Below are 57,671 nucleotides of genomic sequence, written 5' to 3'. Positions count from 1 at the left end.
TACGTGGACAGGTCTGGGCTGGGATGCAGAAAAAGAATCGGTGGTGAAAAATATTGTTTCACTCGCTCATACCTATTTCAACAATCCTGAAATGATTCCGGATGCCATAAAAAGCAAGAACAGCAATGAAGTCTATATGGCGCTTTGGGTACAGTCTGTATGGGATGTGGAAAAAGCGGTTCCATATCTGCATCAATTGTATGACCATGGCAGTGTGGAAAAGAAATGCCTCGCTATAAAATTTGCCGGAGAAACCCAGGATCCGTATATTCAAATGCCGTTATATTACAAAGCAGTATTGGAAGGTGATCTGCAGGTTTTGGCTTTTGCGGGCGAACCTTTATCAACGTTATTAAATGCTAATGCAGCTTCAAAATTCTATATCAACAATACAGATTATCCTGATTTCTTTGAAAAACTGCACGAGCTTACTCAAAAAATTGATATAAAGGATAAGAAATTTGAAGGGAAGATATTCTCCTGGCTGAATGCAACGTTCAGTAAAAGCAATTTATACGCGTCGATGTTTTATTTGGTGGGTGAAGATAAAGAAAAGCTGGATTTGGTTCTTTCTTATTTTGATCAGTTTGACCTTTCATTGCGTGAACAGCTGTCAAGAGGCATTTTGGGAGATTTCTACTGTTATTCCTACTCTTACAATTTTGGAAAGAAAAAACAGGCAGTAACGCCGTTCCAGAAAGAATTTGCATTTAAAATCATAAAAGACAGAGGAGAATCTTTGGTCGCCTCAGGGATCAATGTGCTTCAGCAAAATCCTTTAAACAAAGAGGAACTGATGATTTTCTTTGATATGTTTAAAAGAAAAGGCGGCACACTTCGCAAGAAACTGATAGAATTGGTCGTAGAGCAGGAAGATGGAGTAGTGAGTCCATTAGTTGAAGAATTAATGGTAAAAGGAGATATCGAGCAGCGAACCGCTTCTCTGGATATTATGCTTCAGCTTCAAAAAGACAAGAGAGTCTCTGCTCAGATCGGAAACTGGACCCAACAGTTTTCAGAAAAGCCGAAAGTATCAGAAAGGGAACAAAGTCTTTTGGATCAGCTTAATCCTTCTGATGACCAAAAAGTAATTTCCCCGGAAAATGGATTTGGATTCTACGATCCTTCTGTAGTATCAAAATTTGAACTTCCTAAGGTGGAAGCCAATTCCGTATACGCAAAGGCTACGAAAAAAGATAAGTATGGTTTCACACAATCTCTAAATCATATTAAAGAAGAATTAAGAAAGCTCAACGACTTATTCCTGAAAAATAAAGACTATGAATACGAAGCAGACGACTGGAATGGGGCCAAAATAACCCTCTTGATGGGAAATTCCTTCCGGCACATCAGAAATAATACGGAAAATTTCACCTCTGAACAGATCGCTGAAAACTATCCTCTGCATGAAATATGGGCACAGTGGTATAAAGATTCGGGACTTCAGCCGCGCGATTTATTCCTGCTGACTTTCGCTGAAACCTGCGACCGTAAGAAGTTCAGAGATTTCCTTGACAATTATGTATTCTATCACAAGGGTATTATCCCTAATCCTCTGAAAAGCGACTATTACTGGGACAATCCCGTTAAAAGAATTCTGGAAATTTTACAATACAAGTTTGTATTTGAGGAGAAAACGGATTTTCTGATCGATGCCTGCAGTACGCTGTTTGCTCACCTTCCGGATGATGTGATCAATTATAAGACCAAGGAAAGAGAGTATTATTATGGAGGAGGGACCGGCTGGCAGCAGACGGGCTTTTTCAATGTATTTTTACAGGCAGTTCCATTTAAAGATCTTACCGATGAACAATATGTCAAACAGTGGAATCTTTACCGCTGGATGCAATATAATGGACTGGAAGAAAATAAAAAATATTCCGTTCCGAATTTCTACTTATTCTGCAAAGCGTACGAGCTGAATATTATTACAAAAGATGAGTTCTATGAGGGAATTTTTACAGCAGATTCGGTGATAAGGGATCTTACAAGAGCAAAGACCCATACGATTTACCATCATCAGGAAAGATATACAGATACATTTCCATTCCTGAAACCGATCATAGAAGAGATTCAGAATAAATTTCTGGATGTGGAACTTATTCGTGGTGATGCGAATACTGCCGTTTCGCAATTTGTTCAGGAGTTTCAGACCATCTACGGAACCAATCGTCTTGTGCAGCTGCTAAAAGGGCTTGGGAAATCGACCTTGTATGCCAACTATATTTACAGCTATGGCAACGAAAGCATGACCAAGCAGAAACTGTTTTCTTATCTGATCAAAAATTCTCATCCTTTGGAAAGTGATACCCAGGAATCATTCAATGAACTCATGAAGAAAGAGAAAATTTCAGAACTCCGTCTGATACAGGCAGCTGTTTATGCACCGCAGTGGCAGAAACTCATCAGTACGTATTTAGGCTGGAAAGGGTTGGATTCAGCAATCTGGTGGATGCATGCCCATACCAAAACAAGTACCTATCAGGCGCAGAATTCAGAACTGGAAAGTGAAGTCGCCAAATATTCATCCGTAGACGTACAGGAATTTCAGGATGGGGCAGTCGATAAGGAGTGGTTCATAAAAGCGTATAAAGAACTGGGCAAAGCCCGTTGGGAAATGCTGTATGAATCTGCTAAATATATTTCCGACGGAAACGGACATCGCCGGGCACGACTTTACTCCGATACGCTTACAGGTGATTTGAAAATAAAAGAGGTCACCGCAAAAGTAAAAGACAAGCGCGATCAGGATTATCTTCGCGTGTATGGACTTGTGCCGCTGAGTAAAGCAAATCCGGAGAAAGATGTGTTGAGCCGATACGAGTATATTCAACAATTTAAAAAGGAAAGTAAGGAATTTGGTTCCATGAAACAGGCGAGTGAAGCTCTGGCGATTCGGGTCGCCTTGGAAAATCTTGCCCGGAATGCAGGATATCCGGATCCGATAAGACTGACATGGGCTATGGAAACGAAGCAGATTCAGACTATTCTGTCAAAAGAAACACAGGTGACTATTGATGGCGTCACCGTAGGCTTAATTATAGAAACGGATGGAAAAGCTGAAATCGTAGTATTCAGAGACGATAAGCAGCTCAAATCTATTCCACCAAAAATAAAAAAGGACAAAGCCATTGCAGAATTAGGAAACTATCGTAAAATAATGCGTGAACAGTGGACGCGTTCCCGAAAAGGACTGGAAGAAGCGATGATCAGAGGGGATGAGTTTCTTTTTACAGAAATTAAAAACCTTTTCGAGCACCCTGTCATAGTAAAACACCTCGAAAAGCTGGTGTTTATTTCCAGCGATAACAAAATAGGATTCTATCATGAAGGAAATCTGGTTGATGCTCATGGGGAAATTCATGAAGTAACCCCAACCGGTACTTTACGTATTGCCCATTGTGTAGATTTGCATCAACATTCCGTTTGGAGTGATTATCAGCACTACAGTTTTACGGAAAAACTTATTCAGCCATTCAAACAGATATTCCGGGAATTGTATGTGCCGACCCCTGATGAGCTGAAGGAGAAATCTGTGTCACGCCGTTATGCGGGGCATCAGGTTCAGCCGAAGCAGACCCTGGCTTTGCTTAAAACAAGAGGCTGGAAAGTAGATTACGAGGAAGGTTTACAAAAAGTGTATCATAAAGAAGGATTTCAGGTAAAAATGTATGCTGCAGCCAACTGGTTTTCTCCTGCTGAGGTAGAACATCCAACGTTGGAAACCATAGAATTTCATTCATTAAAAGACTATAAGAACATTCCTTTTGAAGACATCAATCCAAGGCTGTTTTCAGAAGTAATGCGGGATATAGATCTGGTAGTATCGGTAGCTCACGTAGGGGGAGTAGATCCGGAAGCCAGTCATTCTTCGATAGAAATGAGAGTGGTACTGATGAAAGAAACTGCCCGTTTATTTAAACTGGATAATGTAATTATTGAAGGTTCACACGTATTGGTGAAAGGTAAAATGGCAGAATACAGTGTACATTTAGGCAGTGCGGTAGTCCATCAGGTTCCGGGGAAATATCTTTCGATTGTTCCGGTTCATTCCCAGCACAGAGGACGATTGTTTCTGCCTTTTGCAGATGATGACCCGAAATCGGCTGAAGTCCTGTCTAAAGTCCTATTATTGGCCAAAGACCATGAAATACAGGATCCCACCATTCTTTCGCAGATCAAAAGAGAGTTTGTATAACCTGTAATAAAAATCATACAGAAAAGAGTATACTGATCAGAAAGTATACTCTTTTTTTAGATCATCAATATCTGTTATCATCACATTATTAATATGTTCTCCTTTGTGAGAAGCAGGCATAAAAAAAAGCATCTTTTTCAGATGCTTGTGTTTTTAGATATTCTTTTTTTATACTTCGTCGTCAGAATCAATAGTGAATGATTTGCTTTTGAAGTCCTTGTCGTGTTTTTCTGATATTACATCCTCCCCCTTCTCATTAATGATGAAATCTGTGGATTCATTGAACATCTCCTGAAAACTTTTAAAATCCTCTTTGTAAAGATAAATTTTGTGCTTCTCGAATGTAGCTTCCCCATTCTCCCCGAAATTCTTTTTACTTTCGGTAATCGTAAGATAATAATCTCCTGCTTTCGTCTCGCGCACATCAAAGAAATAAGTTCTTCTCCCCGCTTTTAACACCTTTGTGAAAATTTCATTTTCATGGCGTTCCTTGTATTCACTCATTGTTAGATATTTTTTAATCTTGTTAAGAACAAATATAAAAGAATTCTTTTAATCACAAAATTTTTTTTATGATTTATTTAACAATTGAGAACGAAACCGCTAAGCAGTTACAGAATTGGCAATTTCGGTGAGGTTGATGATTTTATCAGCTCTCTGAGCGCTAGACTCTCTGTGTGTGATAATTATGGATGTGGCATTGTGGATTTTCCGGTCTATATTTTCAAGAATATTCTGCTCGGTTTCCGTATCCAAAGCAGACAGAGAATCGTCAAAAATAATGATATGGGGGTCCTTTATTAAAGCCCTTGCAATACATATTCTTTGCTTCTGACCTCCCGAAAGCATCACTCCGCGTTCACCGACAAGTGTTTTATACTGTTCTTTAAATTCAACAATATTTTTATCCACATCTGCCATCTTTGCGTATTCCACTACTTTTTCGTGAGAAGGATGATCGATGGCAAAACCGATATTGTTTTCAATAGAGTCGGAGAACAGGTAACTTTCCTGAGGAATGTAGCCAATAAAATTCCGGTAATTCGTCAGATTATGTTCTTTTAGATTCTTGCCATCAATGAAAATCTCTCCCTCAGTAGGATCAATAAGTCTGCACAGCAAAAGAGCGATCGTGGATTTTCCACTTCCTGTTTTACCCATAATGGCAAGGGATTCTCCGGCTTTGATTTTAAAGCTTAGGTTTTCCAGTGCTTTAATGCCTGTATTCGGATAAACATAAGAGACATTCCTGAATTCAATATCCCCTTTAATAGGATAGTTCTCAAAATTGGTATTGATGACTTCCGACTTTTTATCCATAAATTCATTAATCCTCTGCATCGAAGCTTCAGCTCTTTGGTTGACAGAAGTTACCCAACCTACCATAGAGAAGGGCCAGATCAGGATGTTGATATACATAAAGAAATCAGCAATTTTACCGACACTCAATTCTCCTGCAATATATTTCTGTCCGCCCACCAGAATCACGGCAACATTAAGCAGTCCGATGACGAATAGAATAATGGTAAAGAAGTAGGCTTCGGTTTTCGCTAAGTCTAAAGCTTTGTTCTGATAATCAGTAACCTTGATGCCATAGTTCTTCTTGATGTAATTTTCTTTAGCAAAAAATTTAACCACTCTGATCCCTGAAAAGCTGTCCTGCACAAAAGTGGAGATCGCAGACTGGCTTTTCTGCATGATCTTCGATTTCTGATTGATAATGGAACTTACCTTAAATATGATATAGGATAAAATAGGAAGCGGCAACAAGGTCCATAAAGTCATAGACGCATCCGTTTTTATCATATAGATACTTGTAATCACAAGAAGGATGACCAGGTTCACCACATACATGACACCGGGTCCCAGATACATTCTTACGGCCACAACATCTTCACTCAACCTGTTCATCAGGTCACCAATAGTCGTCTGCTTGTAATCTGTAAGGGATAATTCCTGATAATGTCTGTAAATTTTATTCTTCAGTTCATATTCAATTCTTCTTGATGCCACAATGATGGTCTGACGCATCATAAAGGTGAAAAATCCGGTTAAAAGTGAGCAGCCAACAATAATAGCAACGTACACCAGAACTTGTTGGTTGAAACCCAGATGCCCGCCTTTTGTAAGTTCATCTACAGACTTTCCTACAAACTGGACCTTATATATATTAAAGAAATTACTGGCAATGATGAATAGTAACCCCCAAAACAATAATATTTTGTGCTTCCAAAAGTAAGGGTTTAAGGTTTTTAGCGCTTTCATAAAGTTTTACAAATTTACGAAAATGTAAGGACACTACGAATTTCATCAATTTTAATTTTTGTATCTTTGCACCCATAAAAAGCTCTTTGAATGTTAGGAAGACGACAAATCCGTGAAAAAGTAGTACAAACAGTGTATTCATACTACCAGAATCCTTTAAAATTTGATATTTTAGAGAAAAATATGTTCTCTGGAATAGAGAAAATCTATGATCTCTACATCTATCAGATCAATTTTTTGGTCGCTCTGAAAGAATTAGCAGAAACCCAGATCGAGATTGGTAAGAACAAATACCTTAAAACTGATGCTGAAATTAACCCTAACCAAAAATTCATCAATAACCAGGTCCTGATCAAGCTGGAAGAAAATCCTGAGAGATTATTTTTCACAGGTCAGCACAAGCAGTTGAAATGGGATATGCATGATGATGTATTGGTGAAAACTTTCCAAAGAATTACCGCAGGGAAGCGTTATCAGGATTTCATGAAAGAAGAAGGATATTCTTTTGAAGCAGATCAGAAATTTATCGGGAAGCTTTTCTTAAGATATATTGCTGAGAATGAAGATTTCCAGGAGTATCTTAGTGATAAAGAACTTTCATGGTATGATGATATTCACATCGCCAACTCAATGGTACAGAAAACAATAGGTTTCCTGAAAGAAGATGAAGAAAGCAGAACTTTAATTAAGATGATTAAAGATGAAGAAGATAAAGTTTTTGCAGGAAAACTTCTGAGAGATACCCTGAATAACTGGGAAGCTAATGAGAAAAAGCTTAGTGAAAGACTGGAAAACTGGGATCTGGAAAGAGTTTCTTTAATGGATAAAGTAATTTTGTCTACTGCTATTTCAGAACTGGATAATTTTGCTCTGACGCCTTCAAGAGTTATTATCAATGAATATATTGAAATTGCAAAAGTATTTGCAACAGACCGTTCCAATATCTTCATTAACGGAATTTTGGATAAATATTGTAAAGATCAAAATAGAATTTAACATGAAAAAGACATTATCAATTATCGCTTTGTCTATCATAGGCTTTGGTTTGGTTTCTTGCAAAAAAGAAAACAAAGAAGGGCAAGGTACTGAAACTGCAACCGCAGATTCTACAGCAATACAACAAACAGCTCCAACCGATTCAGCAGCAGCTCCGGCAGTGGCTAATGCAGCAGTGGCTCCGGTTTCTAACCAGCCCCTAACATCAGTTGCGCTTTCTGAAAATAACTTCGATTTTGGAAAAATCAAAAAAGGAGATAAAGTACAGCACATTTACGAGATTACCAATACAGGAAAAAATCCTCTCGTGATCTCTGAAGTAAAACCTGGATGCGGATGTACGGCTCCTGATTTTACAAAAGAACCTATCCTTCCGGGTAAAAAAGGAAATATCACTTTGCATTTTGACTCTTCAAGCTTCGACGGAAACGTTCAGAAGTATGCAGATGTATTTGCTAACGTAGATAAGGCTCCTATCAAATTAACGTTCACAGCGAACATCCAACCATAATATAAATATATGTTGACAATCTTTTTACAGGCACAGCAGGGATCTTCATCAATGATGCTGATCATGATGGGGGTAATGTTTGTGGGGTTTTATTTTCTGATGATAAGACCACAGATGAGAAAACAAAAGCAAGAGAAAAACTTTCAGGAAACTTTAAAAGTAGGAACCAGAGTAGTCCTTACTTCAGGTCTTCACGGAAGAATTGCTCAGGTTCAGGATGATGGTTTCGTGATCGAAACTTTATCAGGAAAACTGAAATTTGAAAAAGCAGCCGTTTCAAGAGAATTTACTGAAACGCGTTTTGGAGAAAAAGCAAAAGCAGCTGCTGAAAAAACAGCAGAGAAAAAAGAAATCGATACTGAAAAAAAATAATTTTTTAGTTTGAAAATATCGGCTCGGCGCGGTGAACTTTGTTCACCGCGCCGAGTTTTTTTATAGTTTAAGTAATACATCAGACATCAGACACAAGACTTTTCTTAGGGTAAGACTGAGATCGAGATGAAGCAAGGTCAATAGTGAATTTTGCTACGCAAGGAATAGTGAAACACTCCACCTCAAATAACTCATCATTTAAAACTCATAACTTTTAACAAATTAGTGTTATTCGTGAACCTATTCGTAAAATTTGTGTTTAAAAAAGATCCCCATCATAAAATCAAATCAAATATCTTTGCACCATGAATCAAAATACAGGCAAAACCGTTCTCATTCTGGGAGCCAATTCAGACGTAGCTAAGCAGTGTATTATACAATACATTCAAAAAGGATTTTCTGTAATTGCTGCTTCAAGAGATACTGCTTCACTTGAAAAATTGGTTGCTGACCACAAACTGGATTCTTCAAAAGTAACAATCCTGTATTTTGATGCGGTAGATTTTGATTCCCATCAGACATTTTATGATCAGCTTGCTGTAAAACCTCATATTGCAGTCTATGCAGCAGGGTTTCTCGTTGATAATGAAAAAGCATTGAGAGATTTTAAAGAGGCACAACAGATGATGAAGGTCAATTATATGGGAGCCGTTTCCATCCTGAATATTATCGCAATGGATCAGAGCAATACCCATCTGGAACGAATGATCGGGCTGTCTTCACTTTCGGGAGTGAGAGGAAGGAAAAGTAATTTTGTGTATGGAAGCACCAAAGCAGCGTTTACTCAATATCTGGCTGGTTTACGACAGGAATTGGCTTCAAGGAAAATAAAAGTCAATGTTCTGGTGATTGGATATATCAGAACAAAAATTAATGAAGGACTACAGCTTAATGAATCTTTGATCATGGAACCGGATTATGTAGCAAAATATATTGTCAATGCAAGAAATTCTTTCACTATCGTCCCGAATTTTAAATGGAAAATTATTTATACGATTTTGAAAATATTGCCTGAAAGTTTGGTAGCGAAATTACCTTAATTGTTTTTTATGAAACATAAATTTTTAGAAATCAAAGATTATATAGATGGTATTAGTTTAGATCATGCTCAGGAACATTTTGAAGATAATCACTTTCCGTTCATTCAAAATAGAGTAAGTGGTCTTACAACACAAGAGGAAGAGGATTTTATAGAATTCGTCTTTAATTGGTCTGATTTTCAAATGTATATTATTTCTTATCTTTTAGATCATACAAATTTTAAATTAAAAGGAAAATATCATTCTGGATATGTTTTCTGTGAATGTTTTTCTAAGATTAACAATGTTGATTATCTAAAGCTTCTTGCTCAGAGTTTAGAACTCGAACTAACGTTCTGTAAAAATAAAATTGGATTGTCAATTAATGAAATAACCAACAATCTTTATTGGGTCATCAATACAATTAAAGATAAAAGTTGGATTGATAGTTACCTAAAAATAATTGAAAATTTGAATACTAATTCTTAGCTGGGTGAAATGCCGTTGCAAACATAAAGTAGCAATTAAATCCAAAAATTCTTGTAAAATTTGTGTTTAAAACTAGCCATTTCCCTGTAACAATTCCAACGCCTTCATCATATCAATTCCCTTACCCAAAACCGGTTTAAACAAATCTCCTTTTTCCTTGATTCTTTCTAAAGAATTGTGAATCGTAAAATCAGTAGGTTTCAAACCAGGTTTTACTTCATCCCATTCCAGGGGCATAGAAACGGAAGCTCCCTCTTTTGGACGTATACTGTAAACACTCGCCAAGGTCTGACCAGTCCTGTTTTGCAGATAATCCATATAAATTTTCTTATCATCCCTTTTCTGTAAGCTTCGTTCCAGAGTCGTTAGTTTTGGAAGCTTTTCATTGACCTGTTTCATGAGAATATGGGCGAAATCTTTGACCTGGTCAAAATCGTATTTCCCTCCCATCGGAATATAAATATGAATTCCTGTACTGCCGGAAGTTTTGCAGTAGCCTTTAACTTTAACTGAATGTAAAACTTCATTCACCTGAAGTGCTGTTTCAATCACATCATTGAATATATTTTTCTTGGATGGATCAAGATCCAGTACCAGATAATCCGGATGTTCCAGATCAGGAAGTGAACTGTTCCAGGGATTCAGATCAATGCAGCCTAAATTATTCAGATACGCTAAAGTTGCTTTGTCATTACAATAAACATAGTCAATATATTTATCATTGGATTCCGAATAAACCTTTGTCGTTTTGATCCAGTCCGGCATGTGGTCCCCAGCATCCTTCTGATAAAAACCCTGTTCTTCAATGCCACCCGGAAAGCGGTTGAGAGAGAGTGGACGGTTTTTCAGATAAGGAAGAATATAAGACGCAACCGACTGATAATATTCTATCACATCTCCTTTTGTAATGCCGTCTTTGGGAAAATAGATCTTATCCTGATTGGTGAGGGTGACTTTATGTTTGTCCAGTGTAATTATCTTTTCTTTTTCAGAATTCACTGACTTTTTTAATGGGGCTTTAGCTTTCATTTCTCTAGACTTTTCGTTCTTTGGATTCAATTGAATTTCTTCAGGTTCTTTATCTTCACGCATAGCCACAAAGACAGGGTGGCGGTAAATACCGTCTTTAGTAATTTCAGAATATTTAATCTCGCATACCAACTCAGGTTTCGTCCATGTTACGGGCATATTCGTTGTAGGAACCGTTTCAAATGGAGATGTTTTTATAACAATCTTTTGAAGCCTGTCATAAATTTGTTTTAAAGATTCATTGGTAAACCCCGTTCCCGTATGACCACAGTAAATAAGCTTTCCATCTATATATTTCCCTAAAATCAGAGCTCCGAAACTTTCACGTGAACCACGGGGTTCTGTCAATCCGCAGATAATGGCTTCATCCGTATTTGTGAATTTTATTTTTAGCCAATCACTGCTCCTTTGATTTTCAATATACAAACTGTCAGCTTTTTTGGCAATCATTCCCTCCAGTTTCATGGTATTCATCTGATTAAAAAAAGCGATTCCCTTTTCCGGAATATGATCACAGTATTTGATAACATCCGTTTCCGTTAAAGCCTCTTTTAAAAGTTCCTTCCGTTGCAGAAGAGGAAGTTCTTCTGTTGAATGTCCATTCAGCCAGAGAAGATCAAAAACCTGATAAGTTAATGCCATGTCCGGATGGTCCCCGATCTGTTGTAAAAGCTGAAAATTAGGTTTTCCATGCGCATCATAAGCCACAATTTCTCCATCCAGGATCATTTTATGCTTCTGGTGGCTAAAATCTTTAGAGACTTTTTCAAATTTTGATAAAAATGAAATTCCGTTTCTTGAGTAGAATAGGGGATTGGTATGGCTTAGGTCTGCAACAGCCCTGTAGCCGTCCCATTTAATTTCGAAGAGCCAGTTTTCATCATCGAATGCTTTCTCAAAAGATTTGGCCAGCATCGGTTTGATGAACGAGGTCAGCTTTTTTTCGGTGGATAAAGAATTGAAATTTTTAAAGCTTTTCTCTGAGGTTATGACTTCCTTTTTTCCTTTATTTTTAGGCTTTTTTTTTCCTCTAAAAATTGAGTTACCAGAGATTTTGGCGAGGTGTTTTCCTCTGCATCATATTTTTCTTCTGCGAAATCATCTTTATGTTTAATTAAAAGCCATGCATTATTTTCAGCATTTTTCATTTTAACCAGCGCAAATTCACCTTTCAGTTTTTTACCATGTAAAATGAATTTTATGGAACCTGCTTTTAATTCTTTTAATAATTCTTTCTCGTCAGAAAGCCGGCTTGTATCATCTAAAGGTTCATACGTTCCGATGTCCCACACTTCTACCTGTCCGGCTCCATAGTTTCCTTCCGGGATATTCCCTTCAAAATCTTTATAGTCATAGGGATGGTCTTCCACCATCATGGCAAGGCGTTTGTCTTTTGAATCCAGTGAAGGGCCTTTGGGAATCGCCCAGCTTTTCAGTACCCCTTCCATTTCCAGACGGAAATCATAGTGAAGCCGGGAAGCTGCATGCCTCTGAACCACAAAAACGAGTTGGTCTTTGCTTTTTTTGGTCTTGCCTTTAGGTTCGGTGGTCTCGTCGAACTTTCGTTTATTCTGGTAATCTTTTAGGGCCATTACGATGCAGATTTGGATTTAGAAGTTTGCAGGCTGGCTTTCAGCTGAGCCATAAGATCAATTACTTTTCCCTCTTTAACAGGTTCGGCTTTTTTGGCTTTTATATTTTTGCCTTTCGCTTTCTTTTTGATGATTTTCATCAATTCATCAGAATAATTATCTTTATACATCACAGGATCAAATTCCTGAGAAAGTTGTTTGATAAGACTTACTGCCATTTTAAGCTCTGCGGGTTTAGGTGTTTTTTGAGCAGGAATTTTAAGATCCTTATAATCTCTTATTTCCTGATTAAACCTAAGCCGGTTCAGAACCAGTATTTCTTCATTGTAAGGCCGGATCATACCAATAGCCTCGCTGTCCCGGAGGACAAAAGTTCCGATACCAGCCATTTCTGTTTCCTGCAAAGCTTTTAACAGAAGCCGATAGGCATTTTCGCCATTTTTCTGGGGCTCCAGAAAGTAGGGGTTTTCGAAATAGACACTGTCTACTTCTGATTCCTTCACAAACTGATCAATGGAAAGTATTTTTGTTTTTTCAGGGCTTGCCGCTTCATAATCTTCCTCATCAAGAACGATGTATTGATCATCCATGAGATACCCTTTTACAATATTCTCCCATTTTACTTCTTTTCCGGTACTCTCATTCACTCTTTTGAATTTGATATTGGAAAAATCAGATTTGTCGAGCATATCGAGGTCCAGTTTCGTGGTTTCTGTGGCTGAATAGATTTTAACCGGGATATTGACTAAACCGAAGCCAATGGCGCCGTTCCAGATTGCTTTCATTGTCTTACGTTTTTAAAAATCAATCAATTAACATGCCGTGAAAAGATTCTGGGGTACATTTTATTGTCTTGTTGTCAAATGACAATGGGATGTCCATACTATTTTTATACATTTATATTTTCCCGATATGAGGGCGTCAATACATATGGAAGAACTTTTTAAGTACATAAGAAAATTCGGAATACTGAATAAAGAAGAGGAGTTGCTGATCGCTCAGGGTTTGCAGGAAATCACTATTCTTAAAGGAGAAGCTTTTATAGAAGCCGGAAAGGTGAGCCGAAAAATTGCTTTTGTAAAAGAAGGTGTTTTCAGATCCTTGTACTATAATAAACAGGGAGATGATTTTACACGTTACTTTATATATGAGGGAAGGTTTATAGGTGATTTCTATGGATTTGCCGACCAGATCCCTGCGCTTGAATATATTGAAGCAGTAACCGATGGTGTTCTGCTGGCCATTGATCTCGATTATTTCAAAAAGTTGGAAAAGGAAATTGCTGTTTGGCCGGTATTATTCGCCAGGCTTCATGCTTTTGTAGCAGAGAATAAACTTAAGGTGGCCAGTACCATGCTGAATCTGGATGCTAAATCAAGGTATATTCATTTTTTAGATCATTATCCCGGGCTTGCCAACAGAGTGCCGCAATCCATGCTCGCTTCTTATCTTGGTATTACGCCTTCTTCATTGAGCCGCATCAGAAGAAATATTGTGTAAATACTTTTTTGTCAAATGACAATGGCTTCGCGTTCTGTCTGTTATAGCTTTGCACTATAAAAAATGTAGAGTATGAATATGGATATTGTATTAGGATTGCAGTGGGGGGATGAAGGTAAGGGTAAGTTTATTGATCTCATCAGTGAAGACTATGACATTACCGCCCGGTTTAATGGTGGCGCGAATGCCGGACACAGTATAGAACGTCACGGAAAAAGAATCACACTGAAATCTCTTCCTTCCGGGATTTTCATGAAAGGAGTTCAGAATATTATCGGAACGGGAGCCGTTCTGGACCCTGTAAGTCTGAGAAGAGAAATTTTAAATCTTAAGGAATTTGACGGAACTATTGAGCCGGAAAATAATCTGATTATATCTAAAAAAGCACACCTTGTCCTTCCGACCCATAAGCTTCTGGATATCTTCATGGAGGATAATCCTGATTATACCACCATCGGCACGACAAGAAACGGAATTGCCCAGGCGTATTCCAATAAGATCCTGAGACAGAATCTAAGGGTTGGTGATATAGATGCCCCGGATTTTAAGAGCAGGGTAGACCATATTTTAAAGAGAGATTACAGCGTGCTGGCAGGCGGTGATACGGTACTTCCCCCATTGGAAGAAATCAGCAGGGAGTTTTTTGAAGCTATAGAATTTTTGAAGAAGTTCACTCGTGCAGAAACGGAACTGTTTTTAAATACTGCTTTATTAAGAGGGAAGAAGATTCTTGCTGAAGGATCTCAGGCTGCAATGCTGGATATAGATCATGGCACTTATCCCTATGTAACATCTTCTTCCACCACCGCTTCAGGAGCTTGCAGCGGATTGGGTATTTCGCCTAAAAAAGTCGGTGAAATATTCGGGATTGCAAAAGCATACTGTACAAGGGTAGGCAATGGAATGTTTCCGACGGAGATTTTTGATGAGCTTGGTGAAGAGATCAGAAATAAGGGCAATGAGTTTGGCTCGAATACGGGACGTCCCAGAAGAATAGGCTGGCTGGATCTTCCGGCTTTACGATATGCGATCATGATCAACGGGGTGACTCAGGTGATCCTGACCAAAGCTGATGTTTTAAGCGGAATGAAATCTGTAGCCGTGTGTACCCATTATGAACTTGAAGACGGAAGCAAGGCCACCATTTCTGGAACGTTGCCTCAAGATGCACGCCCGGTTCTGAAATCGATGACAGGTTGGGAAGGAAATATTACATCGGTGGAAAAAGCTTCTGATTTGCCTTCTGAATTAAAGGAATTTCTTTCTTTTCTGAACGATGAGCTTGGAGTTCCGATTACCTATCTTTCTACGGGTCCGGGAAGAAATGAGATATTGAAAATTGAATAAAGTTCTTTTGAAAAAAAGCGGGATTTAGTTCCCGCTTCCATTTTGTTTTTCCCAGCCTTCTAAGAATTCCAAATCAATATAATAATTGCTTGGGATATATTTGTCAAAATATACGGTCGCTGAAGTTAGCTGTTTCTGAAAAATTTCATTCAAAGTTATTGTGTCAATATTTGTCAATGCTGTTATTGTTGTCGGGAAATCTCCATCAGTACATTCCACTGTAATTTTGGTTTTTACAAATTCAATATCCCCTTTATTATAGAAAATATTAACATAGTCATTCTGTATTTTTCCAATCCCAAAAACGAAACTTTCTATCACTGCTTTCTTTAAGTCTACCTGACCGGAAATTCTGTATTTTTTTATATCATCAATCACGAGCTTTCTGTTGAAGTTCTTTAGAGGAAACCCTTCTTCATTATTAGCTTTGGAAAAAATGTAAAAGTAGATGGGTATTAATATACAAAGACCTCCTACGAAGTAGTCAGCCTCAAAAGGGAGTATCCTTTTTGTACCCTTTACTTTTCCACCTATTCCATAAAATAACATAAATAGCCCTATTAAGCCTATCACACTAATTAGAATTTCCCAAATTTTGGGCTTTTGTTTTTCTTTCATTAATCTAAATTAATCCTGTATAATCTCTTTCACCAAGATATTCTTGAAATCTTAAAAGATAGCCGTCAGGATCCTGAATTAGTAATTCTTTAACACCCTCTTCTTTATTATTGATTCTGTACCACTGTTCTTTGGGCTCTCTAAAGTAGGTAATGCAGTATTCCTTAATTTTTGCGATGATACTACTTAAACTGTTTACTTCAATTTGGAAATTAATTCCTCTTCCTCTTGGAAAAACAGGTGCTTCTGTAATCCATGCTTCCGGGTGATCCTCTTCAAGCATCAATTGCGAACCTTCATAAGAAATCAATATGAACCGATCTTCTTCTCTTTCAAATTCTACTGTAAACCCAAGTTGTTTTACATAAAAAAGTTTAGATTGAGCTATGTTGCTTACCTGTAATTCTGGAGTTAATCTGTTGAATTCCATTTTTTATGGTTCTTTGTGAATTTCGAGTATTTTAACTGATGTATTTCTTTTCTACCAGATTATTTTCAGTATCTAAAATCAGGATGCCTTCATCCTCACTGTTGAGCTGCCCGAGTAAACTTCCGTCATTATTCCAGACAGAAGACTTTCCGGCACATTCATAACCTCCGGACTCTCCGATGAAATTGGACATTACAACATGCATGTGGTATTTTTCTGCGATAGTAGATAGCTTACTAATATCTTCATCAATGCCATTGAAAGAATTGAGAACACTTGCCGTATAGATGTTTGAACCTGCCTGATAAGCTTCTTGAGAATGCAGCGGATCCGATAAATCATAACAGATGGCTAATGAAATTTTATTCTGCAATATTTCCAACTGACAGAAGGTATTTCCTTTTGAAAAAACCGCGGTTTCCGTTGGGAAGAGATGACGCTTTGAATAAACTTCTCTTCTTTTTTTCGGTTGAAATATAATACTGCTGATCAATAATTGATCCTCAGATTTTGTAGGCATTCCAACAGTGATGCTGATGTTATTTTCATCTGCCAATTTCTGGAATACCTCTAAAGTCTCATTTTCATAATCAATTGATAGCGGTTCCGCTAATTTAGGTTCGTAGTCGGTAATTGAAAGCTCAGGGAAGATAATGAAATCAACATTTTTATAAACTGCGGCTTCGATTAATCTTGTATGATTCTCAATGTTTTTCAGAATATCTCCTTTTACAGGTTTAATTTGTGCTGCTGCGATTTTCATTTTTAGGTCATTAAAAAAGCGGGGAAAATAACCCCGCTTTCAATTTATGCTTTTAAATTCAATTGTATTTCAAGTTCGTCCAGCTGTGCATCAGCAATAGATGCAGGAGCGTCGATCATCACATCCCGTCCTGAGTTATTCTTAGGGAATGCGATATAATCCCGGATCACTTCGTTTCCGTCAAGAATAGCTACCAAACGGTCAAATCCGAAAGCCAAACCACCGTGAGGAGGTGCTCCGTATTTGAAGGCATTCATCAGGAATCCGAACTGCGCTTCTGCTTCTTCTTTAGTAAATCCTAAAAGGTCAAACATTTTAGACTGAAGATCTTTGTCAAATATTCTGATAGAGCCTCCACCGATCTCGTTTCCGTTAAGAACCATATCATAAGCGTTGGCTCTTGCTTTGCCCGGATCTGTTTCCAGTAAATGAATGTCTTCCGGCTTAGGAGAGGTAAAAGGGTGGTGCATGGCATGGTAGCGTCCACTTTCTTCGTCGAATTCCAATAATGGGAAGTCTACCACCCAAAGCGGCGCAAATACATTTCCTTTTCTCAGTCCCAAACGGTTTCCAAGTTCCATTCTTAATGCAGACAGCTGAGCTCTTACCTTATTTTCATTTCCGGATAAGATCAGCATTAAGTCACCTTCTTTAGCTCCGAATTTTTCAATGATCTTCGCCAGATCTTCTTCGTTGTAAAATTTGTTGACAGATGAGGTTTTCACACCATCATTCTGGAATTTAGCCCAAACCATTCCGGATGCCCCAATCTGTGGACGTTTTACCCATTCTACCAATTCATCGATCTGCTTTCTTGTATAATCAGCACATCCTTCTACATTGATTCCTACTACTAATTCAGCGTCATCAAATATTTTAAAATCTTTTCCTTTGACCAAATCATTCAGTTCCACGAATTCCATTCCGAAACGGATGTCAGGTTTATCGTTTCCGTATTTTTGCATGGCTTCTGCAAAGGTCATTCTAGGGAAAGTTCCAAATTCCTGACCTGTAATATCTTTGATGAGTGTTTTCGTCATTCCTTCAAAGACATTCATTACATCTTCCTGCTCTACGAAAGCCATTTCACAGTCGATTTGTGTAAATTCCGGCTGTCTGTCTGCTCTCAGGTCTTCATCACGGAAGCATTTTACAATCTGGAAATATTTATCCATTCCCCCTACCATCAACAATTGTTTGAAAGTTTGGGGTGATTGTGGTAAGGCGTAGAATTGTCCCGGATTCATTCTGCTTGGAACAACGAAGTCTCTTGCGCCTTCCGGAGTAGATTTAATTAAAACCGGAGTTTCCACTTCGATAAATCCTTCATCTGAAAGGTAATTTCTTACTTTCTGCGCCATTTTGTGACGGAAGATCAGTTTATCTCTTACCGGCGCTCTTCTGATATCCAGATAACGGTATTTCATTCTTAATTCTTCACCACCATCCGTTTCATCTTCAATAGTGAAAGGAGGAAGTTGAGATTCATTAAGAACCGTTAATTTTTCAACTAAAATTTCAATTTCTCCTGTTGGAATATTGGGATTTTTGCTTACTCTTTCGATTACTTTTCCTGTAACCTGAATAACGAATTCACGTCCCAATTTTTTTGCCTCTTCCATCATTTGTGCAGAAGAACGATCCTGGTCAAAAACCAATTGGGTAATTCCGTAACGATCCCGAAGATCTATCCAAATCATAAATCCTTTATCACGGATAGTCTGTACCCATCCGGAAAGTGTAACTTCTTCATTAAGATTTTTCAGAGATAATTCTCCGTTCGTGTGTGATCGAAACATAATTATTTGTTTAAGGTTCAATGTTTAAGATATATGGCCTAGCTTTCTGATGATGAAGTTTTCAACCATAAATTCCGGAGGCAAAGATAAGATTTTTGAAGGTTTTTTAAACAAAAAAAACTCCCTTTCGGAAGTCTTGTATATTATTTGAGGGCTTTTTAGTTATTCGCAGCTCCTTTTTGTAGCAATAGTTGTACAGTTTGCTCTTTCTTTCCTAATTTAGCTAACGCAAGAGGTGTTTTACCGTTGCAGGCCTTATTAACATCTACTTTGTTGTCAATAAGAAATTGAACAATAGTATTTCTTCCATAAAGTGAACTAAAGCCTAAAGCGCTGAAAGTTTCATCTTTAAGGGGAAAGCACTTATCATAATCTGCTTTTTGAAAATTCTTTTTAAATGAAGCAACATTGTCAGACTGAATGGCTTGCATCTGAGCTTTACTCAATGTCTGAGCAGAAAGCATATTAGCAGATACTGAGATTACAAGTATAGAAACGGTAGAGATTATTTTTTTCATAAGATTCATTTTAAGAATATACAAATCTAAATTATTTTTTTGATATGAGTAACTAAATTTTTATAAGAATTGAATTTGTATTTTTGAAAATCAGATAATTATTAATTAGGAAATGACAAAATATATAGCGTTTTTGAAAAAAGCATTTAGTGGAGAAGAGGTAGATTATACTAAAATAACGATAAGAAGTGCTGTACTCCTTTTGGCGGTTCCTATGATGCTGGAAATGGCTATGGAATCGGTGTTTGCACTGGTTGATCTGTATTTTGTAGGACATTTGAAAGAAAGCGGGTATGCGATTCAGACGGTTGGATTAACAGAATCTGTACTTTCGGTAATGTACTCCATTGCGATAGGAATGAGTATGGCTGCCACAGCCCTGGTTGCAAGAAGGATTGGTGAGAAAAATCCGGAACAGGCTTCCAGAAGTGCTGCACAGGTTTTATTGGTTTCATTTGGTATTACTTTTATCCTAAGCTTGTTTGGAGTCATGTATGCCGAAGAGATTTTGGTTCTGATGGGCTCAAAGCCTGAAGCGGCAGCATATGGAAAAGACTTCACAAGGATCATGATGGGAAGCAGTGTGATTATTATGCTTTTATTCCTGATCAACGGGATTTTCAGGGGAGCAGGAAATGCAGCCATTGCGATGAAGTCTCTCTGGATCGCGAATATTGCCAACATTATACTCTGCCCCGTTCTGATTAAAGGTTTTGGACCCATTCCTGCGATGGGGCTTACCGGAGCAGCCTTAGCCACTACGATAGGAAGAAGTATCGGTGTGATGTATCAGCTGTATCATCTTTTGGTAGCAGATACTCAGATTCGTATTGCGCTTCCTTATTTTACCCCTGATTTCAAACAAATAAAAGGCATCGTGAAAATTGCGACACCGGGAATTTTTCAATTTGTGATTGCTTCATGCAGCTGGATCTTTCTTGCCCAACTGGTAGCAACTACCGGAGGAGAAAATGCTTCTGCAGGTTACCAGACCGCTTTAAGGCTGATGATGTTTTTTATACTTCCTGCCTGGGGTTTGAGCAATGCAGCTTCAACGCTTGTTGGACAGAATATGGGGGCCAATGAAATGGTAAGAGCGGAACAGGCTGTCATGAAAACCGTAAAATACAATGTGATCTTTATGCTGGCAGTAAGTGTACTGTTTTTTCTGCTTGGAGATTTCCTGGTCGGCTTTTTCACACAAGAAACCGAAATCAAAGTGGTTGCTAAAAATGCATTGCACATTATGAGTGTGGGATTTATTTTCTATGGAATGGGAATGGTGCTCATCAATGCTTTTAACGGAGCAGGAGATACATGGACCCCTACCTGGGTGAATTTCTTCGGATTCTGGTTGTTTCAGATTCCATTGGCGTATTTTCTTTCCAAGCATTTTGGAATGGGGCCTAAAGGTGTATTTATTTCTATTCCGGCTGCGGAGACTTTAATTACCATTGTAGCTTTCATCTTGTTTAAAAAAGGAAGATGGAAAACGGTAAAAGTGTAGATTTATAAAAATTTTAACAGCCTTAATTTTTGGTTGTAAGTTCTATTGCCTAATTTAGTGCTAAACCAACAAAACAGTTATCATTATGGGAAAAGGAGACAGAAAATCAAGAAGAGGAAAAATCAATTCAGGAAGTTATGGTAAAAGAAGACCGAGAAAGGCTTCTAAGTCAATTGGTCCTTCTGAAACTAAAGCAAAAAGCTAAAAAATAAAAAAGGCTGAAGATTCATCTTCAGCCTTTTTTGATATACAAAATTAAATTATTTTCCTCCTAAAATGTTACCAAGGATGCTTCCTAAGCCGCCGCCCTGTTGCTGTTGTCCTCCGCCTCCGCCAAGTACACTTCCCAGGATATCGTTAAGTGGATTCCCTCCCGACTGCGATTGACCGCTTCCTAAAACACTTCCTAAAATGTCATTCAATGGGTTAGACTGTTGCGTTTGTGCCTGGCTGGATGCATTTCCAAGAATTCCTCCTAAGAGATCTCCTAAGCCTCCTGCTCCTACATTATTCTGTTGCTTCTCTTTACCGATATATCCCATGATTACCGGAGCAAGCATCGCTAAAATAGGTCCTATCTTATCGATTGAAATTCCTGTATTCTGAGACAATTGGTTTTCCACGGTACTTTTTTGTCCGCCAAAAACGTGGTCAAGAATTGATCCTCCTTCAGCCTGTCTTGCTTCTGCTTGTGTTGCATCATCAAGAATGCTTCCGTCGTGGTCTTTATCTAAAGCATTATTTAAAGCTTCTGCTTCTTTAGCATCCTGAGACTTATTTCTAAGATACGAAATTACCAATGGTGCAGCTACCGCCAATAAAGCGATGATCTGGTTTCTGCTGATTCCAAATTTGTTTTCAGCCTGCTCAGCAACCTGGTTGCTGGTACTACCTGTAAGTAGGTCAATTAAACTCATGTTTGTGTTTATTTTAAAGTATTAAGTAAATCAAAGTTATCAAAAAATGTGATTCACAAAATCTTTTCACTTCACAATTATTGTTAAAGTTTTTTTAGCTCTTCATCTGTATATCCTTTGCTCTTCATCAGCTCTATGTATTCGTTGGCTCCGTTGAGCATCCAGTGCATTGGATCCGGAGATTTCTTTTTTTCAATAATAAAATCAAGGATTCCTACATTATTATTCATCCAGGGAACCAAATAATAATCCAAGCCCCCTTTATACTTTTTAGCCTCATGAAAGCTTCTTCCTTTTTCGGTTAAAAATGCCGTTTTATAGGAAGCATAATAGCCTAAAGGAATGAGAAGACATATCCAGGAGAATTTTTTTAGAGGAGCATATTTAGGCAATGCAAGTCCATATCCGATCGAAAGAGCAAAAATCATATTAAATGGGATGAAAAATACATAATTGTCCGAAACGGCATAGAATGTAGAGAATCCATATACACACACAGCAGCAGTGAAGAATACAAAAAACATCTTCTTATTTATCCTGTATAAGGCGATCATTCCTATGATTCCGAAAAATATAAACAGGTTGAAATTGTAAATCAAATAGCCTATGGACTGTACAAAATCAAGTAAATATTGTTTTGGTGTTTTCTTGAATGTATCCTGAATCCAGTGTGCTCCCTCTGAAGTGTAAGGAGAATTAAGCGGCAGCCCCTGTGCTACATTTAAAACAGTTATTAATAAGAATAGAATAAGAAAAATAATCAGTGAAGTATAAGCATATTTTTTTTCTGTTCTAAAATAGTATAAAAACAGAAAAAGACTGGGAATCATGAGTATATTCTGGATATGCAACCAAAGACTTATTCCTAAAAATAACCCACTTAAAATAATGTAGTTTTTCTTATGTTCTGTAAAGGTTTTGACCATTGAGAAAAAGAAAAGACTGATCCATAAAGAATTATAGGTGTATACCTCTACGATCTCTGCATTTCTCCAAAAGGAAAAACTAAAACCGAAAACAAAAGCGGTTGTAATGGATACCCACTCTATTTTTGTAATACTTTTTACCGTAAGATAAATCACAGATACTGTAGCAGCAGCAGATCCAATGATTAGGAGTCTGCTGGTGGCAATAGCATCAAGTCCTGTAATGTTTTTTATGAAAATAGCGGTGTTTACGTAGAGGATATGGGTAATAGCTGTCGCTACCGTTTTGTATTCTCCAATCTCTACACTATGGACAAATCCTACACAATCAGCAAAAGGGATTCTTGTAAAACTACCTGCATAATAGATCGATATGAAAATGAAAAATATAAATATTGCGTATAAGTTTTTAAACATAAATTAATTCTTAACAATGGGAACATTAGAGCACGCTTCACCGAACATTAATGATTTTACCAAAGGTTTTAGCTGTTCAACCAGTTCTATATAAGCGTTTTCAGGAATCTCTTTATCCGAACATCCTTTTACTAAAACTCTTTTGCCTCTCATATCTTCGAAATCATAAGTCTGGATGGCATTATGCATCAAAATAACTTCCAGATCTTCCTTATTTCCAAAGACAATCTTTTTAGCGACATCTGTAAGTTTAGCGGTTAATACAAAATAAGCCCACAACGGAATTATAGTATCTACAGAATTGTAAATGTATATGTAAGTATCTTCATACGCTTTTGTATCTATTGCATCTACTTTTTCCCGGAAATCTTTTTCCTTCAGGATCATCTCCTGGAAAAGAAAATCTTTAAGATCAATACCTTTTCTTATCCCCTTAGGAACCAGGGTCGCTAGATCAAAATTGATAAGACCGCTTTCAGCAACTTTATTTCGGATTTCAAATTCTTCTGACATTTTTTATCATTATCTTTGGACAAATTTACAAATTAAGATCATGAAAACCTTAATTTGTTCTCTATCCTTACCATAGAAACCTCCCATGATTTAAAATGATCTCATAAAATGAAGGGAAATTAAAGGGAGTTATAACAACAAATAAAGATTTCGGAAGAAATGAAATATTATATTATTGCAGGAGAAGCTTCCGGTGATCTTCATGGGAGCAATTTAATGAAAGCCCTTCTGGAGAAAGATCCGAAGGCAGAGCTCCGGTTCTGGGGTGGTGATCTTATGAAAGCTCAGGGCGGAACATTGGTAAAACATTACCGAGATCTCGCTTTTATGGGGTTTCTGGAGGTAGCTATGAACTTGAGAACGATTCTGAACAACATCAGGTTCTGTAAAGAAGATATCAAAAAAAATAAACCGGATATTCTTATTCTGATCGATTATCCTGGATTTAATCTGAGGATTGCAAAATTTGCAAAAGAACTTGGGATTAAGGTGGTCTATTATATTTCTCCGCAGCTTTGGGCCTGGAAAGAAGGCAGAGTAGAGATCATTAAAAAGTATGTGGACGAGATGATGGTTATTCTTCCTTTTGAAGAAGATTTTTATAAAAAACATGGGGTTCATTCCCATTTTGTAGGACATCCGCTGCTGGATGCTATTTCCAGTCTGAAAGATATCAGTCCAGAAGAATTTAAAAAAGAAAACGGACTGAACGAAAAGGAAATTATAGCCCTTCTTCCGGGTTCCCGAAAACAAGAGGTGGAGAAAATGCTTGAAATAATGCTTTCTGTAAGGCCTCACTTCAAAAACTATCAGTTTGTCATTGCCGGCGCACCAAGTCTTCCGAAAGAATTTTATCAAAAATATGTGGATGACAACGTTCATTTTGTTTCCAACAGAACCTACGATTTGCTGAGGTGCTCAAAAGCTGCACTGGTGACTTCAGGAACCGCCACATTGGAAACTGCTTTACTCAATATTCCGGAAGTAGTATGCTATCGTGGAAGCAAAGTTTCTTATGCGATTGCCAAAAGGTTGGTGAAAAACATTAAGTATATTTCATTAGTCAATCTGATTATGGATAGGGAAGTCGTGAAAGAGCTGATCCAGACCGATCTGAATACCAAAAATCTGGTTGAAGAACTCAATAAAATAATAGAAGGTCAAAAGAGAAACCAGGTTCTGGCGGATTACAGTCTTTTAAGAGAAAAATTAGGTGGCAAAGGAGCCAGTGCGAAAGCGGCTGAGGTCATTTTAAATGTTTAAAATACTTTCCTGATGTTTGGCTCAATGGTTTTGTAGATTTAAATTTTATAACAATGAATTTTAAAAGCTTTATACTATTCATGGCATTGATCTGTTTTTCTCCGGAAAGCTTTGCTCAAAACAGCCAATCCAGAGATAAAGTCCAGATATTCTATTACGGCTGGTACGGAAATCCAACCACCGATGGGAAATATGCTCACTGGAATCATGATATTTTACCCCATTGGAATAATCCCAAATGGAATAATCTTGGACATCATAAAGGAGGAGACGACATAGGTGCCAATTTCTATCCTGAACTGGGAAATTATAGTTCAAACGATTCTGAGATCATCAGGAAACATATGAAAATGATCAAACAATCCGGTGTGGGAGTGGTTGTCCTAAGCTGGCTTGGGAAAGATCCTTTTGTGGATAAAAGCATCATCAGATATCTTGATATTGCAGATCAGTTTGACCTTAAAATCGCTTTTCACATAGAACCTTTCTATAAAAATATTACGGAACTCAAAGATCAGCTTTCCTACCTTGTCAAATCCTATTCCCATCATCATGCTTTTTATAAAAAGGATGGAAAACCACTGTATTATATCTACGACAGTTACAAAATTTCTCCTTCAGAATGGTCAAAGCTTCTATCCGAAAATGGAGAACAAACAGTTCGGAATACAGAATTGGATGGACATTACATTGGATTGTGGGTGGAAAAAGAGCATTCAGATTTTTTTGAGAAGTCAGGTTTTGATGGCTTCTATACCTACTTTGCCAGTGAAGGCTTTGTCTTCGGGAGCACGACCTCCAATTGGAGTTATCTTTCCCAATTTGCAAAAGACCATCACCTTATTTTTATTCCATGCGTAGGCCCCGGTTATTCGGATACAAGGATAAGACCCTGGAATGAAGCCAATTTCAAAAGCCGTGACAACGGAAGATATTACGAAACAATGTTTAAGGCCGCCGCAAAAGTACATCCTGACTATATTGGGATCACTTCTTTTAATGAATGGCATGAAGGAACACAAATAGAACCCGCAATTCCTAAAAAAACAGGAAATTTCAAATATGAAGATTATGGGAAAGATTCCTGGTTTTATATTAAGGAAACAAAGAGGTTGACTGATCAATTCTTAAAAGGTAAATAATTATAAAAATTACAGTTGATAGGCAAGTTCTATTCATAGAATAAGAATTTACATTGAAAATTTTCATTAATAAAATAAAATTGCTGTTACGAACAGTTTTCAAATACAAAGTCGTCTGATCCAGTCGGCTTTTATTTTTTTTAATAAAATGCAATTTCAGAGTAAATAATCAAGCCCGATATTATTCGATATAATGGTGAATAGTGCTGAATTCCTGCAAATTACGTGTTATTTTATAATCAAATAAAGTCATACTTTTTGGTTATTAAATAATCGTATTCATTGAACAAACAACCTGTTCTTATTCTTGCCACTTGTTTTATTCTGGGGATTTTTTTTCAGGATCAGATGGAGATGCATAAAAAATTCGTTTATTCTGTATCCGCATGTTGTTTGCTGTTTTTCATATTAACTTTCTTTCATTCTTATTTCCTGCATAAAGTGAAAGCTTTGTTGCTAGGGTTGCTGTTTTTTGGAGCAGGAATAGTTCTTCATTTTTTTAATGCCTCTTCTTCCTGTGACCATCTTGTTCCCCAAAAAGGAGTAATCGTCTTTAAAATATCAAAGAAATTAAATTCTACTGGGAAAAATAAGAAATACGAAGTCTTTGCCCATAGTGGAAAAGAAAATTTCAATGCAGTTCTTTATATTCCTAAAGCACATGAAGAACTTGATTTTAAACACTATTACAAAGCGGAGGCATATCTGTCAAAACCGAAAGCGCCAAAGCATGATTTTCAATTCGACTACTTCAAGTATTTAAAACGGAAAGATATTGAATATCAGTGTTATGCATCAAAAGACATTTCTTCTACCATAAGAACTGATTTAAACCTTACCGAATGGATTCAGCAGCAAAGATTTGAAATCCTGAAGAAGATTGATGCTGTTTCAATATCGGCAAAGACCCGCGAGTTTTTGAAAGGAATTATTCTCGCAGACAGAACGGAAATGGATGCTGAAACGGTACAGGATTTTAACAGGTCCGGGCTGGTTCATTTTTTAGCTATCTCCGGAACACACATCGTTGTTATTTTTGGACTCTTTTACTTTTTGCTGACCCGGTTTAGTCCTCTCCGGTTCAGAAAATACGCAGTTATGGCAAGTATAGCTTTTATCTGGTTGTTTGCCGCGCTTATAGGTTTTGGGAATTCAGTCATCCGCTCCTGTATTATGCTCACGGTCTATTTCATGTATATAATTCTTCAGCGAAAACCGGATTTACTTCACTCTCTTTCACTATCTGCAATGATTATTTTGGTATTTGATACCCAGCAGATTTTTGATGTGGGATTTCAGTTAAGCTTTCTTGCAGTTTTAGGTATTTTTTGGTTAAATCAGCCCCTTTTGAAATATTTTCCTCAACAGGATGGCTATTTTAAAAAATTAATATTCAACACCATTACCATCTCCTTATCCGCACAATTGGCTACTCTTCCGGTAGTTCTTTATTATTTTCACCAGTTTTCTTTTGTTTCTTTTCCTGCTAATATTTTGATTGTTCCTTTTTCAGAACTCCTCATTATATTTTCTTTTTTAATGACCATTCTCATAGCACTGCGGGTGGATTTTGAATGGATTAATTTTGCCTATGATCTGTCCATTCAGATTTTGCTAAAACTTATTCACTGGTTTGCAGAATCAGAGATCCTGCTTTTTTCTGAAATTCCTATGAATAAAGCTGAAGTATTGCTTTTATCTGTAATTGTTTATAAATTGAGACCGTTACTTTTAAAAGTTGATTTTAATCATTCAATCAGATTTTTGACCATGATTTTAATGTTTCTTATAATCAGAACGGGATTTTATATTTTCGAAAATCAAAAAGAAGAGATCTTACTTCATGATTTTAATAAAACCAAAGTATTATCTTTGAAGAAAGGTGACAGAGCCTGTTTTTGGATTGCTGAAAACTCAGATCAAAAGAAAATGATCCGGTTTATAGCCAGCCCATATTGTGCTTCAAGACGTATCCGGAGTATAGAAATAAAGACTTTTTCTGATAAGGTGCAAAAAGTAGCCTGTAACGGGAAGATATATGATTTGAAATAATAACCGGCATTTTTTATTTTTTCCTTATATAATGCGGCAGATTCTTATTTAGAAAGATTACAAACTGGCTAATTGTGAGATTTCTCAGTTCCCGATATTGTTAACATTTCTTAATTTTGTGGGAAATTCAAATTTAAACTTATATGGCAGGTTTAACGAGTTCTACGATAGGTAGAAAATATGCGATGGCATTATCAGCTCTATTTTTGCTGATCTTTCTTATACTGCATTTGACGACCAATTTGTTATCAGTCCTGAATCGTGATGCATTCAATACAGCATCAGATTTTATGGGCTATAATCCTTTTGTGCAGTTCTTAATGCAGCCTGTTCTTGGTTTTGCAGTTCTTTTCCATTTCATTATGGGATTTGTACTGGAAATTAAGAACAATAAAGCGCGTCCGATAAAGTACGCTTCAAACAACCCTTCTGTGAATTCTTCATGGATGTCCAGAAATATGATTATTTCCGGTGCCGTTGTTTTAGCCTTTCTTGCGCTTCACTTATATGATTTCTGGCTACATGAAATCAACTACAAGTATGTAGAAGGACTTGCTCCTGACGCAGAACGTTTCTGGCCGGAGTTACATGAGAAGTTTGCAGATCTTTGGAGAGTCGCTTTATATGTGATCTCTTTTGTTTTGCTTGGACTACATTTGGCTCACGGTTTCCAATCTTCTTTCCAGTCGATTGGTGCCAGACATCCGAAATATACTCCGGTAATTAAAGCTTTTGGAAAATGGTATTCAATCCTTATTCCTGCAGGTTTTATTTTTATTGCAATTTTTCACTTCGTAACTCAATAATATCAATATACCAATATGAGTAAATTAGATTCAAAAATTCCGGCTGGTCCTTTAAAGGATAAATGGAAGCATCATAAAGACCATATGAACCTTGTTGCACCAAACAACAGAGATAAGATTGATATTATTGTTGTAGGGACAGGTTTGGCTGGTGGTTCTGCTGCAGCTACATTGGCTGAGCAGGGATATAATGTAAAAGCATTCTGCTATCAGGATTCTCCAAGAAGAGCACACTCCATTGCAGCACAGGGAGGTATCAACGCCGCGAAAAATTATCAAGGTGATGGTGACTCTACCTACCGATTGTTCTACGATACCATCAAAGGTGGTGACTACAGAGCGAGAGAAGCCAACGTTTACAGACTTGCTGAGGTTTCAGCTAATATTATCGACCAGTGTGTTTCACAAGGAGTTCCTTTCGGAAGAGATTACGGCGGACAGTTAGATAACCGTTCATTTGGTGGAGTTCAGGTAAAAAGAACGTTCTATGCTAAGGGACAAACAGGTCAGCAGTTATTGTTAGGTGCTTATTCTTCTTTAAGCCGTCAGATCGGTAAAGGAAGAGTGAAAATGTACAACCGTCATGAAATGCTGGATTTAGTAATTGTAGACGGAAAAGCAAGAGGTATCATCGCAAGAAACCTTGTAACAGGTGAAGTTGAAAGACATTCTGCTCACGCTGTGGTTATTGCATCAGGAGGATATGGAAACGTCTATTTCCTTTCTACCAATGCAATGGGTTCAAACGTTTCTGCAGCTTGGAAGATTCACAAGAAAGGAGCCTATTTTGCAAACCCTTGTTATGTGCAGATTCACCCGACTTGTATTCCAGTTCACGGAACGCAGCAGTCTAAGCTGACTTTGATGTCTGAATCATTAAGAAACTCAGGAAGAATTTGGGTTCCTAAGAAAATCGAAGATTCAGTTGCTATCAGAGAAGGGAAATTAAGACCTGAAAATATTAAAGAAGAAGATAGAGATTATTATTTAGAAAGAAGATATCCTGCATTCGGAAACTTAGTTCCTCGTGACGTTGCGTCCAGAGCAGGAAAAGAAAGATGTGATGCCGGTTTCGGAATCGAGAATAATGATACGAAAGAAGGCGTTTACTTGGATTTTTCTACAGAAATCATCAAAAAAGGTAAAGAAGCTGCTATTGAAAAGCATATTCATAATCCTAGTGACCAGCAAATTTACGACTTAGGTAAAGCTTGGATTGAAGAAAAATACGGTAACCTATTTGTAATGTACGAAAAGATTACTGCTGATGATCCTTACAAAACTCCAATGAAAATTTATCCTGCAGTTCACTACACAATGGGTGGGGTTTGGGTTGATTATAACCTTCAGTCTACAATCCCTGGATGTTTCGTCATTGGTGAAGCTAACTTCTCAGACCACGGAGCCAACAGATTGGGAGCTTCTGCATTGATGCAAGGTCTTGCAGACGGATATTTCGTACTTCCTTATACCATTGCAGATTATCTTTCTTCAGATATCAGAACAGGAACTATTCCTACAGATTCAGCTGATTTTGTTGAAGCTGAAAAAGGAATTAAAGATAAAATAGATTTCTTCTTAAATAACAAAGGAACTCATTCTGTAGACCACTTCCATAAGCAATTAGGAAACATTATGTGGAATAAAGTAGGAATGGGAAGAACTCCTGAAGGATTAAGAGAAGCAATCAGAGAAATTGAAGAAGTGAAAAATGATTTCTGGAAAAACGTAAAAGTTCCCGGAGATGTAGAAGGGATGAATACGGAGCTTGAAAAAGCATTCAGAGTAGCAGACTTTATTGAACTTGGACAATTAATGGCTATCGATGCATTACACAGAAACGAATCTTGTGGCGGGCATTTCAGAGAAGATCATGCTACTCCGGAAGGGGAAGCTGAAAGAGATGATGTCAACTTCAAATATGTAGGAGCTTGGGAATATCGTGGTGATGATATCAAACAGGAAGTTCTGCACAAAGAAGATCTTATCTATGAAAACATCGAAGTTAAAGCGAGAAGTTACAAATAATCTCCAACCTATAAATATAACATTATGAGTGCAAAAAAAGGCCTTCATCTTACCCTGAAAATTTGGAGACAAAAAAATAGTAAAACTAAAGGTCAGTTTGAGACCTATAAAATATCGGATGTTTCTACAGATTCTTCATTCCTGGAAATGTTAGACATCCTTAATGAAAATATTATTAACGAGGGAAAAGAACCTATCGCTTTTGACCACGACTGTCGTGAAGGAATCTGCGGAATGTGTTCTCTTTATATCAATGGCAGAGCCCACGGTCCCGATACGGGGATCACAACTTGTCAGTTGCACATGAGAATGTTCAAAGACGGTGAAACCATCGTTATCGAACCTTGGAGAAGTGCTGCTTTCCCCGTTATTAAAGACTTAATGGTAGACAGAAGCGCATTCGACAGAGTAATGGCTGCCGGAGGTTTCATTTCGGTGAACACTTCAGGAAATACATTGGATGCTAATGCTATTTTGGTTCCTAAAGAAGATGCAGACAAAGCAATGGATGCTGCCGCATGTATCGGATGTGGTGCGTGTGTAGCGACTTGTAAAAACGGATCTGCAATGCTATTCGTAGGAGCTAAAGTTTCTCAGTTTGCTTTATTGCCGCAAGGTAGAGTAGAAGCTAAGAGAAGAGTTCTGAACATGGTGAAAGCGATGGACGAAGAAGGATTCGGAAACTGTTCCAATACCGGTGCTTGTGAAATTGAATGTCCGAAAGGAATTTCTCTTGAAAACATCGCCAGAATGAACAGAGAATATATGGCTGCTATGGTAGATAACGGATAGAACCTATTCTAAATATATAAAAAATCGTCTTCATTAGGGAGACGATTTTTTTATGCTATGCATTTGTCTGTTAAAATTTGTTAAGTTGTTGATCAGATAAGATATTCTTTATTTAATAAGTCTATATTTGGTGAACACTTTTTATGAAAAGAAGAAGAATTATCATACCGGGAGTTCTTTTTGTCTATGAAAAATTATATTGAGAAAAAACGGCTCAACACCCCTTTTCATAGGGTTTTCATAAAATTTTCAAAAAAAATAAATAGTCTTAATCAACAAGCCGTAAAAAACGGTATTTTTGTGTAATATTAAAATTGAAATGAAAAAATATCTTTTATTGTTTATCATCACAGTTTTTGTGATGTCTTGTTCAAAAAAAGTTGAAGTAAAAGGAAAAATTGCTGGAAGTTCACCGCTCGAAAGAATTGAATTTGTTGAAGCTTCTGGTGTAGCAACACTTCCACTTGTTAATATAGGTTTAGATAAAAGTGGCAACTTTACGGGAAGTTTCGATGCTCCTAAAGACGGAATGTATGTCATCAACTATGCAGGAAGACAAAATCTTATTTATCTTGAAGGCGGACAGAAATTGGAGATCTCCGGAAACGCAATGACTTTTCCAAACGAATTCGTAGTAACAGGAGATGCTAAGAAAAACAACGATTTCCTTCAGGCCAGCCAAAAATTTTTAGGCGAGTATGGAAGCAAAATCAACATTCAGCAGTTAATGTCTGGAGACGAAAAAACATTCCTGAAAGGAGCACAGAAGATCGAAGCTGATATCAACAAAAATGTAGATGATCTTGCTCAAAAAAATAACCCGGGCAAAGGGATTCTGGAGTGGAAAAAGAATGATGTGAAAGTAACGATTCTGAACCTTCTTGCCAACTATGAAATGGCAAAACGCCAGATGTCTGGAAATCCTTCATTTAAAGTTTCTAAATCTTTCCAGGATTATGAAACCAAACTGGAAGCAAATAAAGATCTGATGGTAAAAACCATTCCATTATACAGACAATATCTGCTTGTGAAATTGAGTCCTGATTTTCAAAAGTTTGCAGAAGCTAAAACAAAAGGGAAAACAGATGTTACCACTTCAGAAGTGTTCGCACAGTTCCTGAAAGACAGAAAAGAAATTTCTCAGACAGCTAAAGATTACCTTTTGGCATTTGTTGTAGCTCAGGATATCCATCCAGGTGCTCCTGCGAAAAATACAGAGAAAATCAAGAAAATTATTGATACAGATATTACAGATGCGTCTGTGAAAGCAGATCTTGTAAAAATGCAGGTAGCGATCAATGGCCTTAAAGTAGGTGAAGCTGCTCCTGAAGCATCGTTAGTAAAAGCAGATGGTAAATCTTACCAGCTTTCTGAAAACAAAGGAAAACCTTATATGCTCTTCTTCTATGCATCTTGGAACCCATACATCAGCGAAGCTACAGTTCCTGTATTAAAAGAAGTGGTTAATTTCTATAAATCAAAAATGAATTTTGTTTTTGTAAACGTTGATGATACAAAAGATCAGTTTGTAAAAACAAGCAGTGCCTTATTAAAAGGAATTCCGGGAAACAATGTGTACGGAGAAAAAGGTTTGGAATCAGATATCGCTAAAAAATATGGAGTGTACGGATTCAAACTGCCTTGTTTCATCATTGTGGATAAAGACGGTAAGATTGCCAGCAGATCTTTTGTCAACTTAGGTGAGCAGGAGGTGGTAACCATCCTTGATAAACTTACAGGTCTTTCTGCACCAAGAGTAGAACCGAATATGCAGCAAATGCAGCAGGGAATGCAAATGGATCCTTCAGCACAGCCTGTAAATCCGCAGCCTGCCCCAACAAAATAATAAACTTTAGTATAGATGGAAACCTTATCTTCGGATAAGGTTTTTTTTTATTGTATTTTTGCCGGATCAAACCGAAAGTTTTTTCGGTTGTAATAGAAAAATAGAATAGAGATTTTGGAATACAACCGGAGGGTTTATTCCCACCATTAAAAGAAATTGAGTTTACGGATGAGAAAGAAGAAAGATATTATTCTTGAAAATATTAAGTTGTTCGGTGCAGGGGCAAAAGGGGTGGCTATAGGAAAAACGGAAGAAGGAAAAACAGTACTGATCTCAGGTGCAGTCCCGGGAGATGTTGTGAATGCAAGAGTGAAAAAATCCAAGTCCAAATACTATGAGGCAGAAACTGTAGAAGTGGTGGAACCTTCACCATTCAGAGTAGAAGCTAAATGTATTCATTTTGGAACCTGTGGAGGCTGCAAATGGCAGAATATGAGCTACGAAAAACAACTGGATTTCAAACAGGAAGAAGTATACAATAATATTAAAAGGATTGGCGGAATCGAAGACTTTGAAACCGTTCCTATCCTGGGTGCTGAAGAACAGTATTTTTACAGGAATAAAATGGAGTTTTCTTTCTCCAACGCGAGATGGCTTACCCAATATGAAATCAGCTCTGAAGAAAACTTTGGAAGCAAAGATGCTCTTGGATTTCATATTCCGGGAATGTGGAGTAAGATTTTAGACCTTAAAGAATGTTTCCTTCAGGAGGATCCGTCCAATGCGATTCGTCTGGCAGTGAAAAAGTTCGCCGTAGACAACGGATTGGATTTCTTTGATGTGAAAAATCAGGAAGGCTTTTTGAGAACCTTGATGATGAGACAGAACTCTAAAGGAGAGTGGATGGTTTTATTCCAGCTTTACAGAGAAGAGAAGAACAACAGAGAGCAGCTTTTCCAGTATTTATTAGAGAAGTTCCCACAAATCAAAACATTGGTGTATGCCATTAATCCAAAACACAATGATTCTATCTACGATTTAAATGTAAATGTTTATTTCGGAGAAGGATTTTTAATGGAAGAAATGGATGGACTGAAATTTAAAATTGGACCAAAATCATTCTTTCAAACCAATTACAAGCAAGCATTGGAGCTCTATAGAAAAACATTGGAGTTTGCAGATTTAAAGGGAGACGAAGTGGTTTATGATCTTTATACAGGAACGGGAACTATTGCCCAGTATGTAGCCAGAAATGCAAAACATGTTATCGGTATAGAATCTGTTCAGGAAGCCATTGATGCTGCTATTGAACATGCTGAATTAAATGGTCTTACCAATACAACATTCTATTGTGGAGACATGAAAAATGTCTTTAATGACGAATTCATGGAAAATCATCCCAAAGCAGATGTTCTGATTACCGATCCGCCAAGAGATGGGATGCACCAGAAAGTAGTTGAGCAGATTTTGAAACTTGCTCCGGAAAAAGTAGTTTACGTAAGCTGTAATTCTGCAACACAGGCAAGAGATTTAGCATTAATGAAAGAACATTATACGTTGGTAAAAATATTACCTGTTGATATGTTCCCGCAAACCCACCACGTTGAAAATATAGCGTTACTGATTAAAAAATAATTTTATTTAAATTTGAATTTCAAATCTTAATATGAAATACTTAAAATTTCTCGTGATGATCTGTTTCATCGGAATACTCTTTTCCTGTGGCGGAGAAGACGATATCTGTGAGAGCGGTGAAGGAACCCCCAGAATGAAGGTGACGTTTAAGTCTTTTGAATCCGGTAAGGAAACAATTATCCCGGTTATATATGCCGCGGTAGACTATGGTTCCGGAAAGGTGGAGCTGGGTAAACTTGAAAAAGAAGGTTCCTGGCTTATTCCCATTAGGGTAGATGATTCCCCTTATACAGATCTTTATTTCAGGATCGAGGAGAAGGGCGTAGAATCTCATGTACGCGTCACTTATACCACGAAGACAAAGTACGTATCCCCAGGATGTGGAATTAAAAAAAGCTACGAGAATTTAAGTTCAGAATTAATACAATCAAATCCTGTCCTGAAAGTGGAAACAGGACAAAATCAAATAGAAAATGAAGACAAGACTCATCTTTTCCTTCTTTTTTAGCATAATAGGAATGCTGGCCCTGGCCCAAGAAAAAAAAGACACCAAAGAGCCCAAAAAAGTTCAGGAAAAATATAACCCGAATTTTATGGTCGGTCTTGATGTTCTTAATTCTGGAGTTTCCTTTTTTTCAGACAGAAAGCTTTACCAGGGGTTTATCTCAACGAAAGTGAGAGGAAATATTCATGCCATTGCAGAAGCCGGTTTTGAGAAGAATATCTATCAGAAGAACGGTTATGATGCCAAAGCAAGCGGCCCTTTTGTAAAACTGGGCGCATTTTATATGCTTGCAAAAGATCTTGAAAATGAATTCAATGGTTTTTATGCAGGAGGTAAAATAGGAGGTGCATTTTACAATCAGGAATACATGGCAATCCCTGTGCGTGGTTTTGGCGGGAGTAGTTCATCTGTATCATTTCCAACCTCTTCACAAACTTCTGCTTGGCTGGAAGGTACCTTGGGAGGAAGAGTACAGTTATTTGAATCCAATTTTTATATTGATGTCAATCTTCAGCCAAGATATTTAGTCTATACCTCCAAACAAGATGATATCACACCGATGATTGTACCCGGATTTGGTAAAAGTTCAGCCAAATTCAATATGGGTTTCGCATGGAATATAGCCTATAAATTTTAAATTTTGGCTGATCCCTGTTTTAAGATCAGCCTTTACTAACACTATATAGATCCTCAGATTTTTATCTGAGGATTTTTTTGTGATCCAATTTCAGTTTTTATTGAAGAATTTGGTGAGCTGACTCCTAAAGATTGACCCAATTTTTTTTAAACCGTTCTTTTGGTGCAATAGTGTATCTCTTTTCGAATAGGAATTAAAAATATCAATAGATTATTCCCAATTCAGACCAGAAAATAACACGAAGTCAAATAATATAAAATCCTCAGGCTCTATCGAAGATTTTAAGTTTTAATGTATAAAATGTATTATTATTGTGAAATTTTTACAAAAAAATATTTGAATGGATATATTAATAGTGAAAAAATTATTAGATTTGTGTAATTATTAAAATATTAGCGTATGAATTAAAAAACTATTCTTTTCAATACAGATTATATGTAAAATGGATGTTTTAAATTGATATTTGAACACCAAAATAAGAAACACTACAATTACTTTATACTATTGTTATCATTAAATTTAAAAAAATATGAGTGGATTTTTACTCTGTAAAATGAGCAGGCCCTTTAGGGTGCTCATAACATTGCTTTGTATGGTCTTCGGGCTGTTCACACAAGCACAAACAGTTACAATTGGTACAGGAACAAGTACACAAAGGTATCCTTTGAGTACCTACTACGGATTCCAAAGAGACGCGTCACTTTACACAGCTGCAGAAGCGAATATTCCTGCGGGTGGAAGTGTTCTGTCCATAGCATGGAATGCAACAGTAGCCACAAGTATTGCTACTCCGGTTAAGATTTATTTAAAATCTGTTCCGGCTGCAACCACTACGATTACAGCTCAAAACTGGGCTACTGCAACCACCGGTGCTACTTTAGTGTACAATGGGACAATCAACAGCATCCCTACAGGATGGAATACCGTCACGCTTCAAAACCCTTATTATTATAATGGGACAGAAAACCTGATGGTATTGGTTGAAACAAACTATGGCGGTGGCGGAAATGGAACTTCAACAGGAAATTCCTTTACCTATTCCACGAGTGCATCGAAACATATGTATCTTGAAACAGATACTACAGCGCCAACTGGCAACGGAACAGTGGATGGAAACAGACCCAATGTTCAGCTAACCTTTGGGCCACCACCTTCTTGTTTACCCCCTATAGGGCTAACTTCAGGAACTATAACGGCAACGAGTGCACCCATTAGCTGGACTGCACCTTCTGCGGTACCTGCAGGAGGATATGATGTATATTACAGTACAACAGCTACAGCCCCAACGGCTGCAACTCCACCTACACAAACGGTGACTACAGGAACTGGGGTAACTCTTTCTCCATTAGTCCCTAATACAACCTACTATGTGTGGATAAGATCAAGATGTAGTGCGACTGACCAGAGTACATGGGTAGGACAATTAACGTTGACTACACCACCGTCATGTATAGCTCCTACAGCATTGACTTTAGGAACGGTAGTACCAACGAGTGCCACAATCAGCTGGACGGCGCCTTCACCTGCTCCTGCCAACGGATATGAAGTTTATTACAGTACTTCTGCTACAGCACCTACAGGTGCAACGGTACCTTCACAGACGGTTACGGGAACCACTGCAACACTATCTCCATTGACTGCCAATGGTACTTACTACGTATGGGTAAGATCGAAATGTAGTGATACAGACAAGAGTACATGGACAGGACCTATGACGGTACTTACCGGATATTGTACACCTACAGGAGGAACTACAACGACTTATTACCTGAGAACGGTTAACACAACAGGAGCAATTACGAATTTAAATTATTCAGCGACTTCCTATTCAGGTTATGTTAACAGTACAGCTTCAGTGATTTCAGCTTTGCCAAGCAACACGGTAACGATGAATCTGAATAGTGGAACCAGTACCTATTATTATTATGTTTGGGTAGACTGGAATAATAACATGAACTTTAATGATCCGGGCGAGACCGTTTTGGCAACGACTACTTATGCTACCAATGGAACTGCAATTATCAATATTCCTGCAGCACAGGCTCCAGGCAACTATAGAGTAAGAACAGCAACATCTTGGTCTGGTGCTCTTACTTCTTGCGGACAAGCTACTTCTGGGAATTATGTAGATTTTACATTAAATGTTATTGCTTTACAACCTTGTAGCAGTGCGCCTCCAGGAAACATCACCGTTTCAAACATTACCCCGACTACTGCTCAGGTAAGCTGGTTGCCTTCTACTGGAGCAACTTATGTATTGCGATATAGAGTTGCCCCTTCAGGAGCATGGACTACCGTAAATATTACGGCACCACTTTCAAGCAGCTATCCGATACCAGGTCTTACAGAACAGACTCAGTATGAAGTTCAGATTGCTACAATCTGTGGAGGAACTACCGGAGCATTCTCTCCAAGTACGACCTTTACAACGCCAGCGATATCTTATTGTACTTCTGCTTCTACAAGTACTACCATTGACGGTTTCATCAGCAAGGTTTCTGTAAACCCGACTGCTGCCATACCAATGACCAGTACTTCAGATTTCAGCAATTATACTGATTACAGTACAGATCCTACAAGGCTAGTTACTTTGGTAAGAGGACTGCCAAGCAATACCGTTACTGTAGAAAAAAGCTGGCCGGGAACACAATGGTCGTTCGGAACCGGAGTTTGGATTGACTTTAACAGAAACGGAATTTTTGAAGCTTCTGAACAAGTATTGAATTCACCAAGTAATACAACCTCTCCTGTAACCGCTATTTTTCCTGTGCCTAATGCTGCGGGGGGAGTGTATATGGGGAATCTTACAACCCGTATGCGTGTAGCGATAAGAGAAAGTGCTACTGCAGCTGCTTGTGGAACTTTCACTTGGGGTGAAGTAGAGGATTATGCTGTGAAGCTTGTAGATCAGCCTGCTTGTACTACAGCTCCACCTACAAATATTACCGTTACCAACCTTACAGCTACTACTGCTACCGTATATTGGATGGGCGCTGCGAATGCTACCTACACCATCAGATGGAGAGTATCTCCTAGCGGAGCATGGACCACTCAGGTTTTGGCTGCCGGAGTAAACAACTATACAATCCCTGGACTTACTGAACAGACTAAATATGATGTACAGGTATCTACAACATGTGGAACTTCTACAGGAGCATTTTCTGGAACGGTACAGTTTACGACACCACCACTTTCTTACTGCCCTATGACAGGTACAGGAACGAACGATCACATTTCAAATGTAACGCTTACGTCCTCTAATCCTGGAGTACCAGTAATGAATAATACAACAGTACAGACGAATTATACAAGCTATACAACACCTCAAACACTGATCACTCTTGATGCAGGTTCTGCCAATAATAAGCTTTCCGTATCAAAAGGATGGACAGGTGCTACAAGCAATGTTGCTGTTTCAGCTTGGATAGATTATAACAGAAACGGAGTTTTTGAAGCATCAGAACAGATCTTAAACTCACCAGCAAGTACAGCCACTCCTGTTACTAATAATAGTTTCACGGTTCCTGCAACTGCTTATACAGGTCCGCTTACTACGACTATGAGAGTTGTTCTTAAACGTACCAGTGCTCCGGTATTATGCCAGAACGCAGTTAACGGTGAGGTGGAAGATTATGCTGTGAGAATCAGACCATGTAGTAATGGAACTCCAAACCAACCTGGAATCACGACTACGTACAATTCTGCTACCCTTACTTTCTCAGGAGTTGCCAATACCGTGACTTATCTTGTGAGATACAGACTTGTAGGACCTCCTCCGGGAGCTTGGACCCAAGTATATGCTTCTGCTTTACTTAACAACATTCCTCTTGTATTGACAGGTTTAGCGCCGGCTACTAACTATGAAGTTCAGGTTGCCGCTGTGTGTGGAGACGTTCCGGGTGCATTTACAGCACTTAAGCCTTTTGTAACAAGATGTGATCCTACCCCTCCAAATGTTACGGTAAGTGCTATTACTACAAATTCTGCACTCATTACCTGGGCACCGCTTGCAGCAAGCTCTACGTATACATTAGAATGGAGAAAAGTAGGAGCTACAGTTTGGACTCCGGTTACCAATATTGCTCCTCCTACCAATACCTACCAATTAACAGGTTTGGATCCTTATACAAAATATGAGGTAAGAGTGGCTAACAAATGCGTTGGAGAAACAACTCTTAACCCTTATTCAAATCCGAAGGTATTTACAACGGAAAGAACTTGTGAGCTTCCTCCTCCGGGACTTACTATTCTTCAACTTTTCCCTACATGGGCTGAAGTTACATGGGAAGGTTTCCCTGGTGCCACTTATATCCTAAGATATAGAAAAGTAGGTATTCCTAGCTGGACAAATGTTCCTCTGACTACCAATACTTATACAATAACAGGATTACTGGAAGAAACGAAATATGAAATGCAGGTAGTAAATGTTTGTAACGGTACGCCGGGTACCTATACTCCGCCGTATTATTTCACAACACCTACTGTAGTCTATTGCCAGATGGGGTCTCAAAATTCTGTAAATGAGCATATTGCTAAAGTTACAGTAACGCCAAGCGGCAGACCTAAGATGGAAAACGCTTCAGGACCTTCCAGCTATACAGATTATACAGGAGTACCTGATACATTCATAGAAATGGTTCAGGGATCAACAGGAAATCAGATCACGATTGAGAAAAAATGGAACGGAACCAATCATGACGAAGGAATTGCAGTATGGATTGATTTCAACAGAAACGGATATTTTGATCTTGATGAAAGAGTATTTACATCACCTCCGAATACAACAAGTCCTGTTACAGGAACATTCAATGTACCGGTAGATGCTTATGTAAGCATGACAAACTACAAGTATGTGGTGATGAGAATTGCACTAATGAGAGATGGAGTTCCTGTGAATTGTACTAATTTTGCTAACGGTGAGGTAGAAGATTACTCTGTAAGAATCGCTAAGCAAGGAGTGCCAAACTCTGTTAGCCAAACTGACATTATGATTTACCCTAACCCGGTAAGCACAGTATTGTATGTGAAAAATATCAGCAAAAAAGCGAAGTATAAGATCTACAATTCTGCAGGACAGGTAATCGGTGACGGTATCTTGCTAAACAACCAGATCAATGTAAGTAAACTGATCAGCGGGATTTATGTAATAGATATTGAAGACGATGGTAAAACAGTTCAAAAGAAATTTATTAAAGAATAATATTTAAATTTCAAATATAGGAAGCCCTCAGAAATGAGGGCTTTTTTATTATTAAAAAACCTCGTCAGAAAAATCTAACGAGGCTATATTTATTCTATACTGAAAACGATCCGTTCGGTTTGTTCCTTAAGATCCTCCAGGTTGGTGTTGTTGTAAATAATACAGTCTGCCAGCTTGATCTTATCCTTTTCAGGCATCTGCTTTTCCATGACGGACTCTACTTCACGGTAGGTCTTTCCGTCTCTGTCCATGACCCTTTTGGTTCTGATATTATCTTCTGCAGTGACCAGAAGAGATTTGTAGCATTGTCTGTTTAGTTTTAATTCAAACAATAATGCGGTCTCTTTGAAGACTAAATATTTAGTCTGTTTTTTCAGCCACTCTTCAAAATCAATCTTTACAGCGGGATGAATGATTTCGTTTAATTCATGAAGCAGATCTTTATTGTTAAAAACCTTTTCTGCTACATATTTTCTATCATAAAGGCCGTTTGAATCATAAGCTTGTTCACCTAGTAATCCTTTGATCTTTATTTTGAGTTCTTCACTGTCGTTCACAATGGTTTTAGCCCTGTCATCGGAATAGTAAACCGGGAATCCAAACTCTTCAATAAAATGGGCTACAGTAGTCTTTCCTGAGCCTATACCACCGGTAAGCCCAATGATCTTGGGTGATGGTTCCGGTTCTGCTTTCTGTGTCTCTGAATGTAATTCTTCCATAATCAAAAGTTAATATCCAAAAACGTCATTAAAACTGTGGATCTCGTCTAATCTTACCCCTTTTTCGGTCATTTTAAGGCTCGCTAATTCATTGTGGGCATCGTGTTCAAAGAACAGTAAATATTCATTATCTACGCATTGTTTCAGGAACTTTCCTTTTTCTTCCATAGTCAAAAGAGGTCTGGTATCATAGCCCATCACATACACCTGGTTGATGTGTCCTGCTGTAGGAATAAGGTCTGCGGCGAAAACAATTGTTTTTTCCTGGTATTGGATTACCGGAAGCATTTGCTTTTCCGTATGTCCGTCTACAAAGATAACATCCATTTTCAAATCAGGGGCAAAACCGTAATTTCCTGTTGTAGGTAAAGGTAAAAAGTTAAGTTGTCCACTTTCCTGTATCGGAAGGATATTTTCCTTCAGGAAACTTGCTTTTTCTCTCGGATTAGGCTCCGTAGCCCATTTCCAGTGATTATCGTTGGTCCAGAACTGTGCATTTTTAAAAGCAGGTCTGTATCCTGTTCTGTCGTCGTTCCATTCGATAGCGCCTCCACAATGGTCAAAGTGAAGGTGAGTAAGGAAAACATCGGTGATATCCTCTTTTACAAAACCGAATTTCTTTAAATTTTTATCTAGACTGTCATCTCCCCAAAGAGAATAATGACCAAAGAATTTATCATCTTGTTTATTGCCGAGACCGCAGTCTACAAGAATCAGTTTCTTGCCGTCTTCTATCAGCAGGGATCTTGTTCCCAGTTCGATCAGGTTTTTTTCGTCTGCAGGATTGGTTTTTTCCCACAAACTCTTTGGGACGACTCCAAACATGGCACCGCCATCCAGTTTAAATTTTCCACATTGTATTGGATATAATTTCATATATATTTTGATTATTATTTCTTTATTAATTTCATTTTTTCAGCGATCTTTTTACCATTCTCATCTGAATTTTCAAGCTCGGAAATGATATTCTGAAAATCATGCTCCTTTCTGTTCTGGGAAAGTTTCTGCTTGATGAATATTTCCGTAGGAATGATTTTCAGTCCAAAAGCGCCTTTCATTTCCTTTTCTACCAATTCCCTTCCCATATCTTTCACCATTACCGGACACTTCTGAAAACTTTCATATTGAGAAGTTAATTTATCCAGATGCTGGTACAATTCGTCGTGATTCATCAGTTCTACCTTCCCGTGGATCTGTACCGCCTCATAATTCCATGTTGACACATTGATATGATCATACCAGCTGCTTGAAATATAAGCATGAGCACCCAGAAAATCACAAAGTACTTCATCTCCTTCCTTTACTGTTTTTGCCTGAGGGTTCGCTTTCGAAATATGAGTTTCCACATAGATGTTGCTAGGATCATCTTCATTTAGGATCATCATAGAATGAGTGGCCCTTATTTTTTCACCGGAAGAAATGAGTAAAGCAAAAGCATTTTCCCTGATGATTTCTTTCATCAGGTTGTAATCCTCGCTTCTGTATAATTTTGGAATAAACATAGATCGTTAAAATAATTCTCCGGGACTTCTCGGTATGGCTATATTTAAATGTTTATAAGCTTTGTCCGTCACTTCTCTTCCTCTTGGTGTTCTGATAATAAATCCTTCCTGGATCAAAAACGGTTCGTACACCTCTTCCAGGGTTTCAGGGTTTTCTGCAATGGAAGTCGCCAACGCAGAAATTCCTACCGGTTTTCCTTTGAAGTTTTCTATCATCACCCGCATGATCTTGTTATCCATTTCATCTAAACCAAACTCATCTACATTCAGAGAATTCAATGCATATTTGGTAATGTTGATCTCAATTTCACCATTTCCTTTGATCTCAGCGAAATCACGGACTCTCCTTAGCAAAGCATTCGCAATTCTGGGAGTTCCACGGCTTCTTCTCGCAATTTCTATGGCTGCATCTTCATAAATCTTACTTCCTAAAACGCGTGAACTTCTCTGGATGATCATCGATAAAAGCTCTACCGAATAATATTCCAGTCTGCTCTGAATCCCGAATCTCGCCAGCATCGGTTTCGTCAGCATTCCGCTTCGGGTAGTTGCTCCTACTAAGGTAAAAGGATTCAGTCCGATCTGGACACTTCTTGCATTAGGCCCGGTTTCTAGCATTATATCGATCTTATAATCCTCCATCGCAGAATACAGATATTCCTCCACGATAGGAGACAGACGGTGAATCTCATCAATAAAAAGAACGTCATTTTCCTCCAGATTGGTAAGTAATCCTGCTAAACTTCCAGGTTTATCCAAAACAGGACCGGAAGTGATTTTGCAGCCTACACCAAGTTCATTAGCAATGATATTGGCTAAAGTGGTTTTACCCAGACCCGGCGGACCGTGCAAAAGAACATGATCGAGAGCTCCACCCCGTCTTTTGGCAGCACTCACGAAAACTTCAAGGTTTTCCAAAGTTTTTCTCTGCCCGGCAAAGTCTTTAAAACTCTGCGGACGGATCTGCTCCTCCTGCATAAGCTCTTCATGCGAGTAGTTTTCCTTATCTGGATGTAAAAAGTCTGGCATTAATTCATTTCATTTACCTCAAAGATAACAAATTTAGACTAAGGTTGAGGGGTGGACTGAGAAATTTCAGGGATTGGAAAAAGGGATTACGCAGGCTGGGATAGAGGCTGAGGTAAAGACTAAGCCTTATTTAGATGGAGGATATTGATATATTTTAAGTATTTTTGAGAGGAAAAATTAATTATAAACAAGCTTAGCTTAATCTTTGATCAATGAAATTAATAGGACCTTTCAAACAAATTGTAACATTGGCCAATCTCCCTTTAAGAGGAAAACTTTCCGATGAACAAATTGATATTATTGTAGACGGAGGAATTGTAGTGAATGACGGTATAATTCAGGAAATTGGAAATTTCGAAACCCTTAAATCTTATCATCAGAATATACCTGTTGAAAATATAGAAGGTGAGCAGGTTGCTCTTCCGGGATTTGTAGATTCTCATACCCACATCTGTTTCGGAGGCAACCGGGCAAATGATTTTGCTATGCGTAACGCTGGAAAAACATACCTGGAAATAGCTGAAAGCGGTGGTGGAATCTGGAGTTCTGTACAACATACGAGAAGTGCTTCAGAAGAGGAATTACTAAAGACTTTACTCGAAAGAATCAACTTTCTGATCTCATTGGGAATCACAACGATTGAAGTGAAAAGCGGTTACGGATTAGATGTGGAAAACGAGCTGAAAATGCTCAGAATCATTAAAAAAGCACAAAGTTTTACCCAGGCTAAACTGGTTCCTACCTGTCTTTCTGCCCATCTGAAGCCAAGAGATTTTGAAGGAAGTAATGAAGAATACTTACATTATATCATCACCGAAATCTTGCCTAAGGTAAAAGAAGAAGCGCTGGCAACGCGTGTAGACATATTTATCGAGAAATCGGCATTTCAGCCGGAAGAAAGTAAAGATTTCCTTCTTAAAACTAAAGATTTAGGTTTTGATATAACTGTTCATGCAGACCAGTTTACACCGGGAAGTTCAAGAATTGCCGTAGAAGTAGGAGCGAAATCTGCAGACCATCTGGAAGCTACCATTGATGAAGATATTGAGTTTTTAGCAAAATCAGATACGGTAGCAACAGCACTTCCGGGAGCAAGCTTAGGATTAGGCGAAAAATTTACACCAGCCAGAAAACTATTGGATGCGGGAGCGATCGTTGCTATTGCCAGCGACTGGAACCCCGGATCTGCACCCATGGGAAATTTAATTACCCAAGCCTCTATTTTGGCCACATTTGAAAAATTAACAACTGCTGAAGTATTGGCAGGAATGACCTTCCGTGCAGCATATGCTTTAGGTCTTGAAGACATAGGAAAACTGGAAACCGGTAAAAAAGCAGATTTTGTAACTTTTAAAACGGATAATTTCCAGAATATACTGTACAACCAGGGAAGTCTGAATGCTGAGCATATTTATATCAACGGAAATCTGATTCATTAATTTATGGGATTATTTGATAAGCTGCTAGGTAAAAAACAGCAGGAAAAAGGAACAAAAACCTACCATGAGTTTTGGGATTGGTTTTTGACAAAAGAAAAAACTTTTTTTGAGGTTGTAAAAGACAGAGAACATATTGAAGAAAACTTTTTCGATATCATGTCTCCTGAACTCGCCAAAGTAAACGATGGCTATTATTTCCTTTCGGGAATGGTGGATGATGATACAGCGGAACTTATCATTACGGTAGAAGGTGATGTGAAAAAAATAATTTTCGCTGAAGAATTGATTGCCGCTGCCCCAAAGATTGCTCATTGGAAATTTACCGCTCTTAAGCCCGAAACAAATATTGAAAATGTCGGGGTCAGAATCAACGACTGTGAGTTTACAAAAAATAATATTTACTTTTATTCCAATGACATTGAAGGGTATCCGGATGAGATTGATCTGGCCTTTGTTTATGAAGATCTCAACGAAGACAACAGAGAATCCGCTACGACAGGGATTTGTATCTTTCTGGATAACTTCCTGGGGGAGCTGAATTTTGCCACTCAGATCGATACCTTTAGCATAATCGGTACAAATGAAGCAAATCAAGAACTTATTCCAATAGAAAAATTAAGAGATTTTCTTCTGTGGAGAGAAAGAGAATTTATTGAAAAGTATAAAGATTCACAGATTGTAGAAAGTGAAGACCAGTTTTCAGTTCTTGAAGCCACTTTAGAAAACGGAATGCCACTCATGGCTACAGTTAATGCTTCTCTGTTAGAATACGATGCAAAAGCTTCCTATCCATGGATCTCTGTTCTGAAGATTTCTTACGATGGAAGTAATAATAGTGGTTTTCCTGAAGAAAAGGATTACAATAAAATGAATGCTCTTGAAGACTATGCGGCAGAAACACTTACGCCGAAAAACGGACATTTATATATCGGGAGAGAAACAGCAGACAATTCCAAAAGCATTTATTTTGCAAGCAAAGATTTTAGACAGCCCTCCAAAGTTTTTGATCAGATCATTAAAGAAAATCCTGAATATAAAATTTCACTTGAAATTTATAAAGATAAATACTGGCAAAGTTTTGAACAATACAACGTTAATTAAAACAAATTCATTTCAGGGAAGGACCAAGTAGAGAGGATTAGAGCCTTTGATTTTTATTTTTTTATATAAGTTTTCTTATATTGTGACCCCATTACTGTTGATTCATCGTTTAAAACAGTAATTTTCTATAGTTCTTAAGTACATCCCTGATAAGGAAAATAACGCAGTCATATTATTCTTTGAGTACTTCTGCCAGGGCTATGCCAGGTGTCTGTCAATATTAATACGAAAAATAAATGTGATGAAATTTAAAAATGTACAATCTACTTTTAATAAAGGGGTGACGATCCCAAGTCTGATTTTTATTATTGGAACATGTTTTCTTTCAGCTCTGTTTCCAAAGCCGACGGAAAATATTCTGAATCAGATTAAACAGTTCATATTTGTCAATCTGAATTGGATATATGTCTGGGCCGTCACTCTGTTTGTGATCTTTTTAGTCTACCTGCTGTTTAGTAAATATGCGAATATAAAACTGGGAGCGAACGACAGTAAACCGGAGTATTCCTTCTTTTCATGGATTTCAATGCTGTTTGCAGCCGGAATGGGAATCGGACTGATCTATTTTAGTGTAGCCGAACCTATGCAGCATTATTCTTCCGAAGTTTTTGCCGATAATCATTATGTGAGCCGCGCTAAACAGGCACAGTTATATACTTTTTTTCATTGGGGAATTCATGCCTGGGCCATTTATGGAGTGGTAGGACTTTCCTTAGCTTATTTCGCATACAGATATAGATTACCCCTTTCATTACGAAGCTGCTTTTATCCATTGCTGAAAGATAAAATTAATGGTAAATGGGGAAATGCCATTGATGTATTTGCCTTATGCTGTACCTTCTTTGGATTGACAACGACTTTAGGATTTGGAGTCGTACAGATCAGTTCGGGATTAAATATACTTCATATCACCGCAGAAAATAGTTTTACCAATCAGGTGATTATTGTTATCAGCCTTATTTCTCTTTCTGTTTTTTCAGCGATTAGCGGAGTTGATAAAGGCGTAAAGATTTTAAGCAATATTAATGTAATGAGTGTCATTGTACTCTTGCTTTTTGTTCTGATATTGGGGCCAACCGTATATCTGATCGGAAGCTTTACAGATGGATTGGGAAACTACATCAATAATTTTTTCAATCTCACATTCAACACCCATGTTTATGAAAAAAATGCGTTGCCGTGGTTTTATGACTGGACCATTTTATACTGGGCCTGGTGGATTTCATGGTCGCCTTACGTAGGTTTATTTATCGCAAGAATTTCTAAAGGAAGAACCATCAGGGAATTTATTCTCGCTGTATTGGTACTTCCTACTTTATTCAATTTTATTTGGATGTCCGTATTCGGAAACAGTGCTATCTGGTTTGACCTGAATGTTGCCAACGGAAAGTTAAGTGCGCTGGCGTCCGATCCAGATGCAGTAATGTTCAGATTTTTAGAGTATATGCCTTTCTCAACCATCACCGGATTTTTTGTGATTGCCATCATTATCATCTTCTTTGTAACCTCTGCCGATTCGGGAATATTTGTCATGAACAGTATCGCTACTAAAAATGCCAAAAAATCTCCCAAATGGCAAATTATATTCTGGGGTGTTTTACTGGCGGTCCTTTCCCTGTTACTATTAAATGCAGGAGGATTGAAGGCGCTTCAAAGTATGACCTTAATTACCGCTTTACCCTTTTCAATCATTGTACTTTTATTCATCGTAAGCTTAATGAAGGCACTTATTATTGATCAGAAATATTATGATACCAACTTTTCTGCGTCTACCGTTCCGTGGTCGGGGGAATTTTGGAAAGAACGTTTAAAAAATATTGTTTCCTTTAAAGATAATGCTTCAGTCGATCATTTTATTAAAGTTAAAACAAAAGAAGCCTTTACAGAGCTGCAGCAGGAATTTGCGGCCAATGGAATCGAAGCCAAAATAAACTCATATGAAAGTCCCGTAAGAATAGAAATAGAGATTCATCAGGGAGTTGTCAATAATTTCATATACGGCGTTGAAAATAAGGTGAAAACGGTCTCTGAATACATGATCAATGAAGAGAATCTTCCGGATTTGGATGACAGTAAAACCCATTATCCAAGATCCTATTTTGGAGATGGAAGAGAAGGATATGATGTGCAGTACTTTACAAAGAACGAACTGATTTCTGATGTACTCAAGCATTACGACCGATTCCTGGAAATAGTTTCGGAAGAGCGCAATGAAATGTTCATTAGCAGTAATGCCAATGAGAAAAAAGAATGATCTGAAATGCGTATATTACGTGAATGACAGATGTCATAAAGCGTTTTTGAAATTGAGCACAGGAGCACTTTAATATCTAAACAATATTATTTAGATTTACCAGATAAAACGCTGTAATTAAAATTTAATTGAAAATCTATGTTTCAGGACACTTGGCAAGGCAGATTAGACGGAGAAGAACTTCTTTTCCACAGAATATTTCAACGGGTTAAGGAAGAACGTAACTATGACAATATTGTAGCAGATGATTTTGTACTGCACGGTTTTGCCGTAGATGAAGGAGTGAGAAGAAATAAAGGAAGACAGGGCGCAAAAGATGCTCCGGATGTGATCCGAAAAAATATGTCTAATTTTCCTGTCATCCGCCCGGATTTTTCCCTTCTTGACTTTGGGAATGTAACCTGTGAAGACGGTGACCTGGAAAGCTCCCAAAACAGTCTTGCTAAAAATGTATCAAAAGTACTGTTAAAAGGCGGAAAATCAATTGTTTTGGGTGGAGGCCATGAAGTGACTTATGCTCACTATTTAGGGGTGAAAACAGCATTTCCTGAACAAAAAATCGGAATCATCAATATCGATGCCCATTTTGATAACAGACAGCCGGAAAATGGAGTAGGAGCAAGCTCAGGAACGGGATTCTGGCAGATTGCACAGGAAGGAGAGATCAATTCACTGCATATCGGGATTCAAAGAAATTCAAATACCCTGAAACTGTTTGATACAGCCCATCAGTATGGAATGAAATATATTCTTGCCGATGAACTGTTTTTTGAAAATCTTCCATCCATCTATGAACGCATTAATGAGCTTGTGGAAAGTGTAGATGTTCTGTATCTTACCATTTGTATGGATGTCTTTAATGCTTCCATTGCCCCGGGAGTTTCTGCTTCCGCTTACAATGGCATTTTTGCAGATATCCCATTTATGCATTTATACCGCCATATTTTAAAAAGCAAAAAATTGATAGCACTGGATGCAGCAGAAGTTAATCCATCACTTGATATTGAAGACAGAACGGCAAGACTCGCCGCATGTCTTATGAATGAATGGTTTATGATCTAAAGGTAAAATTATATTATTTTAATAGAGAAAATCATTTCTTTTTTTTAACCCTTAAGGAACAAAATTTGTTACTTTCACAATGCTTTTAGAATAAAGGCATTAATAAATTCATTTTTGAATTTAAAACAGAAATTATATTATGGAACAGTTAATTGAAAATAAGCTTATTCAAGCAGATAAGACATTTTCAGAATGGAGAAAAGTACCGTTTGAAGATAAGCAAAAGCTGATCAGAAAGGCGGCAGAAATTTTAAAGAATAATTCGGAAAAATTCGGCAGCATCATCACGACTGAAATGAATAAACCTATTTCAGAGTCGATTGCTGAGGTGGAAAAATGTGCTTTGATGATGAATTATTATGCAGAGGCTGAAAATATTTTAAAACCTGAAAAGATTGAATCTGAATTTTCTTATTCTGAAGTTCATTATGTTCCAAAAGGGGTAATTTTAGGAGTCATGCCATGGAATTTCCCTTTCTGGCAGGTATTGAGATTTGCTGTACCAGCCATTTTAGCCGGAAATACAGTAGTTCTGAAACACGCTTCAATTTGTTTTGGAAGTGGGAATGCAATTGCAGAGGTTCTTCTGGAAGCAGGTTTTCCGGAGGGTGTTTTCCAGAATCTGGAAGTAGGGCATACCGCTGTGAAAGAAATTCTTGAACACGATGCAGTAAGAGGGGTGAGTCTTACAGGCAGTGGAAAAGCGGGGGGTGAAGTAGCTTCAATCGCTGGTTTAAATATCAAAAAATCTTTATTGGAATTAGGAGGAAGTGATGCTTTCATTATTTTTGAAGATGCAGATTTAGATGCAGCGGCAAAGGCAGGAGCGAAATCCAGACTTCAAAATTGCGGGCAAACCTGTACTGCCGCTAAAAGATTTATTATCGATGAAAAAATTGAAGATGAATTTTTACCAAAATTCATAGAAGAATATAAAGCGTATGAAGTTGGGGATCCTTTCAATAAGGAAACCAAATTAGCGGGAATGGCAAGACCAGACCTGGCTGATGAGTTGGAAGCTCAATTCAACAGAGCATTGGAAGGTGGTGCTGAAATTATTATTCCTTTGGAAAGAATTTCTGACAATGAATTTAAACCTGGTTTAATTCGCGTTCAGGAAGGAAATCCTATTTTAAAAGAAGAACTTTTTGGACCTCTGGGAATGGTGATGATCGCTAAAAGTGATGAAGAAGCTCTGCAAATGGCGAATGATATTCCTTTCGGACTTTCAAATTCCGTTTGGACGAAGAAAGCAGACCGTCAGTTATTCTTTATCGAAAACCTGGAATCAGGGACGGTAAATATCAACAGAATGACGAGCTCTGATCCACGTTTTCCATTCGGTGGAAGCAAAGATTCGGGGTATGGAACAGAGTTGTCTTTATTAGCTTTAAAAGAGTTTGTCGTGGCAAGAACGATCGTGGGAAACTAGCTGTATGATGTAAAATGTATAAAGTATAATGTATTAATTTAATTTACAGTCATTTAATATAAAAAATCCCGGAAATATCTATTTCCGGGATTTTTTTGTATGCTTGTCAAAAAGTAATTTTGCTTATTGCTTATTGCTTATTGCTTATTGCTTATTGCTTATTGCTTATTGCTTATTGCTTATTGCTTATTGCTTAAACCGTCGTCAGTCTCAATGTATTTGTTTTTCCACCTTCATAAGATGGAGTCGCGTTGATATTGATTACAAAGTCTCCACTTTCGATATAACCGTGGTTATGAGTCAGCATATTCACCTGAATAATCGTCTCATCAGTAGACTTTTTCATGTCATAGTAGTACGCATGAACTCCCCAAAGAAGATTCAGCATGGTGATCACTCTTCTGTTTCCACTGTATACAATGATCTGCGAATTCGGTCTGTGAGCAGCAAGCTGGAATGCTGTATATCCTGAGTGGGTCAATGTAACGATTGCAGAAACGTTAGTCGTTTTAGCAATTCTTACGGCTGCAAGACATACTCTGTTCGTAATGAATCTTTCGTCGATGCAGTTGTAATCTTTTTCCATTGGCTCATTTTTATGTTGGTAAAAATGAGTGGTCTCGATATTCTTTACAATCTTCGTCATGTTCTCAACGACCTGAATCGGATATCTTCCTACAGAAGTTTCTCCTGAAAGCATTACAGCATCCGCACCGTCCAATACAGAGTTGGCAACGTCATTTACTTCCGCTCTGGTAGGCGTAAGACTGTTGATCATGGTTTCCATCATCTGCGTAGCGATAATCACCGGCTTCGAATAGAATCTTGCCTTCTCTACCAAAGTTTTCTGGATAGCAGGAACTTCTTCCATCGGAACTTCCACCCCAAGGTCACCACGGGCCACCATCAGTCCGTCACATTCCAATAAAATTTCGTCAATATTTTTAACGCCCTCAGGCTTTTCAATCTTAGCAATGATCGGTGTTTTGAATTTACCGTTCGGATGCGCTTTAATCAATTCTTTTAAATCGATAATATCCTGAGCATGACGAACGAATGACAATGCAATCCAGTCAACCTCCATGTCAAGCATGAAATTAGCATCCTGGATATCCTTTTCCGTAAGAGCTGGAAGAGAAACGTTCGTATTAGGTAAATTAACTCCTTTTTTAGAGCTTAATGGCCCTCCTTGAATGGTTTTTGCTTTTACCGTATCAATTTCATTGGTTTCCGTAACCTCCAACATCAGTTTTCCATCATCAATAAGGATTTTTTCCCCTACTTTTACATCCTGAGGAAACTGCTGATAGGTCATATATACCTTGGTAGAATCCCCTTCAATTTTTTCATTGGTAAAGGTAAGGATATCTCCAGGATTCAGGTAAGAACCTTCTTTTACAACACCTACTCTAAGTTTTGGCCCCTGAAGGTCTCCTAAGATTCCAATAGAATAGCCATATTCCTTATTAAGCTCTCTGATAATTTCAATATTATTTCGAACTAAGTCGTAGTCTGCATGTGAAAAATTTATTCTGAAAATATCAACACCTGCTTTCATTAGTCCTAACATTACCTCCTTCGATGATGAAGCAGGTCCTAGTGTTGCAATAATTTTTGTCTTCTTTAAATACTTATTCATAATACTGGATAATTTGATAAAGTTCCTCTTCAGAACCTAGTGTGTAATCTTGTATCGGAAACACAAGATTTTCCGGGAGCAAAATTACGGAAAAATCAGGAATTTGTTCCGAAGTATGCAGAATATATTCTACATCTACCTGATTATTTAATAAAAATTTAATGTTTTCTTCTTCTGTAAAGAGCTCAGTCTGCAGTTTTTTTTGCTTACTTTCCGAAGAACGGTTTGAAATGAACGTAAAACACGTCTTTGTAAACTTGTGGTAAGCTTCAAATCTCGGAAAATGATAATCATAGTACGCCCCGTGAATGATCACATCTCTCTTTCTGGAAAAGGTGAGGCCGTTGATTTGATTTATTTTGTAGAAAAACTCATGAGCAGGTACATCTTTTGCTAATCTTACCAATCCTATGGCAATATCTTCAAATTCTATATCGTCTAGATCATAAAGTTTTTGGATTTCCAAGTATGTTTTCTTTTTTGTTTAAAATATAAAAGGCTCGCTGTGCTGCTTTTTCTTCTGCCTTCTTTTTGGAAGTTTCTGTCGCATTGGCGATTTTTTCTTCTCCCAGCCAGACATGACATCTGAATACCACAGCTTTATTAGCCTGGATTTCTTCGCAGGTTTCGTACTTTATATTTACTTTTTTCTTCTGGCTCCATTCGAGCAGAAGACCTTTGTAGCTTACAATTTTATTTTCAAGCTTGTTAATTTCGGTAGGCGTCAGTAGTCTTTCCAGAATGATTCTTTTACAAGCGTCATAATGGAAGTCGAGATACACCGCACCGATAAGTGCTTCAAATAAATTTCCGGAAATATTTTCGCCTAACGCTGCGGATCCCTGCTTTTGCAAAAGATCGATCAACTTCAGGTCTTCACCTAATTTATTAAGATTCTTCCTATTAACAATTTTAGATTTCATCTGGGTCAGATATCCTTCGTTAGCCTGAGGATAAGTCTGAAACAGATGACAGGAAATAATTGTACCCAAAACAGAATCTCCCAAAAATTCAAGTCTTTCGTAATTACTGTCTTGATTTTTAGAAGAACTTTTTAAAGAAAAAGCTTCACGGTAAAGAGCGACATTCTCCACCTCGGCACCCAGTATTTTTTTCATCTCGGTACTGAGAAAGTAGTCTCTCTCCGTTAATTTTCTTTTTCTTTTTTTGAGAAGGAATTTAGAAAAGTATTTCTGTAACTCCATTCATTGAATTTAGATTTTCTTAAATAGAACGCAAGCGTTGTGCCCGCCAAATCCAAAAGTATTGCTCATGGCTACTTTTACATCTTTTTTAACAGCTGTATTGAATGTGAAATTCAATCTTTTGTCAATCTTTTCATCATCAGTAAAATGATTGATGGTAGGTGGAACGACACCATGAATAATTGTTCCTAATGCTGCAATAGCTTCAATAACTCCGGCAGCACCTAAAAGGTGGCCTGTCATTGATTTTGTAGAATTAATCTGAATATCATAAGCGTGCTCGCCCAATAATCTCGAAATTGCGTTGGATTCTGCAATATCTCCTAATGGAGTAGAGGTACCATGCATGTTGATATGGTCTACTTCATCAGCAGTTAAGCCTGCGTCTTCCAAACAGTTTTTCATTACCAGATAAGCGCCCAAGCCTTCAGGGTGAGGAGCAGTCATATGGTGTGCATCTGCACTCATACCGCCACCTAATAATTCTGCATAAATGGTAGCACCACGTTTTACCGCGTGCTCGTATTCTTCAAGAATAATAGATCCCGCACCTTCACCTAGTACAAAACCATCTCTGTCTTTATCAAACGGTCTTGAAGCGGTGGTAGGGTCATCATTTCTTGTTGAAAGTGCCATCATCGCATTAAATCCACCGACACCACTTGCTGTAACGGCTGCTTCAGAGCCTCCGCATACAATAACGTCAGCTTTTCCTAACTGGATGATCATCTTGGAATCAATCAGTGCATTGGCAGAGGATGCACAGGCTGATACCGTAGTATAATTCGGCCCGTGAAAACCATACTCAATGGAGATATGTCCAGGAGTGATATCCGCAATCATTTTAGGAATAAAGAATGGGTTGAATCTTGGAATTTCCGTATTCGCCCATCCTAAAACCTCAGTTTCGAAAGTTTCTAAACCTCCGATTCCAGATCCCCAGATTACCCCGACTCTGTTTTTATCAACATTGTCTTCCATAATTCTGGAGTGTGCTACCGCTTCTCTTGCGGCTACAAGCCCAAGTTGAGTATTTCGGTCCATTTTCTTTGCTTCTTTCTTATCGAAATGCTGCAACGGATCGAAATCTTTTACTTCGCAAGCGAATTTAGTTTTAAAGTTTTTGGCATCAAAAAGAGTAATCGGAGCAGCACCGCTCTCACCTTTAAGAAGATTTTCCCAGTATTCTTTTGCATTATTTCCAATCGGTGTTATTGCGCCAAAACCGGTTACAACTACTCTTTTTAATTCCATAAACTTTTAAAATTTTCTTTTTTGTTGAAGAATATTATTTATTTACTACTTCTTCGATGTAAGCGATAGCGTGCCCTACAGTAGTAATTTTTTCAGCCTGATCATCAGGGATTTGAATGTTGAATTCTTTTTCAAATTCCATGATTAACTCAACTGTATCCAATGAATCAGCTCCTAAATCGTTAGTGAAGCTAGCTTCAGGAGTTACTTCTGTTTCTTCAACGTCAAGCTTATCAGCGATGATAGCTTTTACTCTTGATGCAATGTCTGACATAGTAAATTATTTTTTTAATTGTTAGATGGTGCAAATATATAAAATTCTTCACGATAAAACATTTTTTTAGTCTTTTTTGTGGGTAGACTATACTTATTTTATAGTAAGAAGTTTTAGTGTTTTAGTTTTCAGCTATTTATGTTTGCTATGCGAATCATAAGTAAAATGAATGATTATTCAAGACCGGAAAGGAGGAAAAACCATTAACTGTAACTAGTAAATCAGTCTTATTGAGTTGAGAACTTTATGCTAATCATCATACCCGGGCGAGGTTTTATTTTTGTGTAATTTAATGATTAAAGATGTTTTTTTAACTTCTAGCACGATCTTATTGATGAATTTTCATGTGGATGATGATCGTTGCAACAAAGTTAAATTGAGCTATGGAGCAAAGTAATTGGTTTAAAATTACGAGAACTTTGTCCTGTTCAATTAAAATAAATCAATATGAAACGCATAGATCAATCTTAAATTAATGGTGATTTTACCCAAGTACAGGGATCGGAAATATTTGATCTGATCAATCCTACGAACCATGAAAAAATAGGTGAAGTAGTGTTGGGAGACGGAAAGGACACCCAAAAAGCGATTGCTGCAGCGAAAGAAGCTTTTAAAACATTTTCCAGAACAAGTGTAGAAGAACGTATTAAAATTCTTAAAAACCTGAAAAGGGCCGTCGAAAAACGAGAAACAGAACTTATCGACACAATGATTCTGGAATATGGAGGAACGCGACAGTTTTGTACCGCCAGTTTTCAAAATATGGTCGGCGCTTTCGAACATATGATAGAGACGCTTCGTTATTTTGAATTCGAAAGAAGGGCCGGCCATACTCTTGTGCAGATGACACCGATAGGCGTGGTAGGTATTATTACTCCCTGGAATTCCAGCAACGGTTTTATATGCAGTAAGTTTGCTACAGCGGTGGCTGCCGGGTGTACGGTAGTGGTAAAGCCCAGTGAAATGAGTGCGCTTCAAACCCAGCTAATTATAGAATGCTTTCATGAAGCAGGATTGCCTAAAGGAATAGTCAATGTGGTCAACGGATTGGGAAATAGAGTTGGAAGCGAAATTGTTAATCATCCCGACATTGCCAAAATATCTTTTACCGGTTCTACCCGGACAGGAAAGATGATTGCCAAAGGAGCTGTAGAAACAATGAAGAGAGTGACCTTGGAACTTGGAGGAA

The 57,671-nt window shown here is 37.8% G+C and carries 49 protein-coding genes (2 of these 49 only partly in view); 27 read left to right on the top strand and 22 right to left on the bottom strand.

Annotated features, from left to right (window positions below; all coding sequences use genetic code 11):
• Positions 1–4,198 carry the 3' portion of a DUF4132 domain-containing protein gene (locus tag BW964_RS16680; RefSeq protein WP_076508829.1) on the top strand. The gene continues 848 nt to the left of window position 1, outside the view, so only the last 4,198 of its 5,046 coding nucleotides appear in the window; its start codon lies off the left edge, out of view; it ends in the stop codon at positions 4,196–4,198.
• A 168-nt stretch (positions 4,199–4,366) separates the two neighbouring features.
• On the opposite strand, the gene BW964_RS16675 is transcribed toward BW964_RS16680, so the two are convergent.
• Complete coding sequence (locus BW964_RS16675; protein WP_034701927.1) at positions 4,367–4,702, bottom strand: DUF3276 family protein; 336 nt, start codon at positions 4,700–4,702, stop codon at positions 4,367–4,369.
• 99 nt (positions 4,703–4,801) lie between these two features.
• Complete coding sequence (locus BW964_RS16670) at positions 4,802–6,463, bottom strand: ABC transporter ATP-binding protein (protein ID WP_076508827.1); 1,662 nt, start codon at positions 6,461–6,463, stop codon at positions 4,802–4,804.
• A gap of 90 nt (positions 6,464–6,553) precedes the next feature.
• Between BW964_RS16670 and BW964_RS16665 the strand changes: the two genes are divergently transcribed.
• From BW964_RS16665 to BW964_RS16645, 5 genes are all read left to right on the top strand, one after another.
• Positions 6,554–7,459 (top strand): transcription antitermination protein NusB, encoded by a 906-nt coding sequence (locus BW964_RS16665; RefSeq protein WP_076508826.1) that lies wholly within the window; start codon positions 6,554–6,556, stop codon positions 7,457–7,459.
• Between the two features lies 1 nt (position 7,460).
• Positions 7,461–7,970, top strand: a complete 510-nt coding sequence (locus tag BW964_RS16660) for a DUF1573 domain-containing protein (RefSeq protein ID WP_076508824.1) — start codon at positions 7,461–7,463, stop codon at positions 7,968–7,970.
• A gap of 9 nt (positions 7,971–7,979) precedes the next feature.
• A complete protein-coding gene (gene yajC / locus BW964_RS16655; RefSeq protein ID WP_073329495.1) occupies positions 7,980–8,342 on the top strand; it encodes a preprotein translocase subunit YajC in 363 nt (120 codons plus the stop codon).
• A gap of 305 nt (positions 8,343–8,647) precedes the next feature.
• The gene (locus BW964_RS16650) at positions 8,648–9,382 is read left to right on the top strand and encodes an SDR family NAD(P)-dependent oxidoreductase (protein ID WP_076508823.1); all 735 of its coding nucleotides are present in this window, start codon (positions 8,648–8,650) and stop codon (positions 9,380–9,382) included.
• 9 nt (positions 9,383–9,391) lie between these two features.
• Positions 9,392–9,850, top strand: coding sequence for a hypothetical protein (locus BW964_RS16645; protein ID WP_076508821.1), 459 nt, complete (start codon positions 9,392–9,394; stop codon positions 9,848–9,850).
• Between the two features lie 72 nt (positions 9,851–9,922).
• On the opposite strand, the gene ligD is transcribed toward BW964_RS16645, so the two are convergent.
• From ligD to ku, 3 genes are all read right to left on the bottom strand, one after another.
• Positions 9,923–11,794, bottom strand: coding sequence for a DNA ligase D (gene ligD, locus BW964_RS16640; protein WP_076508819.1), 1,872 nt, complete (start codon positions 11,792–11,794; stop codon positions 9,923–9,925).
• 71 nt (positions 11,795–11,865) lie between these two features.
• The gene (locus BW964_RS16635; RefSeq protein ID WP_076508817.1) at positions 11,866–12,471 is read right to left on the bottom strand and encodes a DNA polymerase ligase N-terminal domain-containing protein; all 606 of its coding nucleotides are present in this window, start codon (positions 12,469–12,471) and stop codon (positions 11,866–11,868) included.
• On the bottom strand, positions 12,471–13,256 hold the full coding sequence (gene ku / locus BW964_RS16630; RefSeq protein WP_076508815.1) for a non-homologous end joining protein Ku: 786 nt from the start codon (positions 13,254–13,256) through the stop codon (positions 12,471–12,473). Before ku ends, BW964_RS16635 begins: the two co-directional genes overlap by 1 nt.
• A gap of 145 nt (positions 13,257–13,401) precedes the next feature.
• Between ku and BW964_RS16625 the strand changes: the two genes are divergently transcribed.
• Positions 13,402–13,971 (top strand): Crp/Fnr family transcriptional regulator, encoded by a 570-nt coding sequence (locus tag BW964_RS16625; RefSeq protein WP_076508813.1) that lies wholly within the window; start codon positions 13,402–13,404, stop codon positions 13,969–13,971.
• 72 nt (positions 13,972–14,043) lie between these two features.
• Complete coding sequence (locus BW964_RS16620; protein WP_076508812.1) at positions 14,044–15,318, top strand: adenylosuccinate synthase; 1,275 nt, start codon at positions 14,044–14,046, stop codon at positions 15,316–15,318.
• A gap of 24 nt (positions 15,319–15,342) precedes the next feature.
• Here BW964_RS16620 and BW964_RS16615 read toward each other — a convergent pair whose 3' ends face one another.
• The 5 genes from BW964_RS16615 to BW964_RS16595 all read right to left on the bottom strand — a co-directional run bounded on the left by BW964_RS16615 (position 15,343) and on the right by BW964_RS16595 (position 19,446).
• Entirely contained in the window at positions 15,343–15,936 is a 594-nt protein-coding gene (locus tag BW964_RS16615; protein WP_104669467.1) for a hypothetical protein, read from the bottom strand.
• A 4-nt stretch (positions 15,937–15,940) separates the two neighbouring features.
• On the bottom strand, positions 15,941–16,366 hold the full coding sequence (locus BW964_RS16610; RefSeq protein ID WP_076508809.1) for a bleomycin resistance protein: 426 nt from the start codon (positions 16,364–16,366) through the stop codon (positions 15,941–15,943).
• Positions 16,367–16,397: 31 nt separating this feature from the next.
• Entirely contained in the window at positions 16,398–17,129 is a 732-nt protein-coding gene (locus tag BW964_RS16605; RefSeq protein WP_076508807.1) for a carbon-nitrogen hydrolase family protein, read from the bottom strand.
• A 44-nt stretch (positions 17,130–17,173) separates the two neighbouring features.
• Positions 17,174–18,928, bottom strand: a complete 1,755-nt coding sequence (aspS, locus tag BW964_RS16600; RefSeq protein ID WP_076508806.1) for an aspartate--tRNA ligase — start codon at positions 18,926–18,928, stop codon at positions 17,174–17,176.
• Positions 18,929–19,086: 158 nt separating this feature from the next.
• Positions 19,087–19,446 (bottom strand): ankyrin repeat domain-containing protein, encoded by a 360-nt coding sequence (locus BW964_RS16595; protein WP_165789195.1) that lies wholly within the window; start codon positions 19,444–19,446, stop codon positions 19,087–19,089.
• A 112-nt stretch (positions 19,447–19,558) separates the two neighbouring features.
• Here BW964_RS16595 and BW964_RS16590 point away from each other — a divergent pair, with 112 nt between their 5' ends.
• Both BW964_RS16590 and BW964_RS16585 read left to right on the top strand, forming a co-directional pair.
• Positions 19,559–20,953 carry an MATE family efflux transporter gene (locus BW964_RS16590; RefSeq protein ID WP_076508803.1) on the top strand — a complete coding sequence of 465 codons (1,395 nt, stop codon included), beginning with the start codon at positions 19,559–19,561 and terminating at the stop codon, positions 20,951–20,953.
• Between the two features lie 85 nt (positions 20,954–21,038).
• Positions 21,039–21,158 (top strand): 30S ribosomal protein THX, encoded by a 120-nt coding sequence (locus tag BW964_RS16585; protein WP_073329526.1) that lies wholly within the window; start codon positions 21,039–21,041, stop codon positions 21,156–21,158.
• A gap of 55 nt (positions 21,159–21,213) precedes the next feature.
• On the opposite strand, the gene BW964_RS16580 is transcribed toward BW964_RS16585, so the two are convergent.
• The 3 genes from BW964_RS16580 to BW964_RS16570 all read right to left on the bottom strand — a co-directional run bounded on the left by BW964_RS16580 (position 21,214) and on the right by BW964_RS16570 (position 23,726).
• Positions 21,214–21,870 carry a DUF937 domain-containing protein gene (locus BW964_RS16580; protein ID WP_076508801.1) on the bottom strand — a complete coding sequence of 219 codons (657 nt, stop codon included), beginning with the start codon at positions 21,868–21,870 and terminating at the stop codon, positions 21,214–21,216.
• Between the two features lie 83 nt (positions 21,871–21,953).
• Positions 21,954–23,213, bottom strand: a complete 1,260-nt coding sequence (locus tag BW964_RS16575; RefSeq protein WP_076508799.1) for a protein O-mannosyl-transferase family — start codon at positions 23,211–23,213, stop codon at positions 21,954–21,956.
• Between the two features lie 3 nt (positions 23,214–23,216).
• Entirely contained in the window at positions 23,217–23,726 is a 510-nt protein-coding gene (locus tag BW964_RS16570) for a DUF2480 family protein (protein WP_076508797.1), read from the bottom strand.
• Positions 23,727–23,885: 159 nt separating this feature from the next.
• Between BW964_RS16570 and lpxB the strand changes: the two genes are divergently transcribed.
• The 11 genes from lpxB (at position 23,886) to BW964_RS16515 (ending at position 41,572) form a co-directional block, all read left to right on the top strand.
• A complete protein-coding gene (gene lpxB / locus BW964_RS16565; protein ID WP_076508795.1) occupies positions 23,886–24,989 on the top strand; it encodes a lipid-A-disaccharide synthase in 1,104 nt (367 codons plus the stop codon).
• 53 nt (positions 24,990–25,042) lie between these two features.
• The gene (locus BW964_RS16560; protein ID WP_076508793.1) at positions 25,043–26,131 is read left to right on the top strand and encodes a glycoside hydrolase family 99 protein; all 1,089 of its coding nucleotides are present in this window, start codon (positions 25,043–25,045) and stop codon (positions 26,129–26,131) included.
• Positions 26,132–26,413: 282 nt separating this feature from the next.
• Complete coding sequence (locus BW964_RS16555; RefSeq protein WP_076508791.1) at positions 26,414–28,183, top strand: ComEC/Rec2 family competence protein; 1,770 nt, start codon at positions 26,414–26,416, stop codon at positions 28,181–28,183.
• A gap of 143 nt (positions 28,184–28,326) precedes the next feature.
• Positions 28,327–28,989: a succinate dehydrogenase cytochrome b subunit gene (locus tag BW964_RS16550; RefSeq protein WP_034701962.1), complete on the top strand. Its 663-nt coding sequence runs from the start codon at positions 28,327–28,329 to the stop codon at positions 28,987–28,989.
• Positions 28,990–29,004: 15 nt separating this feature from the next.
• Positions 29,005–31,017: a fumarate reductase/succinate dehydrogenase flavoprotein subunit gene (locus BW964_RS16545; RefSeq protein WP_076508790.1), complete on the top strand. Its 2,013-nt coding sequence runs from the start codon at positions 29,005–29,007 to the stop codon at positions 31,015–31,017.
• Positions 31,018–31,041: 24 nt separating this feature from the next.
• Positions 31,042–31,809 (top strand): succinate dehydrogenase/fumarate reductase iron-sulfur subunit, encoded by a 768-nt coding sequence (locus BW964_RS16540; protein WP_076508788.1) that lies wholly within the window; start codon positions 31,042–31,044, stop codon positions 31,807–31,809.
• Positions 31,810–32,128: 319 nt separating this feature from the next.
• Positions 32,129–33,655, top strand: a complete 1,527-nt coding sequence (locus BW964_RS16535; RefSeq protein ID WP_076508786.1) for a TlpA family protein disulfide reductase — start codon at positions 32,129–32,131, stop codon at positions 33,653–33,655.
• A gap of 168 nt (positions 33,656–33,823) precedes the next feature.
• The gene (gene rlmD, locus BW964_RS16530; RefSeq protein WP_076508785.1) at positions 33,824–35,230 is read left to right on the top strand and encodes a 23S rRNA (uracil(1939)-C(5))-methyltransferase RlmD; all 1,407 of its coding nucleotides are present in this window, start codon (positions 33,824–33,826) and stop codon (positions 35,228–35,230) included.
• 31 nt (positions 35,231–35,261) lie between these two features.
• Complete coding sequence (locus BW964_RS16525) at positions 35,262–35,738, top strand: DUF6452 family protein (protein ID WP_076508783.1); 477 nt, start codon at positions 35,262–35,264, stop codon at positions 35,736–35,738.
• On the top strand, positions 35,704–36,372 hold the full coding sequence (locus BW964_RS16520; RefSeq protein WP_076508782.1) for a DUF6048 family protein: 669 nt from the start codon (positions 35,704–35,706) through the stop codon (positions 36,370–36,372). Before BW964_RS16525 ends, BW964_RS16520 begins: the two co-directional genes overlap by 35 nt.
• Before the next feature lie 529 nt (positions 36,373–36,901).
• Positions 36,902–41,572 (top strand): GEVED domain-containing protein, encoded by a 4,671-nt coding sequence (locus BW964_RS16515; RefSeq protein WP_084175950.1) that lies wholly within the window; start codon positions 36,902–36,904, stop codon positions 41,570–41,572.
• 89 nt (positions 41,573–41,661) lie between these two features.
• Here BW964_RS16515 and coaE read toward each other — a convergent pair whose 3' ends face one another.
• Genes coaE through ruvB form a run of 4 tightly spaced genes read right to left on the bottom strand, consistent with a single transcriptional unit; the run spans position 41,662 to position 44,822 of the window.
• The gene (coaE, locus tag BW964_RS16510; RefSeq protein WP_076508778.1) at positions 41,662–42,291 is read right to left on the bottom strand and encodes a dephospho-CoA kinase; all 630 of its coding nucleotides are present in this window, start codon (positions 42,289–42,291) and stop codon (positions 41,662–41,664) included.
• A gap of 9 nt (positions 42,292–42,300) precedes the next feature.
• Positions 42,301–43,167: an MBL fold metallo-hydrolase gene (locus tag BW964_RS16505; RefSeq protein ID WP_076508776.1), complete on the bottom strand. Its 867-nt coding sequence runs from the start codon at positions 43,165–43,167 to the stop codon at positions 42,301–42,303.
• Between the two features lie 14 nt (positions 43,168–43,181).
• Positions 43,182–43,793, bottom strand: a complete 612-nt coding sequence (locus BW964_RS16500) for an FMN-binding negative transcriptional regulator (protein ID WP_076508775.1) — start codon at positions 43,791–43,793, stop codon at positions 43,182–43,184.
• Positions 43,794–43,799: 6 nt separating this feature from the next.
• Entirely contained in the window at positions 43,800–44,822 is a 1,023-nt protein-coding gene (gene ruvB / locus BW964_RS16495; RefSeq protein WP_073329578.1) for a Holliday junction branch migration DNA helicase RuvB, read from the bottom strand.
• Between the two features lie 212 nt (positions 44,823–45,034).
• Here ruvB and hutI point away from each other — a divergent pair, with 212 nt between their 5' ends.
• The 5 genes from hutI (at position 45,035) to BW964_RS16470 (ending at position 52,110) form a co-directional block, all read left to right on the top strand.
• On the top strand, positions 45,035–46,261 hold the full coding sequence (gene hutI / locus BW964_RS16490) for an imidazolonepropionase (protein ID WP_076508773.1): 1,227 nt from the start codon (positions 45,035–45,037) through the stop codon (positions 46,259–46,261).
• 3 nt (positions 46,262–46,264) lie between these two features.
• Positions 46,265–47,362: a DUF695 domain-containing protein gene (locus tag BW964_RS16485; protein WP_076508772.1), complete on the top strand. Its 1,098-nt coding sequence runs from the start codon at positions 46,265–46,267 to the stop codon at positions 47,360–47,362.
• Positions 47,363–47,603: 241 nt separating this feature from the next.
• On the top strand, positions 47,604–49,616 hold the full coding sequence (locus BW964_RS16480) for a BCCT family transporter (RefSeq protein ID WP_165789196.1): 2,013 nt from the start codon (positions 47,604–47,606) through the stop codon (positions 49,614–49,616).
• Positions 49,617–49,754: 138 nt separating this feature from the next.
• A complete protein-coding gene (gene hutG / locus BW964_RS16475; RefSeq protein WP_076508769.1) occupies positions 49,755–50,678 on the top strand; it encodes a formimidoylglutamase in 924 nt (307 codons plus the stop codon).
• Between the two features lie 139 nt (positions 50,679–50,817).
• Complete coding sequence (locus BW964_RS16470; RefSeq protein ID WP_076508767.1) at positions 50,818–52,110, top strand: aldehyde dehydrogenase family protein; 1,293 nt, start codon at positions 50,818–50,820, stop codon at positions 52,108–52,110.
• Between the two features lie 193 nt (positions 52,111–52,303).
• Here BW964_RS16470 and pyk read toward each other — a convergent pair whose 3' ends face one another.
• The 5 genes from pyk to BW964_RS16445 are packed head-to-tail and all read right to left on the bottom strand — an operon-like array spanning position 52,304 to position 56,482.
• The gene (pyk, locus tag BW964_RS16465) at positions 52,304–53,749 is read right to left on the bottom strand and encodes a pyruvate kinase (RefSeq protein ID WP_076508766.1); all 1,446 of its coding nucleotides are present in this window, start codon (positions 53,747–53,749) and stop codon (positions 52,304–52,306) included.
• On the bottom strand, positions 53,742–54,215 hold the full coding sequence (locus tag BW964_RS16460) for an IPExxxVDY family protein (RefSeq protein WP_076508764.1): 474 nt from the start codon (positions 54,213–54,215) through the stop codon (positions 53,742–53,744). Before BW964_RS16460 ends, pyk begins: the two co-directional genes overlap by 8 nt.
• On the bottom strand, positions 54,193–54,954 hold the full coding sequence (rnc, locus tag BW964_RS16455) for a ribonuclease III (RefSeq protein ID WP_076508763.1): 762 nt from the start codon (positions 54,952–54,954) through the stop codon (positions 54,193–54,195). Before rnc ends, BW964_RS16460 begins: the two co-directional genes overlap by 23 nt.
• A gap of 9 nt (positions 54,955–54,963) precedes the next feature.
• On the bottom strand, positions 54,964–56,208 hold the full coding sequence (gene fabF, locus BW964_RS16450; protein WP_076508761.1) for a beta-ketoacyl-ACP synthase II: 1,245 nt from the start codon (positions 56,206–56,208) through the stop codon (positions 54,964–54,966).
• 34 nt (positions 56,209–56,242) lie between these two features.
• Positions 56,243–56,482 carry an acyl carrier protein gene (locus BW964_RS16445; protein WP_002976354.1) on the bottom strand — a complete coding sequence of 80 codons (240 nt, stop codon included), beginning with the start codon at positions 56,480–56,482 and terminating at the stop codon, positions 56,243–56,245.
• Between the two features lie 471 nt (positions 56,483–56,953).
• On the opposite strand from BW964_RS16445, the gene BW964_RS16440 reads away from it, so the two are divergent.
• On the top strand, positions 56,954–57,671 hold the 5' portion of the coding sequence (locus BW964_RS16440; protein ID WP_228437939.1) for an aldehyde dehydrogenase family protein. Its footprint extends 674 nt past the window's final position; only the first 718 of its 1,392 coding nucleotides appear in the window; the start codon lies at positions 56,954–56,956; its stop codon lies off the right edge, out of view.

Origin of the sequence: Chryseobacterium shigense (genome assembly GCF_900156575.1) — a bacterium.
Taxonomy (GTDB): domain Bacteria; phylum Bacteroidota; class Bacteroidia; order Flavobacteriales; family Weeksellaceae; genus Chryseobacterium; species Chryseobacterium shigense.
This window is presented reverse-complemented; position numbering and strand designations above follow the sequence as displayed.

Coding starts and splice junctions, on each gene's coding strand:
- BW964_RS16675 (WP_034701927.1), bottom strand. CDS start 4,702: ATGAGTGAATACAAGGAACGCCATGAAAATGAAATTTTCACAAAGGTG.
- BW964_RS16670 (WP_076508827.1), bottom strand. CDS start 6,463: ATGAAAGCGCTAAAAACCTTAAACCCTTACTTTTGGAAGCACAAAATA.
- BW964_RS16665 (WP_076508826.1), top strand. CDS start 6,554: ATGTTAGGAAGACGACAAATCCGTGAAAAAGTAGTACAAACAGTGTAT.
- BW964_RS16660 (WP_076508824.1), top strand. CDS start 7,461: ATGAAAAAGACATTATCAATTATCGCTTTGTCTATCATAGGCTTTGGT.
- yajC (WP_073329495.1), top strand. CDS start 7,980: ATGTTGACAATCTTTTTACAGGCACAGCAGGGATCTTCATCAATGATG.
- BW964_RS16650 (WP_076508823.1), top strand. CDS start 8,648: ATGAATCAAAATACAGGCAAAACCGTTCTCATTCTGGGAGCCAATTCA.
- BW964_RS16645 (WP_076508821.1), top strand. CDS start 9,392: ATGAAACATAAATTTTTAGAAATCAAAGATTATATAGATGGTATTAGT.
- ligD (WP_076508819.1), bottom strand. CDS start 11,794: ATGCTGGCCAAATCTTTTGAGAAAGCATTCGATGATGAAAACTGGCTC.
- BW964_RS16635 (WP_076508817.1), bottom strand. CDS start 12,471: ATGGCCCTAAAAGATTACCAGAATAAACGAAAGTTCGACGAGACCACC.
- ku (WP_076508815.1), bottom strand. CDS start 13,256: ATGAAAGCAATCTGGAACGGCGCCATTGGCTTCGGTTTAGTCAATATC.
- BW964_RS16625 (WP_076508813.1), top strand. CDS start 13,402: ATGGAAGAACTTTTTAAGTACATAAGAAAATTCGGAATACTGAATAAA.
- BW964_RS16620 (WP_076508812.1), top strand. CDS start 14,044: ATGAATATGGATATTGTATTAGGATTGCAGTGGGGGGATGAAGGTAAG.
- BW964_RS16615 (WP_104669467.1), bottom strand. CDS start 15,936: ATGAAAGAAAAACAAAAGCCCAAAATTTGGGAAATTCTAATTAGTGTG.
- BW964_RS16610 (WP_076508809.1), bottom strand. CDS start 16,366: ATGGAATTCAACAGATTAACTCCAGAATTACAGGTAAGCAACATAGCT.
- BW964_RS16605 (WP_076508807.1), bottom strand. CDS start 17,129: ATGAAAATCGCAGCAGCACAAATTAAACCTGTAAAAGGAGATATTCTG.
- aspS (WP_076508806.1), bottom strand. CDS start 18,928: ATGTTTCGATCACACACGAACGGAGAATTATCTCTGAAAAATCTTAAT.
- BW964_RS16595 (WP_165789195.1), bottom strand. CDS start 19,446: ATGAAAAAAATAATCTCTACCGTTTCTATACTTGTAATCTCAGTATCT.
- BW964_RS16590 (WP_076508803.1), top strand. CDS start 19,559: ATGACAAAATATATAGCGTTTTTGAAAAAAGCATTTAGTGGAGAAGAG.
- BW964_RS16585 (WP_073329526.1), top strand. CDS start 21,039: ATGGGAAAAGGAGACAGAAAATCAAGAAGAGGAAAAATCAATTCAGGA.
- BW964_RS16580 (WP_076508801.1), bottom strand. CDS start 21,870: ATGAGTTTAATTGACCTACTTACAGGTAGTACCAGCAACCAGGTTGCT.
- BW964_RS16575 (WP_076508799.1), bottom strand. CDS start 23,213: ATGTTTAAAAACTTATACGCAATATTTATATTTTTCATTTTCATATCG.
- BW964_RS16570 (WP_076508797.1), bottom strand. CDS start 23,726: ATGTCAGAAGAATTTGAAATCCGAAATAAAGTTGCTGAAAGCGGTCTT.
- lpxB (WP_076508795.1), top strand. CDS start 23,886: ATGAAATATTATATTATTGCAGGAGAAGCTTCCGGTGATCTTCATGGG.
- BW964_RS16560 (WP_076508793.1), top strand. CDS start 25,043: ATGAATTTTAAAAGCTTTATACTATTCATGGCATTGATCTGTTTTTCT.
- BW964_RS16550 (WP_034701962.1), top strand. CDS start 28,327: ATGGCAGGTTTAACGAGTTCTACGATAGGTAGAAAATATGCGATGGCA.
- BW964_RS16545 (WP_076508790.1), top strand. CDS start 29,005: ATGAGTAAATTAGATTCAAAAATTCCGGCTGGTCCTTTAAAGGATAAA.
- BW964_RS16540 (WP_076508788.1), top strand. CDS start 31,042: ATGAGTGCAAAAAAAGGCCTTCATCTTACCCTGAAAATTTGGAGACAA.
- BW964_RS16535 (WP_076508786.1), top strand. CDS start 32,129: ATGAAAAAATATCTTTTATTGTTTATCATCACAGTTTTTGTGATGTCT.
- rlmD (WP_076508785.1), top strand. CDS start 33,824: ATGAGAAAGAAGAAAGATATTATTCTTGAAAATATTAAGTTGTTCGGT.
- BW964_RS16525 (WP_076508783.1), top strand. CDS start 35,262: ATGAAATACTTAAAATTTCTCGTGATGATCTGTTTCATCGGAATACTC.
- BW964_RS16520 (WP_076508782.1), top strand. CDS start 35,704: ATGAAGACAAGACTCATCTTTTCCTTCTTTTTTAGCATAATAGGAATG.
- BW964_RS16515 (WP_084175950.1), top strand. CDS start 36,902: ATGAGTGGATTTTTACTCTGTAAAATGAGCAGGCCCTTTAGGGTGCTC.
- coaE (WP_076508778.1), bottom strand. CDS start 42,291: ATGGAAGAATTACATTCAGAGACACAGAAAGCAGAACCGGAACCATCA.
- BW964_RS16505 (WP_076508776.1), bottom strand. CDS start 43,167: ATGAAATTATATCCAATACAATGTGGAAAATTTAAACTGGATGGCGGT.
- BW964_RS16500 (WP_076508775.1), bottom strand. CDS start 43,793: ATGTTTATTCCAAAATTATACAGAAGCGAGGATTACAACCTGATGAAA.
- ruvB (WP_073329578.1), bottom strand. CDS start 44,822: ATGCCAGACTTTTTACATCCAGATAAGGAAAACTACTCGCATGAAGAG.
- hutI (WP_076508773.1), top strand. CDS start 45,035: ATGAAATTAATAGGACCTTTCAAACAAATTGTAACATTGGCCAATCTC.
- BW964_RS16485 (WP_076508772.1), top strand. CDS start 46,265: ATGGGATTATTTGATAAGCTGCTAGGTAAAAAACAGCAGGAAAAAGGA.
- BW964_RS16480 (WP_165789196.1), top strand. CDS start 47,604: ATGAAATTTAAAAATGTACAATCTACTTTTAATAAAGGGGTGACGATC.
- hutG (WP_076508769.1), top strand. CDS start 49,755: ATGTTTCAGGACACTTGGCAAGGCAGATTAGACGGAGAAGAACTTCTT.
- BW964_RS16470 (WP_076508767.1), top strand. CDS start 50,818: ATGGAACAGTTAATTGAAAATAAGCTTATTCAAGCAGATAAGACATTT.
- pyk (WP_076508766.1), bottom strand. CDS start 53,749: ATGAATAAGTATTTAAAGAAGACAAAAATTATTGCAACACTAGGACCT.
- rnc (WP_076508763.1), bottom strand. CDS start 54,954: ATGGAGTTACAGAAATACTTTTCTAAATTCCTTCTCAAAAAAAGAAAA.
- fabF (WP_076508761.1), bottom strand. CDS start 56,208: ATGGAATTAAAAAGAGTAGTTGTAACCGGTTTTGGCGCAATAACACCG.
- BW964_RS16445 (WP_002976354.1), bottom strand. CDS start 56,482: ATGTCAGACATTGCATCAAGAGTAAAAGCTATCATCGCTGATAAGCTT.